This window comes from Paenibacillus sp. GCM10023250, from assembly GCF_042653205.1.
Classification (GTDB): Bacteria; Bacillota; Bacilli; order Paenibacillales; family Paenibacillaceae; genus Paenibacillus_Z.
In genome coordinates this window covers 1-42,291 of the sequence record NZ_JBHSHY010000040.1, presented here as the reverse complement: position 1 = coordinate 42,291, position 42,291 = coordinate 1, and the positions used below count along the sequence as shown (strand labels likewise).

The following is a 42,291-nucleotide window of genomic DNA, read 5'->3' as shown; positions in this document are numbered from 1 at the left end:
CGCCAGCGCGAAGCCCGTGCCCGCGGCCGCGTCCGGGCTCGCGGCCGAGGCCGGGCTCGCCGGCGAGCCGGACGCGGAGACGGCGGCGGCCCACGCCGCGCACCCGCTCGGCTACGCGCCGCGGCCGGTCGTCATCGTCGAGAGCGCGATGACGAAGGCGATCGCGGTCCGCGTGACGATGCTGGACTTGAGCCGGCCCGCGCGCTCGCGCGACGGCGTCTGGCAGCCGCTCGTCGAGCGGCTCATGGCGCTCATGGAAGGCGCGCGGTCCGTGCTGCTGTTCGTGAACAGCCGCCGGCTGTGCGAGCGGCTCGTGCTGCGGCTGAACGAGCATGCCGGCCGCGAGCTGGCGCGCGCCCATCACGGCAGCCTCGCGCGGGAGCGGCGGCTCGAGGTCGAGCGGATGCTGAAGGCCGGCGAGCTGCGCTGCCTCGTCGCAACCTCCTCGCTCGAGCTCGGCATCGACGTGGGCCATGTCGACCTCGTGCTCCAGGTCGACTCGCCCAAGGCCGCCGCCGCGGGCATCCAGCGCATCGGCCGCGCCGGCCATGCCGTCGGCGACGTCAGCCGCGGCTATATCGTGGCGCGCCAGCGCGGCGAGCTGCCGGAAGCCGCAGTGCTGTGCCGCAGCATCGCACGCCGGGAGATCGAGGCGATCGTCCTGCCGCGCGAGCCGCTCGACGTGCTGTCGCAGCACGCCGTGTCCGTCGTCGCCGCCGCGGACGTGACCGTGGACGCGCTGTACGGGATGGTCGTTCGCAGCGAATGCTACCGCGGCTTTCCCCGCGTGCGGCTCGAGGCGGCGCTGAAGGTGCTGTCCGGCTTTTACCCGTTCGCGCGCCCGCTCATCGATTGGGACCGGGATACGGACACGCTGCGCAAGCGGGCGAACACCGCCATGGCGTCCGTCACCGGCGCGGGCACGATCCCGTCGAGCTCCGCGTACCCCGTCCACCATGCGGACAGCCGCGTCCATCTGGGCGAGCTGGACGAGGAATTCATCGCGGAGAGCCGCGCCGGGGACGTGTTCCAGCTGGGCACGAGCTCATGGATGATCAGCCGCATCGAGAACGACCGCGTCTACGTGCAGGAGGCGCCCAACCGGTTCAGCGAGATCCCGTTCTGGAACGCGGAGGCGAGCAGCCGGAGCGTCGAGGTCGGCGAGCGGCTCGGTGCGTTTTTGGACCAGCTCGCGAGCCGGCTGCGGTTAAGCGAGAACGACGCCGAGCCCAGCGCGGAAGAGACGCGGGCGCTCGAGGACGCGGCGATTGCCTGGCTGGACGCCGATTACGGGCTCGACCATTACGCCGCCTCCGAGCTGATCGAGCTCGTCCGGGCGCAGCACCGGGCGCTCGGGCTGCCGACCGCGCGGCGGATCATCATCGAATATTACCGCGATCTGATGAACCAGACGCGCATCGTCATCCACAGCCCGTTCGGGCGCCGGCTGAACCGGACCTGGCTGCTGGCGATCCGGCGGCATTTCGGGCGGCTGCTCCCCTATCCGGTGTACGGCAACGCCAAGGACAACGGCATCGAGCTCGTCGTGCCGGACTGGGACGCGTCCTGGCTGCAGACGCTGCGGCAGCTGACGGCAGGCGCCGTAGAGCCGCTGCTGACCGAAGCGATTACGGGCTCCCCCCTGCTCGCCGTGGCGTTCCGCCGGATCGCGGAGACGTCGCTGCTGCTGTCGCGCAGCTTCACCCGCACGCCGATGTGGCAGAAGCGGCTGCGTAGCGAGGAGCTGCTGAAGCAGGCGCTGCCGTTCGCGGAGCATTTTCCGTATCTGGCGGAAGCGATGCGGGAGTGCCTGCACGAATATCTGGACACGGAGGGGCTGAAAACGCTGCTGGAAGCCGCGGCCGACGGCCGCATCGAGGTCGTTGCGAAGGAGACGCGGGCGCCGTCGCCGTTCGCCGCGCAGTTCATCGCCGATTACGCGAACGCGATGCTCTACGAAGGCGACGGCTTGAGCGAAGCGACGCAGCTGCAGCTGCTCGGCGTCAGCAAAGCGCTCGCCGGGCAGCTGTTCGGCGAGGAGACGGTGCGGCGGGCGGTCGATCCCGCCGTCGCCCGCGAGGAAGCCGCGCGCCTGGAGGCGGGGCCGCTCGCGCCTGCGAGCGCGGACGAGCTGTTCGCGCTGCTCAAGCGGCGGGGCGACCAGTCCGCCGAGGAGCTGGCCGCCGCGGCCGGGCGGGACGCGGGCGCCTGGCTGGAGGCGCTGGCGGCAGCCGGGCGCGCGGCCGCGCTCGACTTCGGCGCCGGGCGGCGCTGGATCTGCGCCGAGGAGCGCGAGCTCTACGACGCGTTCCCGCGGAGCGAAGCCGCGATCGCGTTCGTGGCGGGGCGGTTCGCGGACAATCGGCTGTCGTTCACCGAGGCCGAGCTGCGGGAACGGTATCCGCGGCTAAGCGCCGCGGACGCCGCGCGCGTCGCCGGCACCTTGGCCGAGCTGGGCCGGACCGAGCACGCGCCGTTCGCGGACGAGGACGAACGGATCTGGACGAGCCGCGGCGTGGCGAAGCGGCTCGTCCGGCTGACGCTCGAGCAGGCGCGCAAGCAGGCCGAGGCCGCCGATCCCGTGGACTGGATGGCCTACATGTCGCGGCTGCAGCACGTGCTCTCGGGCACGCAGCTGAGCGGCATCGACGGGCTCCGCGCCGTCATCGAACGGCTGCAGGGCTTCTTCCTGCCCGCCTCGCACTGGGAGTCGCTGATCTTCCCCGCCCGCGTGGCCGGCTATCGCAAAGACGACCTCGACCTGCTCTGCGCTTCGGGCGAAGTCATCTGGCTCGGCCGGAAGGGCGATGCCGAGAAGGAAGGCCGCATCGCCTTCTTCCTCGCGGACGCCCGGCCGCTCTACGCGCCGGTGCTGCGGGCGGACGCCCGGGCGCGGGAGCAGGCCGGCGCGGGCGCACCCGGCGCGCCCGAGTCGAAGCATCCGCGGCTGCTCGAGCTGCTCCGGACGGGCGGGGCCAGCTTCCTGACCAAGCTGAGCCGCGACTACGGCAAGCCGCCGTCCGAGCTGCTCGCCGACCTGCTCGACCTCGTCTGGGAAGGCGCCGTCTCAAACGACCAGTTTGCGCCGCTGCGGCTGCAGCTCGCGACCAAGGGCAAGCAGCTCGCCCGCACGGGCTCCGGCCTCGGGCGCTGGTACTGGACCGGCTCGCTCGCGGACGTGGACGACGCCGAGACGAGCGGCGGACCGGCGTCGCGCCCGGCCGCGGAGCGCGGGCCGGCGGCCGGCGGCGCGGGCGAGGCCGCGGGCGCCCGGCAGGCCGGCGAGGCGGAAGCCGCCCGCACGGGCGAGCTCGGCGCCGAAGCGCTGCGAGCCGTGAGCTCCAGCCTGTCGGCGTCGGCGCTGCACTGGACCCAGCATCTGCTGGACAGCTGCGGCATCGTCTCCCGGGAGCTCGTGCAGCAGCTGTCGCCCTTCGGCTGGGACGAGCTCCTCCCCGTGCTGAAGCAGCTCGAGCAGTGGGGCGTCGTCACGCGCGGGCTGCTCGTGGAGGGCGTCGGCACGCTGCAGTTCGCCCGGCGCGAGGGCATCGAGGCCGTGCGCCGCCCGCTGCCCGCGCAGGCGGGCGGCGCCGTGACCGTGCTGGCCGCGACGGATCCGGCCAACCCGTTCGGCCTCGCCGCCGAATGGCCGTCCTCGCGGGGGGCCGGCTTCGCGCGCAAGAGCGGCAGCTTCCTCGTGCTGCAGCAGGGCCGGTGGCGCTTCTGGCTCGAGAACAACGGCCGGCATATCGTCGATCTCGCGGCGCCGCCGGGCGAGCCGGACGCCGCCGCGCGGGACGCGGAGCTCCCGTCCGCGCTGCGGGACATCTTCCGCACGCTGCTCCGCCAGCAGAAGCTGAGCAAGATCAAGATCGACCGATGGAACGGCGCGCCGATCGCGGAATCGCCGGTCGCGGACGTCCTGAAGGCGCTCGGCGCGGAGCGCGACAACCGCTCCTTCGTCATCTGGCCGAGCGACCTGCGGTGATCGGCCGGCCTCCGGCCGCGCATCCGGTGCCGGCAGCACCAGCCCCGGCCGCGCATCCGATGAACGGCAGCGCCGAACCCGGCGGGCCGCCCATCGCCGCGGCGGCCTGCCGAGCATGCCGCTCACACCGCGCCGCCCGTGCCCGGGCGCTTCCCCGGCCGCGGGCGCTGCAGACCACCGCCGCGCCGCCCGACCAACCCGAGCCCCCCGCGCGATGTCACGATTTTCACCTTATGCCGTTCCCCGGTTTGTGTTAAGGTGTAGGAAGTCCATCAAGCGGGGGTTATTCGTGTATGAAAAGGCTTCTCATCCTAGGCTGCATCGCCTACCTGGTCATCGGGCTGGGGCAGCTCGCCATCGGCGCCGTCATGGAGCCGATGGTCCAGTCGTACGGCATTCTCTACGGAGACGGCGGGCGGCTCGTCATGTTCCAATTCCTCGGCGGCATGGCCGGCATTCTATGCGCGCCGGGCCTCATGAACCGGCTTGGCAAAAAGCCCGTGCTCCTGGCGGCGATCGGCTTCATGACCGTCGCCGAGCTGCTGTACGCGCTGCGCCCGCCCTGGGGCGCCATGCTGGCGATCGCGCCGTTCGCGGGCGTCGGGCTCGGCATGACGGAAGCCGTGGTCGGCTCCTTCGTGGTCGGCGCTTCCGGCGCGAAGGCGAACGTCGCCATGAGCCGCGTCGAGACGTTCTTCGGCGTCGGCGCGCTCATCATCCCGTTCGCCGGCGCCGCGCTCATCGAAGCCGGCCAATGGCGGCTGTCCTTCGGCATCGTGGGCGTCATGGGCGCGGCCACGTTCCTGCTCTGGCTGCTCTGGTGGCCGTCCGTGCTCGACCGGCCGGCGCAGGCGGAGCCGGGCGGCGCCCACGGCTCCGCGCCCGGCGGGCGAACGGCCGGACAAGGGATCTCACGCCGGCAGAGCGGCATCGCGCTCGCGGCCTGCGCCCTGTTCTTCGTCGTCTACGTCGGGCTGGAGATGAGCTACATCCATTATCTGCCCTCCGTGCTCGTCGCCGGCAACGGCATGACCGAGTCGTCGGCCACGCTGGTGCTCAGCCTGTTCTGGGGCGCCATGGTGATCGGACGGCTCGTCTCCGGCCAGCTGGCCGACCGGCTGGGCGGCGCCGTCTATTTGCTCGGCACCTGTCTCGCCGCGGCCGTCCTGTTCGTGCTCATGACCTTCTTCACGGATAACGTGCCTACGATCTTGCTGACGTTCGCCGCCGGTCTCATGATGTCTGGCATGTTCGCCATCGCGCTCGTGTTCGCCAACCGCGCCGTGCCGGGCGCGGCGGAGCGGACGACGAGCCTGCTCATGGCGTGCGGCGGCATCGGCGGCGCGCTGCTGCCCGAAGGCGCGGGCTGGTTCCTGGACGCGTACGGTCCGGATGCGACGCGCTGGCTGTTCGCCGGCACCGCGCTCGCGCTGCTCGCCGTCATGGCATGGGCGGCCGCGGCCGCGCGGCAGCCGGGACGCCGGGCCTGGCTGCCTGCCGCCGAGAAACGGACGCAGCCGCTCTAACAAGAATCGAGGAGGAATGAACCGATGAACGATGCCATCGCGCGCCGCAAGCGCGAGCTGGAGCAATACAACGCGCCGCTGACGATCGATCCCGCGGAGCTGGACGCCTTCTGGAGCGCGACGCTGGCCGCGTATGCGGACCGTCCGCTCGGCACGCGGCGCGAACGGACGGAATCCCCGTTTCCCGGCGTAACGGTCGCCCGGCTGACGTACAACGGCTATGACGATACGCCGATTCACGCTTGGTTCATGGCGCCGGCCGCGCGCCCGGGCGATGGCGGCGGCGCGCTGCCGTGCGTCGTCGCGTTCCCCGGCTACACCGTCGACCGCGGCTATCCCGAACGGCACGCCGCCTGGCTGCTGCGGGGCTATGCGGTGCTGGCCGTGGACGTCCGCGGCCAGGGCGGCGAGACCGGCAACCGGATGCCGCTGCGCTCCGGCGCCGTCAAAGGCTGGGTGTCCGGCAACGTGCTGGAGCCGGAGGGCTCGTACTATCACGCGATCGCGCTGGACGCTGCGTGCGCCGTGGACGCCGCGGCAGCGCAGCCGGAGGTCGATGCCGCTAAGGTGGCGGCCGTCGGCGGCAGCCAAGGCGGCGGGCTCGCGCTGCTCGCGGCGGCGCTCAATCCGAAGACGGCCGCGGTCGTCGCGGATATTCCGAACCAGTGCCACATGGACTTCGGCGTGCTGCATTCCGCCAGCTACCTGACCGAGGTCGCCCAGTACCTGAAGCGGTACCCCGAACGGCTCGGAGCCGTGTTGCGGACGCTCGCCCATTTCGACCTGCTGAACCTGGCTCCGCGGATCCAGGCGCCTGTCCTGCTCTCCGTCGGCTGGAGGGATCCCGTCTGCATGCCCGAGACGGTCTACGCGGTCTACAACCGGATCGCAGCGGACAAAACGATCGTCGACTACCCGTTCAGCGGCCACGAAGTGAGCGAAGCGCAGGTTCGGATCGGCATGGAGTTCCTCGGCGCGCGCTTTCGCTAAGATCCGTCAAAACTAGCGGTGGACGGCCAGCCGCGCTGCGCTATAATGAAACTAACCGCATATAGGGACATCGCGAAGAACCTCCGGCCTCCGCTGCGCGCGCAGCAGATCTCCGAGGTTCTTCTTCGCTTAACGGGGCGGCGGTCCGGCGGCTGGCGCGCCGAAGAACGCCTTCAGCCGCGCCGCGAGCGTCCGCTGGCCGAGCAGCACCGGCGCGTTATGGCCCCGTCCGCCGAGGACGAGCAGGCGCGCGTCCGGTATCGCGCCGGCCGCCGCGCGGGCGCCCGCCAGCATGAACGCCGGGCTGCGGCCGCCGGCCAGCACGAGCGTCTCCGCCCGGATCGCCGCATAGCCGCCGCACGAGGAGTCGAGCCGGAACGTCTCTTCCATCTCGCGAATCAGCGTCGGCAGCTTGTCCCGAAGCTTGCGTCCTTCCGGGAAGAGCAGCGTCGGCAGCAGCAGCAGCTCCAGCAACCAGGCGGGCAGCCGGCAGAACGGCTGGGACGTGCCGACCCCTTTCAGAAAACTTACGAACGCGCGCACGTCCCGGCCTTCCGCCATGGCCTGCTTGTACGCGGGCATCCACCCGGACGGAAAGCTGCCCCGCACGGAGACCGCAGGCTCGTATACCGCGAGCCGCGCGACCGCGCCCGGACGCGTCCGCGCCAGCTCGAGCGCGATCAACCCGCCATAGCTGTGACCGAACAACAGCGAAGACCCCGTCGCCTCGAGCACGGCCAGGACGTCCTCGCATTCCCGGTCCATGCCGTACCGGCCGCCCTGCGGCCCGCTGTACCGGCGGCCGCGGCGGTCGAGGTTGTACACGGTGTACGTGTCCGCGAGCGCCGCGGCCAGCTTCTCGTATTCATGGCCGGAGACGAACGCCCCGTGCACGAGGACGAGGCCCGGCCCGCCGCCGAGCCGGCGGTAGCCGATGCGCGTGCCGTCCGCCGAGACGGCGTGATGCAGGGTGTACCCTCCTTTGGTCATGCAGACGCTCCTTTCCCGCCGCGCCGCCCGCGCGGCCGTCGATCCGTACCGGGCAGCGGCCACCTAGGCCGCAGCCCCCTCTGCCGGCGCCTAGCCGGATCGCACGCCGCGATCGCCGGCCGGCCGTCGTCCCGCCGCCCCCGTTTCCATTACCCGTCATTGGAGGTGCCAGGCATGAAATCGTCCATTGTCAAATGCCCCGGCTGCGGCCTGATGCTCCCGAACCGATCAATCGCGGAGCCGCCGCGCTTCCATGCGTCCGGCGAATGCATGGAGCTGTACCACCGGCTGTCCGTCTACACGATGGCCCGCGGCCGCGAAGCGTTCATCCACCAGCTGGCGCTCGATGCCTACGGCGCGCAGCATTCCGGCGCCGGCACGCGCCCGATCACGACCGCGTTCTCGCTGATCGGCCTCTATCTGGCCGCCGAACGCGGCTTCACCGGCCGGCAGGTCCAACTGGCCCACATGGAGCTCGGCCGGCAGAAGATCGCGTGGCCCGAGCTGACGCCGCCGGCGTCCGCGGGCGGCATCACCGTGCAGGACGTGCTGCATGCCGAGGAAGGCCAGGCGCGCGACGCGGCCATTCGCGATTGGGGCCGTTCGGTCTGGGACGAATGGACGCACGCCCACGCTTGGGTCAGGGAGGCCGCGAAGCCGGTGCTGCCGGCGTAACGCCGCTTCGGCGGGAGCGGCGCCGGCCCGCTTCCGCGTCAGCCCCTCGAGCAGGCCGCTCCCAATGCCCTTCAGCCTCCCCTCGGTACCTCACATGTGCGTTCGAAGGGGCTTTTCGCGCCAGCTTGCCGACCCTGCCCGCTGCCAAAATGTGCCGTTCCGGTTAGTATCGGATTCCCGCGCCGCGAGTATGCAGCGCATGCCCGCACGAATAAAGCCGGACGCTCCCGCGGGAACATCCGGCTTCTTGTATGAACTTCTGGGCTACCGCTGCTCCCGCCACCAGGCCGTCTGCGGATAGCCCTCCTCGGCGGCCTCGACGATCTCCCCGATCCGCGGCGTGGCGATGCGCACGCCATGGGCGCGGGCGGCGGCGACCGCCCGCTCGACCGGATCGTCCCACGCATGGAAGCCGAGCGTGAACGCCGCCCAATGGACCGGCACGAGCAGCCCGCCGCGCACGTCGAGATGCGCCTGCACCGTCTGCTCCGGCAGCATGTGAATGTTCGCCCAGCGCTCGTCGTATTGTCCGCATTCCATCAAGGTCAGGTCGAACGGGCCGTAGCGTTCCCCGATGGCCTTGAAATGCGGCGCATAGCCGCTGTCCCCGCTGAAGAAGAACCTTCCGCGCGCGCCGATGACGGCCCAGGAGCACCAGAGCGAGCCGTTGCGGTCGAACAGCCCTCTGCCCGAGAAATGCCGCGCCGGCGTGCAGGCGAGCCGCAGCCCCGCGACTTCGAGTTCGTCCCACCAGCCATGCTCCGTGACCTGCTCCGGCGGCACGCCCCACTTGATCAGCAAGCGGCGCACGCCGAGCGGCACGACGAAGCGGTCCGTTTTGTCCCGCAGCTTGCCGATGGACGCCTTGTCGAGATGATCGAAATGGTTGTGCGACAGCACGATGGCGTCCAGCCGCGGGAAGTCCTCCGGCTCGAGCGGAAGCCCGCCGCTGTACCGCCGGCCGCCGAAGACCGGCACGGGCGACGGCGACGGCGAGAACATCGGATCGAACAGCAGCCGCCGGCCCGCCAGCTCCAGCACGAACGCCGAATGCCCGAACCACGCGACGCGAATGCCCTCCGGCCGAACCTGCCCAGGCAGCGACAGCGGCACGACCGGAATCGGCCGCGCCGGCCGCCGCCGCGGATCCCGCTTGAATTGATCCCGCAGCATCGTGCCGATCGACCGCAGGTTCATGCCCATCGTCGTCGGCACCAAATTTTCGTACTTCGTTCCCCGCTTCCCCGCCATCCGCTCCATCCCCTTCTCGGCCCCTAGTGCCTGTTGGAAGCTAGTATAGAAGAACGGGCTCGGCGAAGTCAAAAAGACGTCGCCAGACCAGTGTCCGCGGCGTCCGCTCAGCGCGGGAGGCGCGGAACCGCCGGCGGCCCGGACAGGTTGACACCTCCGCCTCTTCGCGGGTACAGTAGACCCAGCATGGAGTGGAGGAGCTGTAGGGCATGAAGCTGGTGTCTTGGAACGTCAACGGGCTGCGCGCCTGCGTGACGAAAGGATTCATGGATTATTTCGAACGGGTGGACGCCGATATCTTCTGCGTGCAGGAGACGAAGCTGCAGGCGGGCCAGATTGAGCTGGAGGGCATCGAGGCGTACAAGCAGTATTGGAACTACGCGGAGAAGAAGGGCTACTCCGGCACGGCGGTGTTCACGAAGGCGGAGCCGCTCTCCGTCCACTACGGCATGGAGGAGGATTACGAGCCCGAAGGCCGGCTGCTGACGCTGGAGTTCGAGGCGTTCTACCTCGTCAACGTCTATACGCCGAACGCCAAGCGCGACCTGTCGCGGCTGGGCTACCGGCTGGAATGGGAGGACCGATTCCGCCGCTACCTGCAGGAGCTGGACGCCAAGAAGCCCGTCATCGTCTGCGGCGACCTGAACGTGGCGCACGAGGAGATCGACCTGAAGCATCCGAAGCCGAATATGGGCAATTCCGGGTTCACGCTGGAGGAACGCGGCAAAATGACCGATCTGCTCGCGGCCGGCTTCGTCGATTCCTTCCGCCGCTTCTACCCCGACCGGACCGACGTCTACTCCTGGTGGTCGTACATGCCGAAGGTGCGCGAGCGGAACGTGGGGTGGCGCATCGACTACTTCCTCGTCTCCGAGCGGCTCGTCCCTTCCCTGACCGGCGCGGAGATCCACTGCGAGGTCATGGGCAGCGACCACTGCCCGGTCGTGCTGGAGCTGGCGCTCGCCGAACCGGAGGAACCCGCGCAGCCGGACGAGCAGGCCCAATAGATATGGGTTGCATCACAAAAAGGCTTGCCGCCCGAGAACGGATGCGTTCGCGGGCTCGGCAAGCCTTTTTCGCCGTATGCGGCGGGTACTTGGGGCGCCATTGGCTTCGTGCCGCCGCAGCGGGAACGACCGGCCGGATTACTCCCCGATGCCGTCCCACTCCGACATGAACCGCTCCACGTACGCCGCCATGTAAGCGTGCCGCTCCTCGGCGATCGCCTTCGCGGACGGCGTGTTGATGCGGTCCTTCAGCTTCAGCAGCTTCTCATGAAAATGATTGATCGCCGTGCTCTTGCCGCTGCGGTATTCCTCGGGCGTCATCGATTCGCGCGGCGGCAGCGCCGGATCGTAGATCGGGCTGCCCTTCCAGCCGGCGTACACGAAAGCGCGCGCGATGGCGATCGCGCCGATCGCGTCCAGGCGGTCGGCGTCCTGCACGACCTGCCCTTCGAGCGTCCGCATCGGCGGATTCGCGCCGCCGTTGTAGGACATGTTCGCGATGATCTCGATCACGTGCAGGCGGTCCTCATCGCGGATCGGCCGGCCCGCGAGCCAGTCCTCGACCTTGCGCATCCCGCTTTCCTTGGAGTCGTTCAGCTTCTCGTCCGCCACGTCGTGCAGCAGCGCCGCGAGCGCGCAGACGAAGACGTCCGCCCCCTCGCGCCCGGCCAAATGCCGCGCCATGCGGACGACGCGGTGAATATGCCACCAGTCGTGGCCGGTGACGTCCCCGCCCAGCTCGGCGCGGGCATAAGCCTCCGCGGCTTCGAGCACGCGGTCTTGTTCCGCCGTTGTCATAGCTTCATGCGTCCTTTCGTTTCGGCCGAAGGGCAGCTCGCCTCCGGCCGGCTTGTCTTCCGCGCGTTCCCCGCCCGCAGCCGCTTAAGCGGCGGGCGTCCGCCCGCTACCGGCCGCGGTTCTGCAGCTCCCGCCACACCTTCTTGTTGCTGTACTGCCGCTCGGAGCTGATGTCCCGGCCGAACCAGTCCGGCGGCGCGAACGCGGTCGCCTCCTCGAGCGAGTCGAACTCCGCTTCGATCACGGTAAGCCGGATCTGGTCGTACCGGTCGATCTCCACCTTCCGGCCGTTCCACTCCGCCGTGATGCGGTCCTTCGTCAGCGGCACGAGGCCGCGGCCTTCGGTCAGCTGCCCGTATATGCCCGCCGTGATCCCGTATTCGATCTCCTCGCGGGACAAGCCGTTGCCGTTCTTGAACGTGTGCGTATGCGTCACTTCGCCGGTCGCCGCGTCCACGATCCGCCGCACGCGCACCTCCTGCGTCTCGTCGATCGCGAGGTACGTCTGCTCGATCCGCTGCGTGGCGAGGATGCGGATGACCCCGTCCGCCGCCAGCCGTTCCGGCTCCGCCGCGAGCAAAAATTTCCGTTCGATTTCCAATGCCATGCCGTGCAGCTCCTTTGTGCCAATATCAGACTGCCCCTATTATACCACCGCGAGTCGGCTGAAGAACAAGCGCGGCCGGCCGGGCTCCGGCGGCCGCCAGCGCCGTCCCCGCCGCATTCGTTGGCATGTACCCCGCCCGGGCGGCATATGCTTTCTTGAAGAACATGGAAACGGGGGATGAGGATGAACCAGAATGTGCACCACGCGGTCTCGATAATCCGGCCGTTCATACCGTACGGCGGCGAGCTGGCGCTGCTGACGCGGCATGCCAACATGCCGGCGGTCTTGTTCGCCGACATCGACTACGACTTCCAGGTGGAGCTCATCGCGCTGTACCGCTATCAAGGCGAGCAAAATTTGATCGTGCTGAAGAATAACGGCGGTCAGTGGAATATGTTCGCGCACGCGAACGGCAAAGGCGTCTACGTCGCGGACATGGCGGCGGCGCCCGTCGCCCGGGCCGGGCAGAATAACCTGCTGATCGGCTGGGAGCACGAGGACTGGCGGGTCGAGCTGGATATTCTGCAGTGGACGGGGACGGGTCTCTCGCGGCTCGTGCCGGACGGCCTCGTCTACGACTGGCTGGAGATCGAGGATATGCCGGCGGCGAACGGTCCGGACGGGAAATGCGAGCTGGCGCTCTGGCTGCAGGACTCGGAGCAGTCGTACCGCATCGAAGCCTATCGCCTGGAGGAAGCCGGCCTCGTGCCGGCCGTCGACGCGTATCCGTACTACTTCGGCAAAGTCGCGTTCTATTACGAGCAGCTGGCCGCGCAGCAGCCCGACGTGCCGCTCTACCGGAGCGTGCTGGACGAAGCGCTGCAGAAGTCGAGCGTCGCGGACCCCGCGCCCGAGGCACCGCCGGCCGAGGAAGCCCCGTCCGGCTGACGAAACGCGCAGCGGGAGATCCCCATCTGGGGGTCTCCCGCTGCGTTTGTCGTTTATTTGCGAATTCGCCCGCGCCGGATGTCGCGCGGACGCGCCCTCACGCCGGCCGCGGGCTGGCTCTTCCAGCCTGGTCCGAAGGGCTAACGCAGGCTCATCACTGCAAAAAGGCGACGACGGCGCCGGCTTCTTCGCCGCCCGCCTGCGCGTGGACGATCAGCGGAATCCCGTGCGGACCGGGCGCGTCCTTGCGCGAAGGGTCGTCCGCCAGGATCGCCTTCACGATCTCAAGCTTCCCCAGCATGGCGGCGGCGAACAAGTCGAGGCGCGCGCCCTTATCGAGCAGGTACAGCGCGATATCCCGCCTGCCCATGTGCGCGGCCGCGCCGAGCGCGGTCTCCCAATCGCCGCCGCCCCAATCCCACGCCGCGTTCAGCAGCCCGGGCTCCTGCGCCAGCAGCTCCTTGACGCGGTTCAAATCTCCGTGCGCGCTGCCGACGAACGATTGGACAAGCTCCGGCGCGATGCTCGGTTTCGCTTCCATGTGCATCTTCTCCCTTACTGGTTGAATTCGCCTTGCAGCAGCTTCGCCGTCTCCGGGTGTTCCCGCGAGATGGCGATCTCGGCGGCCGTCCGGCCGTCGGCGGTCCGCGCGCCGCGGTCGGCGCCCGCCTCCGCCAGTAGCGGGATCATCGCGTCGCGGCCGAAATACGCGGCCACGTGCAGCGCGGCAAAGCCCGGCCGCCACTTGCCCTCGCAGACGGCGTTCACATCCGCTCCGCGCTCGAGCAGCAGCCGGACAAGATGCGGATAATTGCCCGCGATCGCCGCGTGAAGGGCCATGTTGTCCAAATTCCCGTCGCGGCTGCGCTGGTTGACGTCCGCGCCCCGGTCCAGCAGGTAAGCCGCCGTCTCCTCGGAGCCGAAATGCGCCGCCAGCCCGAGCAGCGTATACCCGTCGGGGCTATAGCTGCCGAGCAGGCTAGGCTCCCGCTCCAGCCATGCCGCAACCCGCTGCGTGCTGCCTACGGCCGCGGCCTCGTAGACGCTGAGATCCGCGCCGTGCTCGAGCAGCAGCTCCTTGACGGACGCGGACCGGTAGTAGGCGGCCATCAAGATCGCCGTCTCGCCGCTTTCGCTTCGCGCGTTCGCGAGCGAAGGATCCCGGCGCAGCAGCTCGGACACTTGGTCGGTCCGTCCGGCCTTGACCGCCTCGATCATCTCGGCGCGCAGCCGTTTCACCTGGTCCGTCAGCTCCCTCGCCTTCCGCAGCAGCTCCGCGGAGGCGCCGATACCGGCGCCGATCAGCTGCGTCGCGGCCCGCGACCGGTTCGGTTCCAGCCCGGACTCGACGAGCAGATCTACTGCTTCGAGCGCCGTCTCGTCCAGCCGGACGGATAACACGACGCTTCTCTTCTTCGAAGGCATGTGGGTTCTCCTGTTCTTGTCGCTTGCAACTTGTAATTTTTATTACAAAATTACAATAGCATATAATTTCCATTTAAGCCATACACAAAGAGTGCTGCCTTGCCGGAAGCCAGCGGTACTGCATCGCCCGTGATCGTACGCGCCGCACCTCTCCCGGTCCGCTGATGCAAAAAAAGGCCCGCCGCGCGGCGGCAAGCCGGCTGACGGGCCGTTCCGATGAGCGCGCCCGGACGGGCGCGAGACGGCTAAACGGTTCACTTGATCACGAGCAGCGGCACGTCCGTATGCTGCAGCACGTAATGGCTGACGCTGCCCATGACGAACTCGCGCAGCGGTCCGAAGCCCCGGTTGCCCACGATAATGAGGTCGTTGCCATGCTGCTTCGCGTACCGGACGATCGTCTCGCCGGGGCTGCCTTCGAGCAGCACCGAGGCCGCGTTCGGAATCGAGGCGATCTGCGCCTCCGCCTGCTTCAGCTGCTCCTGCGCCGCCATAAACTGCTCGCGCTGAACGGACGACGGCACGGCTACGACCGCATCAGCCACGGCGACAGCGGCCACGCTGTAGACGGACAGAACCGTCAGTTTGGCTTCCGGGTCATGCCGGACCATGTCCAGCGCTTTATCCAACGCCTTGACGGACGGCATGCCTCCGTCGTATGCCACGAGAATATTGCGAAAACTCATCGCGAATCCCTCCTTCGGCGATCGGGCACTGCCCACTTTCTATTACCCGTCCGCGCGCCGATCGAAACCGTTCCGCCCCGAACCACGCGCCAAAAAGCCGCCGTCCCTACAGGGACAGCAGCTTCCGGTAATTGCGGATCGTGCTCAAATGCATCGCCTCGTGGTAGAGGTTGAAGCTGAAGAACTGTTCCAGCGTGTCGAGATGCATCCCCGCCGACGTCGTGTACGGCGAGACGACCCGCTGCCGGATGCCCTCCCCGAACGTCTGGCGGATCCGTTCAATCTGGCCGCCGAGCTGCTCCTTCAACTCCCCGAGCGTCGGCCACGCGTCGTCCGCCGGCGCCGTGAGCGGCGAGGTGCCATATTCGAACAGCGCCGTCCAGCCGGCGGGCGCCTGGAGCGGCAGCTCCATGTATTTGTGCGCGTACCGGTCCAAGACGACGTAGATATGGCCGAAATGCCAGCGAATATGATTGCGGAAGCCTTCGGGAACGACGTCCGCCTGTTCCTCCGTCACGCCCTCCATCAGCTTCAGCGTCTGCGCGCGCACGAATGCGAGCTGCCCGTATACATAGTGCTCCATCTACTACCACTCCTTTTCGTCCGGAGCCGCCATCCCCGTCCGCGTGCCGGCGGCCTTCGCAAAGGCGGCCCCTGCTGTTCCATCAGTATAAAGCCCGCCCGCCGGAGCCGTAAACCGCAATATGGCAAAAGCGGGATGTTCGCCCCCGTCTCCCCGCCCTCCATGAATAAGCGCGCGCGCAAAAAAACCAAGGCCCGCTCGCGGTTAGCGGCGCTGCCTTGGCTCTTGCACTGAAGCGGCGTGGAGACAGAACAGCGTCTACAAGCCGAAATCCAGCGCTTTGCCCGTCTCGGCGAACGTCTTGACGCTGCTCAGAATCATCGGCCAGCTCGACTTCGTTTTCTCGTAGGACGGATGCCCCTCCGGCCACAGGTCGTTGACGAGCGTCAGCTTCACCGTCTCGCCGACGGGTTCGAGGGTCAGCGTGACGCGCGTCTCCAGCGCCTCGTGATTATCATGGTACGATGGGCCCGGATGATCCATATAGCTCATCCGCTTGTTCGCTTCGTAGTCCACGATGGTGCCGTAGACGTGAACCGTGCGGTCCCCGTCGTTGCCCGGGCCGATGTACGCGTAGGGCGAACCGGGCTCGAACGTCGACTCCAGCACGCTGCCGCAGTAGACCGCCTTCGTGCCTTCCGGCGACACGAGCGCGCGCCAGACATCCTCCGGCTTCGCTCCGATATACAACTCGAATTTCATCTCTTCCATCCCATTGCGCCTCCAAACGTGTTCGTAGTGTCCGAAACCATTGCATGCCAGGCCTCTTGGTGCTAGTCTCGAGTATAGCGCTTCATGCTTATCCGGTATTGTAAAAACGCGACAGCGTTCGCTTAAGGAGGCCTCGCATGAACGAGTGGGACAATCCCGGCGGCCGATCGGATCGCGGCATCCTGAAGGCGGAGCTGGCCCGGCAGAAATTCGCGCTGCGGCGTCTCGATCCCTCTCCCGGCCTCGCGCCGTATATCGAGCATTACTGGATCGTGCGCTGGGACTTGCGGGGGCAGGAACCCTACTCCCAGACGGTGCTGTCCTACCCCAGCATGCATGTCGTCTTCGAGCGCGAGACGGCCGGCCGCTTCGCCGGCGTGTACGGCGTGCCGACGCGGACGTTCGTCCGCCGTCTGCGGGAAGAAGGCGACGTGTTCGGCATCAAGTTCCGCCCGGGCGGCTTCTATCCGTTCTGGCAGCGGCCGGCGGCGCTGTTGACCGGGCGCGCCGTGCCGTGGACGGAGCTGTTCGGCGAGGCGGCGCGGGACGTGGAGGCGCAGGTGTACGCCGCCGAATCGGACGAAGCCCGGATCGGGCTGGCGGAAGCGTTCTTCGGCTCGCGCCTGCCCGGGCCGGAACACGGCGATGCCGTCCGGCTCGTCGGGGAGATCGTCCGCGAGGTCATCGGCAACCGGGAGATCACCAAGGTCGAGGACCTGGCCGAACGGTTCGGCGTGAACAAGCGGGCGCTGCAGCGCCTCTTCGGCCGCTTCGTCGGCGTCAGCCCGAAATGGATCATCCAGCGGTACCGGCTGCAGGAGGCGGCGGAGCGCATCGAACGCGAGCGCGGCGCGCCCGACTGGCCGCGGCTGGCGCAGGAGCTCGGCTTCTACGACCAGGCCCACTTCATCAAGAGCTTCAAGGCGCTGATCGGCAAGTCGCCGGAAGAATACGGACGGGAGCTCGGCCTGCCCTGACGCGCGGGCGGGCGCCCGCCCGCGACAAAAGGGCTGCGGCCGGCTGCTTCGAGCAGCTGCGGCCGCAGCCCTTATTGTTGTTCGTGAAGAACGCGCCCGGCTGGCCCGGAGAGCCCCGTCCCGTCCCGGTCCGCCGGCCGTCACGGCTGGCCGATCGCGGCCGGCTGGCGGAAGAACAGCCGGGCGGCCAGGTCCCCCGCCGCGAGCAGCAGCAGGATGCCGCCGTACACGCCGATGCGGTAGGCTTCCTCGTAGGATAGGCCCGCCCAGCGTTCGAGCGCGTACGCCAGCGAATGGACGGCCGCGTTTGTAAAGCAGAACGCGTAGCTGCGGGCCATCCACCGCCGGTGGCGGTCGAGGCGCTTCTTGCGTATGGCGCGAATGCCGAGCACGGCGAAGGCCGGCCAGACGATATTGAGCATATTGAACGCGAAGCTGACCGCCTCGCCGCCCGTCGCGTTCGGCGCCATGTAGCCGGAGCTTAAGGATACGGCGAGCACGGATATGAGATACGCATACCCGTTGCCCCGGTGGAACCGGCGCGCATGACGCGCGAGCCACGGCGAGAAGTTGACCGCCCCCGTCAGCAGGGCAAGGCAGGCGAAGCCCAAGTGGATCCGCATCACGGTCAGCCAGACGGGCAGGTCGACGAGATCGGCGGGATTCGTCTTATGGCTCAGGAACTCCGCGGCCTCCGGGTCCTGGAGCACGTTCTTCCTGACCGCGTATGCGATGAACGCGGCCGCGACGGCCAGCAGCAAGCAATAAGGCAGTTTGGATGGCAGTTTGGATTTCAACATAGGATTAGAATGAACCTCGCAGTATGGATTGGGAAACGCGGCAGCCCGCTTCTTAGAAGCCCAGTATACCGCCGCAAGCGGTCCGATTGAAAGCCGGCCGCTACGGCCCTCAACGCCAAAAAGCCTTGCCCCTCGGACCGCGGCAGCGGACCCGTTACGGGACAAGGCTGTTCGTCATGCAGCAGCAAGGCGGCCGGCCGTCTTGCCGTCAGCCTTCTTTCGGACCGAACCGCTTGACGGAACGGATCCGCGCGCGCTCGATCTCCGCCTCGCGGCTGCGCTGCGGGCTGTTCGTCACGAGCGAGGACAGCAGCTTCTCCGCGGCGGCAGTTACCTCGTCGACGGCCAGCTGGAAGGCTTCCTCGTTCGCCTTGGAGGGCTGGTTGAAGCCCGACAGCTTCCGCACGAACTGCAGCGAGGCCGCCTGGATCTCGTCTTCCGTCGCGGGCGGATCGAAATTGAACAGCGTTTTGATATTCCGGCACATGCGCGTCACCATCCGATCTATTCGCAGTTTGCCCCATCATAGCATACACTCACATTTATTGGAATTCGATCACAGCCGGGATAGGCCTCGTTCAGGGATGAACCGCGGGCTGTTCGAAGATACTAACGGCAGCTTAGACAAATTGCAGGCTGGATTGGCATAAACTGAATATATGTCTCTATTGACATATAGGATAAACGGGTAGATAATAGTTCGCATGCGAAATAATCGGCGGAAGGAGTTTTTCATGGAGGAGCAGATCCTGCGCATCTTTGAGAGCTACCGCGAGGTTAATCAGGTGTTCTTCCAGCTGATGACCAAAGCGGCGGGCAAGCATAACTTGACCGCGCCTCAGCTCATTGTCCTTCGCGTGCTCCACGAGCAGCCCGCCATCCGCCTCTCGGAGCTGGCCGACAAGCTCTTCCTCGGCAACAGCACGACGAGCGGCATCGTCGAACGGATGGCTAAGGCGGGCCTCGTGGAGCGGGCACGCACCCCGTCCGACCGGCGGGCGATGACGCTGACCTTGACCGGGCAGGGCGAAGCGCTTTGGCGCGAGACGGAAGTGACCCGGGTGCACATGATGCGGTCCCTGCTGGAGCTGTCGGAAGCCGACAGGCGCGAGCTCGACCGCCTGCAGCACGAGGTGCTGCGTCTTTTACGAAAATCCAGGGAGGAAGCATAGACCATGACTACGATGGTATCCAACACCTTGCGCAAAGGGCCGATCATGGCCTCCTTGCTCATCGCCGCGTTCGTGGCGCTGTTAAGCCAGACGGTGCTTAACGTCGCGCTTCCGAAATTGATGGCGGATCTCGGCGTGACGGAAAGCACGATCCAATGGCTGTCCAACGGCTATCTGCTCGCGAACGGCGTGCTCGTGCCGATCAGCGCCTTTCTCGTCAACCGGTTCACGACCCGGAAGCTGTTCCTCGCGGCCTCATCTCTATTTGCGATCGGCACGATCGTCTGCGCGCTCTCCGGCGATTTCAGCATCCTGCTGACCGGCCGTCTCGTGCAGGCCGTCGGCGCCGGCATTCTAATGCCGCTCATGACCGTCGTCGCGCTCACCATCTTCCCCGTCGAGGAACGGGGCAAAGCGATGGGCCTGATGGGCGTTGCGATGATTTTCGCGCCGGCGATCGGCCCGACGCTCTCCGGCTGGGTCGTCGAGAACTACGACTGGCACGTGCTGTTCTACATCGTGCTGCCGCTCGCGGTCGCCGCCGTCATCTTCGGCGCCTTCGGGATGAAGAACGTCATCCAGACGTCGCGTCCGAAGCTCGACGTCCTGAGCGTCGTCCTGTCCACGCTCGGCTTCGGCGGCCTGCTGTACGGCTTCAGCGAAGCGGGCACCGCGGGCTGGGACTCGACCGAGGTCATCGTCTGCCTCGCCGTCGGCGCCGTCGCGCTCATTCTCTTCATTGTGCGCTCCATCGTGGTGAAGAATCCGCTGCTCGAAATGCGGGTGTTCAAATATTGGATGTTCTCGCTGACGTCGCTGATCAATGCCATCATCACGATGGTGCTGTTCTCGGGCATGATCCTGCTGCCGATCTTCCTGCAGACCATCCGGGGCTTCACGCCGCTCGAATCCGGGCTGCTGCTGCTGCCGGGCGCGATCCTGATGGGCATCATGTCGCCGATCACGGGCATGGTGTTCGACAAGATCGGCGCTCGCTGGCTCGCCGTCGTCGGCCTTGCCATCACGGCCATCACCACGTACGAATTCAGCCATCTGGAAGCCGGCTCGACGTATGTGCACATGATGATCGTCTACACGGCGCGGATGTTCGGGTTGTCCATGCTGATGATGCCGATCCAGACCGCCGGCCTGAACCAGCTGCCGCGCCGGTTGAACGCGCACGGCTCCGCGATGTCCCAGACGCTGCGGAATGTCTCCGGCGCGCTCGGCACCGCCCTGCTGGTCACGGTCATGACGAACCAGGCGACCGCCCGCGCCAAGGACCTCGTCATCGCCGGGCAGATCGACCCGCAGGACGCGGCCAAAATGGCCGAGGTCACGCAGCAGGCGACCATCTACGGCATCAATTATTCGTTCGTCGTCGCGACCTGGATGGCCGCCGCCGCGCTCGTCCTGGCGTTCTTCATCCGCAAGGTGAAGCCGCGGGAGGATGCGGCGCAGGTCCCGGTGCCGCAGGATATGGCCGCCGTGCCGGAAGCGAGCGTGGCGGCGGCCCAGCCGGCGCGCGCGGAAGGCGCGGCCCGCATGGGCAAGGACGTGGAGTTCCGCGACGCCATCCGCGGGTTCCTCAATCCGACGCCGCCGAACGCGGACGACGGGCGCTTCAACGATAAAGAATACCGGAGGGCGCTGCTGAAGCTGAAGGGCGACGCCATTCAGGACGCGAAGCCGAAGGAAGAGCTGTCCCCCGACCAAGCCTACCGGGAAACGCTCAAGAAATTGACCGGATCGTTAAAGAAACCCGAGTGAGGCGCGCACGGAACAACCATCCAGAGAGGAGAACATTCGATGAAAATTTATATTGTATACGATAGCGAAGCGGGACATACGGAGCAGCTTGCCCGCTCCATCGCCAAAGGGGCCGAACGCGTGGAAGGCGCGCAGGTCTTCATCAACCACGTCAACAGGGCGGACGTCAAAGACTTGGCCGACATGGACGCGATCATCTGGGGCTGCCCCGGGCACTTCGGCTCCATCAGCTCCGGCTTGAAGGAATGGATCGACAAGCTCGGCTACCTGTGGGCGAACGGGACGCTGGTCGATAAGATCGGCGCCGTGTTCTGTACGACGGCCACCATTCACGGCGGGATCGAAGCCACGCTGCTGAACCTCATTACGCCGATGCTGCACCAAGGCATGATGATCGTCGGCCTGCCGGCCAACATTCCGGAAAATGCGCTGTACGGCAGCTACTACGGCGTCGGGGTGACGTCTCCCGTCGAGGATACCCACGACCCGCTGAGCCAGTCGCTGTTCGCGAAGGGCCTCTCGCTCGGCGAAACCTTGGGGATGCGCGTGGCCAAGACGGCCGCCGTCTATAGCGCAGGCAGAAGTACCCGGGCGACGGTATAAGCCGGCCATGATTAGGAGAGCGCGGACCGGCATACGGGCCGCGCTCTCTTCGCGCAGGCCGCCGATCGGAGGTCTCTTGGCGCGTACATCATCGGCACCGCGCACGCACCTCGAGCAAGCTTATCGCGGCGGGGCGCTGCCTGTGTTACCATCGTAACGGAACCGATCAATCCTTATGGAAGAGGTGCATCTCCCATGAAATTCACGCTGATTCGCCACGCTTCGCTCTGGCTCGAATACGCCGGATCGACGCTGCTCGTCGATCCCATGCTCGGCGCGGCGGGCGTGAACCCGCCCATCGTGAACGCCGGCGACGACCGCCGCAATCCGCTCGTCGGCCTGCCGGGCGGCCCGGCGAAGTGGCTGTCGCCGGACGCCGTGCTCGTCACGCATCTTCACCGCGACCATTGGGACGACGCGGCGGCCGAGGGACTGCCGAAGGCGGTGCCCGTCTTCTGCCAGCCCGGCGATCAAGCGGTCTTCCGCGACCGGGGCTTCGGCGACGTGACGGAGGTCGATGCCGCGGCCACGTTCCGCGGTATCTCGATCGTCCGCACGGGCGGGCGGCACGGCACCGGCGAGGTCGGCCTCCGGATGGGCCGGGTGTCCGGCTTCGTGCTTCGGGCGCCGGGCGAGCCGGCCGTCTACCTCGCCGGCGACACGATCTGGTGCGACGAGGTCAAGGACGCGCTGGGCGCCCACCGGCCGGAGATCGTCGTCGTCAATGCCGGCGGCGCGCAATTCTTGACCGGCGGCCCCATTACGATGGACGCGGACGACGTGATCGCGGTCGCCCGCCATGCGCCGGACGCGAAGGTGATCGCGGTCCATATGGACGCGATCAACCATTGCCGCGTGACCCGCGCCGTGCTGCGGGAGCGGCTGGCGGCGGCATCGCTGACGGACCGCGTGGCAATCCCCTTCGACGGGGAGACGTTCTAGGCCGGTTTCCGGCAGGCGCCGATGCGGTGAGAGGCTGAACCGGCGGACGGCTGGATTGGCGGACGGCTGGATCGGGTTATAGGCAAACGGCGGAAGGCCGGCCCGCTCCCTTGGGGGAACGGCCCGGCCTTCTTCGCGTGCGCCGCGCCTTGCACGGCTCAAGACTCGATGGCTTTGATTTTGCGATTCATCTTGACGATGCCGGTGCCGAGCAGCGCGAAGATCGCGGCATAGATCGCCAGCACGGGCACGGCGACGGTCCATAGATGGCCGCCTATCCGCGGCAGCAGGTTCGCGCCGTTCACGCACAGCAGCACGGCATTAACCGGCAGCATCGCGGCCATCACGCCGCGAATGCGCTTGTAGTGCGCGGCGAGCGAATCCCGGTCCGTGTACAGGCGCGGGCTCTCCCCCGGCTGCCACGGGCGGCGGAAATAATACCAGATGCCGGCGAAGGTCCCGGCATGCTCCCAGCCGGCGTCGCGGTACAGCTCCAGGTACGCCGCCAGCTTCTCGCCTTTCCCGAGCCCCGGCTGATAATCGAGCCGGTACGTGTAGCGTACGGAAGGATCCCGCTCGAACGCGCTACGGACGATGCCCGCCCGCCGCAGATGCAGCCCTTGGGCGGACATGGCGTTCACCCATTCCTCCTCCTGCTCGTACTGCCAGCTCATCCACAGACGGGTCTTCTTTACCGTCTCCACTGCCATCCTCCTCACGCCTCCTCCGAATGCATGATGCGCCGGCCGGCCGCCAGCAGCTCCTCCAGCCGTCTCATCTCGGCCGCGGCCGCCGCTTGACCGGCCTCCGTAATGACGTACAGCTTGCGCCGCGCGTCCGTCCCGTCCGAAACGGGATAATGCGCGAGCCACCCTTTGCCGAGCAGCGCGTTCAGCGCAGTGTACAGCGTGCCCGCCCCGAGCTTGACCCGCCCTCCGCTCATCGCCTCGACGTCCTGCATGATGCCATAGCCATGCGAGGGACGCGGATAAAGGGCGATCAAAATGTAATAGAACGCCTCCGTGAGCGGAAGCGGCTCTTTCGCCTTTGCCATGTCGGAAGGCCCCCCATTACTTCGGTAGTTGATATATCGTATGTCGATACATTAACATTCGATACATCATCTGTCAATCTATTTTCGCCTGTTCGCGCTCCTTCACCCCAGCGTCGGGGCCTGCGAATAAGTTGCGCGAGCCAGGAGCACACTACCAGCAAATTCATTTATAAGAATATAATCAAATTACAGATATTTTACATTCAATATTATATTCGATATAATTAACGGAAAACGTTTCACGAAAAGGATGATGAAGATGCCTGACGATAGAATGCTGGCCGAAACCGCCGAGTTTGTCGAAACGTTCCTGGAATTCTCCTTTATCACGAACAATATCCAGATGCAGTATAACAAGCGCTACGCGGCGTACGGATTATCGAACGAGAAGTTCCATATCCTCTTCTTCCTGTATTGGGAAAAGGATAAGGCGCTAAGCCCGTCCGAAATCGCGGATAAAATCAAGGTTACCCGGGCCTCCATGACCGGACTCATCGACAGCCTGGAAAAAGAAGGACTGCTGCAAAGGGCGTCCCATAGCCAAGACCGCCGTAAAGTGACGCTTACGATCACGGAAAAAGGCAACAACCTCGTCGAAAAAATCATGCCGCCCCATTACGAGTTCATCCAAAAGGTCAATGCGTTGTTTTCGAACGAAGAAAAAATCAATTTCACCGGCCTGCTGATCAAGCTGCTCAACATCATGACCGAACTCGACATGACCGATCAGCCGCTATCAAGCGACTTAATGAATAAGATCAGCAAGAACGACTAACCGTTACGGACCTTCCGCCTTACCGTACCGCCCCATACCGGAACAAATAGAGGAAGCCGCATTCGCAGCCGAATGCAGCTTCCTCTTTTTACGTTATGACTGTGATGCCTTACTTCACGTTGACTTCGGTCGTCACGGATTTGCCCGTCGGGGCCGTGACCGTCAGATCGAACGTGCCTTTGAAGCCGCCGGAGATCGAGACTTTGCCCGTGCGGTCAACCGTTACCGTGCCGGCCGATGCCGCGGATTCCGGGCTGACGTTCTCGACGGAGAAATTGAGTCCGTAGATGTCCACGCCGTATGTCTGCACGTCGCTCGAGTCGTAGCCGTACCCGTAGTTATCCGTGAACGAGAGGTTCATCAGACCCATCGAGAACGGTACTTGCGGCGCTGCGGCGCCTGCGCCCGCATAGTTAGCCGCGGCGTAATACGCTTTGTCGGCCGTGGAGAACGGCAGGGTCGCTTTGCTGTCAGCCTCGAGGCTCGCAACCGTAATCGCCTCGCTCTTCACCGTGACTTCCTGCGTCAGCACCTTCACTTCGCCTTTATCGTTGCGGTACGACACGGTCAGCGTCGCCGTACCCGGCTTATACCCCATGGCATACCATTTTTTGCTCGCCTCGTCTTGTCCGACTTGGACCGCTACGGGGTTGGAGCTCGTCACCGACAGCAGATAGTCGTCCGGAATGGCGACCTTATCGCCCGCGGCATTCGTAACCGTCAGATTGATGCGCTTGCTCATCGCGCTATCCGCGGCCTTGCGAGGATATTTCGTTTGGTCGTTCGGCAGGATGCCGCTGTCCAGCGTGTAGTAGAGGCTGCCGATCGGGCTGACGGCGTACGTCCACTCTTCCCCTTTGGCAGCCGCTTTGATCGTCTTGTCCACGTACGTGATCTCGGTAGGCGTACCGCCATTCGGCTGCTTCACGATCGCCACGTGCAGGGTCGCCTTCGCGCCTTCGCCGGCGAGCTGCGTCGCATTGTTGACTTGAGTGGAAGCATAGACGCGCAGGCCGCGATTGAATTGCTTCAGGGACATCGGATCCGTTTCGTTCGCGCCGCCGAACACAGCTTTTGCGTTGCCGCCTTCGGCGCGTTCGCCATAGACGTCTGCGAGCACGCTCGTCTTCTGGCTCGAGTCGTCTCTCACCAAGCTGAAGGCCGCGCCGGCGCTCGCATCCTTGAACGAAGCTTCGACGTAGTATTTGACGCCGTTCGATTCCACCGCATTGCCGCGGTCGTTGGTCAGCAGCGTGTAGTCCATCGGCTTGCCGTATTGATCAAGAATTTCATAGCGGAACGAGGACTTCGCTTCCTTGGCGTATCCCATGCCCGCAACGATTTCCTTGTTTGGCGCAGCCACTTCCCGGATGCGGTCCGGCACGCGGACGTCCGCGATCGTATAATTGCGGGTTGCCGTGCTGGTCGCGTTCGGCGTCGCGATGACCACCGTCACGGAGACGGAGCCTTTGGAAGCCGCGCTGACGTTCATCAAGTGAATCGAGCCTTTATGGGCGCCCGAATCCAAAATTTTCGCTTCCGACTGCGCGCCGGACACGCTGACCTTGATGCGGTCGCGGTTCGTGTCGCTCGTCAGATCTTCGGTGCTCAGCGCTTTGCCGTTCGCGTCGTAGCCCACGATCGGAATATAGGCGTCGTGGTCGCCTGCCGCGATCACGTCGTTGAAGTCGCCGATCTCGATCTTGTTCGCGACGCTTGCGGATTGAATGCGCACCTTGCCCTGCGCGGTAGCCGCTTGGTTCGTGACCGTGAACGTATAATCCGCGGATTTGTCCACGTTGTCGTTCAAGGAGATTTTCAGCCGCGGAATGTTGCTGCCGTTGTCTTCGATTTCCGTCGACACGGCGGACCCGCTGCCGTTATTGCCGCCAATGTAATCATTCCAGATGATTTTGACGTCGTCCTTCTTGAAGTCGCTCGAGTTGTACGCGATGGTGTTACCGTATTGATCGGCGAGATACAGGTCGTACTTGACGGTATCGCCTTTGCCCGTGATGGCGTTGGCGGCGTTCGAATATTGAGGAGCCCCCAGCGTCAGCTTCGTGATGATCGGCGCGGTGCCGAGCTTGAAATTCCTGCTGGCCGTGACGTGCTGGTCGTTGTTGACGACCGTGACCGGGATGACGCTTACGCCTTGCGTAGCTTCCGGCGTATTCGTTTTCAGCGTGATCGCGAGCGAGCCGTCGTCCGATTTGTTGATTTTAGTGAACTGAGCGACGGATGTGTACACCGTATAGTTGCCTGCGGAGAACGACGCGCTCTCGCCGTATTGGTTCTTCGGCGTCGCCTTGATGATGACGCTGCCGGAGTAAGCGATCGTATCGACGGCACTGTCGAACTCGATGCTCTTCAGCGTCTCGTCCTCGGCCTTGAAGGACGCGGACGTTTTGTCGACCTGCGCCGCGTCCAGGCCGCCGAGCGTTACGCTGTATTCGCCGGCGCGCAGCTTGTCGTCCGTCAACGTCAGCGTCGCCGATTTTTTGTCGTCGGCCCATTTGGTCTCGGCCTTGACGGTGCTGCTGCCCCGCTGCAGCGTCAGCGTAGCTTTGGAGGTGTCGAGGTCGCGGTCGAACTTGACCGTGACTTGCTGAACGCCCGTTGCTTCCGCGGAAGCGACGGAGACCTTCGCCGGCTTGTTGGCTTCCTCATAAGCCAGCATCGCGCCGTACGCGCTGTTCACGAGATCCGCGCGGGTCGCGACCTTCGCGCCGTTCGCGCCCGCCGGAAGAATGCTGCGGGCGACCGCTTGCTTGACGGCGTCGGAATACCAAGGGTGTTCCGTCAAGCTCGGCTTGATGCCGAGGCCCTTCACGTACGCCGTCGCCAGTTCGCCGAGCGTTACGTTCGCGGCAGGCTTGTATGTCGTTTTGGTCGTCCCGTTGATCAGGCCGGCCTTTTTGGCGGCTTCGATGAAATCCGACGCCCAGTTATCCGCTTTGACGTCGGAGAAGCTCGAGGTCGCCGAATCCGGTACCTGGATGCCGTAAGTAAGGTCCAACACCTTGGCGAATTCGGCGCGCGTCATGTTCTGGTTGATGCCGAACGTATCTTCGGACACGCCCTCGAATACGCCCTTCTTAAGCAAAGCGTCGATCTTGGCGGCAAGCGTCTGGTCGATGTTCGTCAAATCCTTGAAATCACCGACGCTCTTGACCGGGGCGGCGGCAGCGGCATTGGCGGCGGCGGGCAGCGCGGCCGCGGAAGCGAGTACGGAGAATGTCAAAGTAGATGACGAGAGTACTTTAAAGGTCTTCTTCATTTCAGGCTCCTTTTTATTCGAATGAGATTCGAATCAATTTTGATTACAGTCACGATTATATTAATCAATATAGTTTAAGTCAATACTATATTTATTGTTATTAGTTTCCTCGTCCCGCGCTCCGTTTCGAGGCAGCGTACCCGGGAGCACCGGCGGCGGGAGCACCGGCGGCGAGATCGCCGCGCGGCAAAAAAAAAGCGGGATTCAGCACGATGGCCGAATCCCCAAGAAAAAAAGGTTATGAAAAAAAGTTTACGCAAGTAAATATACACCCGAAAATAGTTAGAGTCAATATAGTTTCATTCTAAATTATATTGGTAAATATATTCTTGTGCTCGATGCCGGAGGCCCCGATGTCGGCGGAAAAGGCCCCCGGGGCCACGGGCCCGCGGTCTCTAGAATTCGCGGCTCGGCACGACCCTCGCGGCCGTCGGCCGGCGCGTGCCTAACGCGTAATCGACTTCGACCCGGAGCAGCCGGCTGCGGCCGTCCTGCCGGATCCAATACCGGAACGTCTGCCTCGCGGCGGCCGCGCCCAGCCAGCGGCAGCCGTAAGGCTTCCGGCCGACGATCTCGGCGCCGGGATACTTCTCCCGCACGGCGTCGGCCGCACGGCGCTCCCAGCGCGGGAACGAAGCGATGCGCGCATCCGCCTTCTCCGCAGCCCCCGCCCGGGGAGCGCCCGCGCCGTCGGGTCCCTCCACGGTCACGTAGACCCCGAACTCCCGGCCGTCCCGACGCATCCAGTACTTGAACAGGTATTGGCGGGAAGAAGGCGACTCGCACGTGCAGCCGATATACAGAAAATCGACGAGCTCCGCCCCCGGGTACCGCTCCGATGCGGCTTTGGCAGCGAGGGCGTTCCAGCGAATGTACTCGTGGTAGCCGTCCGCCGGATCGTACTTCGCGGGAACGCCCGCCTGAGCGGCCGGCGGAAGGCAACCGAGCACCAGCAGCGGCACGAGCAGCAGCGCGGCGCATAATCGCATAGGCCTCTCTCCTTACCTGGATCATCCTGGATAGGATGCTGCCGGCCGGCACGTCTTATTCGCTTCGCCTGCCGGCCGGATGCCGCCGCTCTGCCCGGTGCGCCTGCGCCGTCGCATGCAGCCCGCGAGCTCCCTCCCCGCTCGCTCGCCCGCTCAGCCTCGCAGCGCGGCCTGGCGCTTGTAGTGGTCCTCCAGCACGAGGCAGGCCATCGCTTCGATGACCGGGACCACCCGCGGGCAAATGCACGGATCGTGCCGGCCCTCGGTGCGGATCGTCCGCTCCTCGCCGGTCGCGGTCACCGTCTGCTGCGGCGCCGATATCGAGGACGTCGGCTTGACGGCCACGCGGAACACGATGTCCGCGCCCGTGCTGATGCCGCCGAGAATGCCCCCGGCGTTGTTGCTCGTGAAGCCGTCCGCGTTCATCCCGTCGTTATGCTCGCTGCCGAGCATCCCGGCCGCCGCGAAGCCCGCGCCGAACTCGATGCCCTTAACGGCGCCGACCGACAGCATCGCCTTGGCGAGGTCCGCGTCGAGCTTGTCGAACACCGGCTCGCCGAGGCCCGCCGCCACGCCGCTGATCCGGCATTCGACGACGCCGCCTGCGCTGTCGCCCCGGGCGACGAGCGTCTTGATGTAATCCTCCATCCAGACGGCCGCATCGGGGTCGCACGCGCGCACGCTGTTCTGCTCGATGACTTCCGGGCGGAACGTCCGGCACGCGATGCCGCCGATCTCCTTCGTATACGCCACCACCTTCACGCCGCGCCGCTCGAGCAGCTTGCGCGCCACGGCGCCCGCGGCGACGCGCGCCGCCGTCTCCCGGCCGGACGCCCGCCCGCTGCCGCGATGGTCGTGCAGGCCGTATTTTTGCAAATAGGTGTAATCCGCGTGCCCCGGGCGGAACGTCTCGTCCATCCCGTCGTAGGCGCTCGGCCGCATGTCCTTGTTGTCGAGCACGATGCAGAGCGGCGTCCCCGTCGTCCGGCCCTCGAACATGCCCGATACGATGCGGATGACGTCATACTCCTTGCGCGGGGACGTCACCGCCGACTGCCCCGGCTTGCGCCGGTCCATCTGAACCTGAATATACGCTTCGTCGAGCTCCACCCCGGGCGTGACCCCGTCGACGATGACGCCGACCGATACCCCGTGCGATTCCCCGAACGTCGTGATTTTGAACGCGTCTCCAAATGTGCTGCCTCCCATGATTCGGCACCTCCGTCATGATGTCCTTATCCGTTACGGTCGATTATAATGAAGGCAGCGCAATAAATGAAATCGCAATTCCGGAAGTGTGTCATAGATTGATTTTATACCAAGGAGGGAGTAGACGATGAGTCCGAAGCTGCATCTGGAGTGGTACCGCATCTTCCGGCATACGGCCAAAGCCGGCAACCTGACGAAAGCGGCGCAGGAGCTGCATGTGACGCAGCCGTCCGTCAGCTATGCCGTCAAGCAGCTGGAGGACGGGCTCGGCGTCAAGCTGTTCGACCGCCTGTCCAAGGGTGTCGCGCTGACGCCCGAAGGCGCGGAGCTGCTCCGGTTCGTCGAGCAGTCGCTGGCGCTGCTCGAAGCCGGCGAGCGCAAAATGGCCGCGCTCAGCCGCCACGCCGCCGGCGAGCTGCGGATCGGCTCCAGCGGGCCGATCATCAAGCATCTGCTGCTGCCGCCGCTCGACGAGCTGCGCGCCGAATATCCCGGCATCGAGATTCGGCTCTACCAGGGCAAGACCGCGGAAATCGCGGCGTGGCTGAAGGAAAGCCGCATCGACGTCGGCATCGTCCATCTGCCGGTGGCCGATCCCGAGCTCGACGTGCGGCCGCTCGCCGCCATCCAGGACTGCTTCGTCGCCGGGCCCCGCTACCGGCACTTGGCGGAACGGCCGATCGCCGCCGCGGAGCTGGCGGCGCTGCCCCTGCTGCTGCTGTCCGCCGGCAGCAGCACGCGAGTGTTCGCGGAGCGCTGGTTCGCCGCTCGGGGGCTCGAGGTCGACGCCGCCTTCGAGCTGAGCAGCACCGACATGCTCGTCGAGTTCGCCCGGCGCGGCTACGGCGCCGCCTTCGTGACGCGCGAATTCGTGCGCGCGCCGCTCGCGGACGGCGAGCTGTTCGAGCTGCGGACGGCGGACGCCATCCCGGAGCGCCTCGTCGGCCTGGCGACCCGCCGGGGCATGTCGCTGCCCGGCATCGGACGGCTGTTCATCGAGCGGCTGACGGCGTCCGAAGACCGTTGACCGCCTGCCGCCCAACGCCTATAGTGGAGATAATTCCCAATGAATCGGAGTGATGAACATGACAATGGCTCCATCCCGCACGGCGACGTTCAAAACGGTGCGGAACGGATAGCAGGCTGCCGTCCTTCCGCGTGCCCGACTACGCGAATGGAGGAATGCGTTCATGTCTTTCAGCTATTACGGAGAGCTTTGCACGGAAGTGTACGATTTCACCAAGAAGATCGGCCAGTCGATTAACGGCGACATCGAGTATTACCGCGAGCGGCTGCTCGGGTGCCAGGCGCGTATCCTGGAGGCGATGGCCGGATCGGGGCGCGTCCTGATTCCGCTGCTCGAGGCCGGACTGCTGGCGGAAGGCGTCGACGCCTCGCCCGATATGCTGGCGTCCTGCCGCCGGCGCTGCGCCGACCGGGGGCTCGCCCCCGAGCTGTACTTGTCCAGCCTGCAGGAACTGGCGTTGCCGGAGCGCTACGAGGCGATCATCGTCCCGGCCGGATCGTTCCTGCTGATCGAGCGGCGCGAGGAATCGCTGCAGGCGCTGCGGCGGCTGTACGATCATCTGCTGCCGGGCGGCCGCCTGATGCTCGATCTGTTTTTGCCGGATGCCGGCTTTGCGCCCGGGGGCTTTGCCGGTTCGTCGGCCTTCGCGCTGCCGGACGGCGACACCATCACGATGGAGGGCAAGCTGGCCGAAGCCGACCTCTTCGAACAGTACAAGGTCTCCTTCATCAAGTACGAGAAATGGCGCCAGGGCAAGCTGGTCGCGACGGAGCTCCAGCGCTTCGCGCTGCGCTGGTACGGCGTCGAAGAGTTCAAGCTCGTGCTGGAAAGCCTCGGCTTCGCGGATGTCTCGGTGTGCGCGGACTTCGAGCCGGGCAAAGCGCCGTCGAACGCGGGGCAGCAGTACGTGTACGAAGCGGTGCGCAGGTAACGTGGCAACAGGCGGCTCGCGCCGGGCCGCGCACGCGCCTGCCGGCGAACGGTACCGCCCGGACACATTTACGGGAGGGCTCGTGCGCCCGCAGACGCCGGGCGCACGTTCCGTTCCAGCCTAAGCGCTCGACAGCGCGGCCCACGCCAAAAAGCAGTCGCCTCCGCGACTGCTTTTTTGCAGTTCCACTCCATAACCCGCGAATACATCCGCATCTCCGCCAATTCCACCCGCTGGCCGCCCGCTTGCCGCCCGCATCGACCGGGCGCCTCCGTTCTTCAGCCCTTGACGGCCGAGCTGGCAACGCCCTGGATGATGTATTTCTGGCCGACGAGGAAGATGACGATCATCGGAATAATCGCCGCGGACGACGCCGCCATCATGCCGTTGTAGTCCACGTTGTTCTCAAGAATGAAATTCTGCAAGCCTAACGGAATCGTATACAGCTTCGGGCTCTGCAGGAAGACGAGCGCGTTCTCGTAGTCGTTCCACTGCCAGGAGAAGTCGATGATCGCGAACGTCGCGAGCGCGGGCTTGGCGAGCGGCAGCATGAGCCGCAGGAAGATCGTGAAATGCCCCGCCCCGTCCAGGAACGCCGACTCCGTGATTTCCCTCGGGATGCCCATGAAGAATTGCCGGAGCATGAAGACGCCGAAGATCGAGAACATGCCGGGCAGGATGAGCGCCCAATGCGTGTTGTAGATGTGCATCCAGTTGAACATGATGAACTTCGGAACGAAGATCACCTGCGGCGGAATCATCATCATGGACAGATACAGCAGGAACATCGCGTCGCGGCCCCGGAATGCCGTCCGGGCGAAGCCGTACGCCGCGAGCGCCGAGAGGAACACGGCGCCGGCCGTGGCGATCACCGCGATTTTCACCGAGTTCAGGTAATACGGCAGGAAGTTGTAGTTGCCCGTCCAGATGCGCTTATGGCTGCTCCAGTCGAGCTTGGCCGGCAGCCACGTCTTGAACACCTCGGTCGGGGTCTGGAACGACGTGCTGATCATCCACAGGAAAGGAACGATCATGAAGACGCCGGCGATCAGCATGGCGGCCGTGACGGGCAGCTTGGACTTCAACGTGCCTTCGTTCATGGGAAGCGCTCCTTTCTAGTAGTGCACCCAGCGTTTCTGGCCGATCCACTGGATCAAGGTGATGGCGAGAATACAGGCGAACAGGAACCATGAGATCGTCGAGGCGTAGCCCATCTCGTAGTAGCTGAACGCCGTCTTGTAGACGAACAGCGACAGAATCGTCGTGCTCCCGCTCGGCCCGCCCTGCGTGATGGCCTGGATGAGCGAGAACGTCTTCATCGTCATGATGAGTCCGGTCACGAGCAGCAGAAACGTCGTCGGGCTGACGAGCGGCCAGAGGATGCGCCACGCGATCGTGCGGCTGCCCGCGCCGTCGATGCGCGCGGCCTCCAGCTGCTCCGCCGACACCTCCTGCAGCGCCGCCAGGTAGATGATCATGTTGTAGCCGAGCATGAACCAGATCTGCACGACGTCGATGGCGTACATCGCCGTATCGGAATCCGCGAACCAGCCCGGAGGCGAGACGACGCCGAGCCAGCGCAGCGCTGCATTGATCGGGCCGTGCGTCGGCTGGAACAGCAGCATCCAGACGAACGCCACCGCGACGCCGCTCGAGATGTACGGCAGGAAAAACATCCCCCGGAGCAGCCCCTTCAGGTAGACGCCGCGGTTCAGCACGAGCGCCACGAGGAACGCGAGCAGGAGCGACGCCGGCACGGACAGCAGGAAGATCGCCGTATGCCGGATCGCCTCGTAAAACTTGTCGTCCCCGAACAGCCGCTTCAGGTTGTCGAGGCCGATGAAGGACCAGCGCGGATTGGAGAATTGGTAGTCGGTGAACATGAGACCGAACGAGAACAGCGCCGGCAAGATGAAGAAGAGCAGAATGCCGAGCATGTTCGGCAGGATGAACGCGTATCCGACCCAGCCTTGCCGTTGAATCCAGCTGCGCCGCTGCACGGGATCGCCGCCTTTCTTGGTTTCGTATCGCGCCTTCCGCGTACGGCAAAGAGAAGAAGGAAGCGAAGAGTCCCTTCTTCTCCTTGGGCGGTCGGGGCGATGCGGTTATTTACGGGTGAGCTCCTCATGCTCCTTCGCCATGTTGGCCAGCGTCGTCGCGAGGTCCTGCTTGTTCAGGAAGTACTTCTCGTACTCCTCCTTGCGGGCGTCGATGACCTGCTGCGGCACGCTGAGCTGGAACGACGGGAACGTGCCGAAGACGACCTGGTTCATGGAATCGGCGTCGTATTTGTCCTCCACGCCCTTCAGCAGCAGATCCATCGCCTGCTTGTTGTCCACGCTCTTCGAGGACGGGATGCGCCCGCCGCTCGCCATCGGCAGCATGCCGCCGTCGGCGTACCATTCCGCGAATTTGAGCGCCGCATCCTGGTGCTTCGACTTCGCGTTGACCGACAGCACGTCGCCGAGGCCGCCGGCGTACTTGTAGTCCTTCTGGTCGGCCGTCACCTTCGGGATCGTGGCGAACGCGATTTTGAAATCGTGCGGGTAGTCCTTCAGGTTGTTCGCGTTGCGGAAGATGAACTCGCCCGCGCTCAGCAGCGCCGCCTGCCCCTGCAGGAACATCGTGTCGACCGGCATCTTGCTCGTCAGCTGCTCGCCATATTCCGGCGTCGATTTATCCACGAACATCATGTCGTGCAGCGTCTGGAACTGCTGCTTCCACAGGTCGTTGTCGAAGTTCGAAGAGCCGTCCGGCTTCGTCAGGCCGAGGCCCGCGACCGTGCCGTCGATCGTCGCCGTGAACATCGCGTCGTGCTGCAGCAGGCCGTAGACGCCGTCCTTCGTCAGCTTCTTCGCGTACTCCCGCAGGTCGGACCAGGTCCAGTCGAGCGGCGGCACCGGCAGACCCGCGGCGTCGAGCATGTCTTTGTTCAGCCAGACGAAGCCCATGTTCTTCTTGGTCGGGATGCCGTAGTACTTGTCGTTGATCTTCCACTGCGCCGCGTCCGGGCCCATCTTGCCGTCGATGTCGTACCCGGAGGACGTCAGGTCGAGCGCCGTGCCCGCGTCGACGCGCTTCTGCAGCCGGGTCAGCGTGTAGTTCATGTACAGGTCAGCGTCCTGGCCGGTCATGAGCGCCGTGTCGAGCTTCAGGTTGCCCGGGTCGTCGTTGACGTAGCGGACGTATTCGACCTGCACGTTCGGGTTCGCCTCGTTCCAGGCGTCGATGACCGCCTGCGGCCCGGCCTCCTCGGGGACGGCGCCCCACATCGTCAGCTTGATTTTCTCGCCCGCTCCGGCACCCGCGTTCGTGCCGCCGCCGTTATTCGTCTGGGCGCCGCCGGCCGCCGCGCCGTTGCCGCCCGCATTCGTGCCGCCGTTATTGCCGCCGTTGCCGCTGCCGCAGCCCGCGAGCAGGCCGCCGAGCATGAGGACCCCCATCGCGCCGAGCAGCCATTTTCTCTTGGCCATTCCAATTCCCCCTCGTCGGAATGTCGTGCTCTACAACATAACTGTATCACCAGCCGCGCCTCCGGGGGATGAACGCCGTTTGGGGCTTTATAGAACGGATTTTTGTTCTTTTGGCAACGCTTCACGGGGACTCCTCCGCGAGCCCCTTGCGGTATTCGCTCGGCGTCGCGCCGCACCAGCGCTTGAAAATCTTGATGAAGTAATTATCATTCTCGAATCCGACCTGCCGCCCGATCTCGCTCACCGTGCGGTCCGTCTCGGCCAGCAGCATCTTCGCCGCCTGCACCCGGCGGTTCTGGACATAGCGGGTCAGCGTCGTGCCGGTCTTCTTCTTGAATAGGTCGCTGACGTAGCTCGCGTCCATGCGGATGTACGCCGCCAGCCCCTTCAGCGTGATCTCCCCGGCGTAATGCTCCTCGATGTAGCCGATGATCCGGTTCAGCTCGGGATGATCCGTCGGCCCGGCCCGCCCGGCGTCAGGGAACCATTTGTCCGCCTTGCGCAGCTTCGCCATCCGCTCGAGCTCCGCCGCTACCTTGTCCAGCGCCGCCTTGATGCCCTTCGGGTCCAGCGACAGCTTGAGCAGGTAGCCGGACGCCCCGTACTCGACCGCCTGCCGCGCGTATTCGAACTCACTCATCGCGGTCAGCATGACGAAGCGGCAATCGAAGCCTTCCTCCCGCGCCGCCTGCAGCATCCGCACGCCGTCCATATCGGGCATGACGATGTCCGAGATGACGAGATCCGGCCGCAGCTCGCGGATCAGCGCCAGGCCCTCCCGTCCGTTCTCCGCCTCGGCCACGATGTCGAACGGCACGCCCGCCTTCTGCATCAGCTTGCGGACGCTCGCCCGGGCGGGCTGCTCATCCTCGACGATCAGCGTCCGCCAGCGGCCCGCGCCCGTTCCCGTTCCCGTCGTTGTCATCCCCGGTCGTCCTCCTTCGCGTACGGCGTCGACAGCAGCAGGGGCATGTGCATGACCACCCGCGTGCCGGCATCCGTCGATTCGATCGTCAGCCCCGTGCTCTGGTACTTGAACAGCAGCTCCAGGCTCTCCCGGATGTTCTGCAGCCCGATGCTCTTGCGCTTGCGCGCCGTCCTCCGCTCCGCCGCGCCCTCGAGTCCCATGCCGTCGTCGATGACCTCCAGGTACAGATGCGGCGCCTTCGCGGCCGCCTTGATGACGATCCGGCCTTCCTTCACCGACTGCCCGAACCCGTGCAGCAGGGCGTTCTCGACGAGCGGCTGCAGGCAGAATTTCGGGATGAGCGCGTACCCCAACTCCTCGCCGACGTCGTACCGCATCTCGATGCCGTGCCCGAACCGCCGCCGCTGGATGTCCATGTAGGAATCGATCAGCACCAGTTCGTCCTGCAGCCGGATGAGGTCGACCTCGGTATTCAGCGTCGTTTCCAAAATCGTGCCCAGCGCCACGCAAATATCGTAGATGTCGTCCTCGTCCTTCTCGAGCGCGATGCTCTTGATCGTGTTCAGCGTATTAAGCAGAAAATGCGGGTTCATCTGCGACAGCAGCATTTGGAACCGCACGTACTGCTTCTGCTGCTCCTCCAGCTTCAGCCGCTCCAGCAGGCCGTTGATGTCGTCGATCATCGCGTTGAAGCTGCGGGTGAGCGCGAGGATCTCGCCCCGTCCGTGCTCGGGCAGCTTCACCTTCAGGTTCGCCTTGACAGACGTGTCCATTTTCTTCTGGAACAGCTTGAGCGGGCCGGTGATCGTCGAGGAGAGCAAATACGTCAGCAGCACGAACAGCAGCAGGATGGCCGCGAAGCCGACGAAGAAGCGCTGCTTCTGCTTGTCGATCTCCTTGAACAGCAGCGACAAGGGCACCTTCTTGACGAAATACCCGTCCAGCTCCGGGATCCGGCTGTACGTGTACAGCGCCTCCTCCCTCTCGTCGACGAGCGACACGGCGGGACCGGCCTCGTCCCCGCCGAGCGCGGAGGCGCGCTTGATCGCTTCGGCGACCGTGCCGGACACTTGCTGCTGCCCGCCGGACGCGAGCAGCGCGTCACCGGAGCCGTTCACGAGGAAATACGCGCCCTCCTGCCCGCCTTCCTCGGCCGTCCGGTAAAACCATTCCTCGTAATCGATGCTGAACCGCCCGTAGGCAAACGGGATCAGCGCATCGTCCCGAAGCAGCTCGTACAGGCTCAGCATCCGGGTGCTGGCCGTGCTTTCGCGGATGACGACGTTCTCGTCGCGCGGATTCCAGATGTACCGGTCCCCGCCCTTCTCCTGCAGCTGCTTCACCCACGGCTCGGCGGTCAGCTCGCCGTAATCGAGCGCGGTCTTCGGCATGAACGACGTATAGGCGTGGCCGTGCAGGTCGATGAGCGTGTAGTACACCGTCGCCCCCGTCATGAAAAACGTATTCTCAATGCCCGCGAACTTATTCTCCACGAGCTTCTTGCGCGCGATGTCGTCGTATTGGCCCGGGTCCTCCAACGCCCCGCGGAGCGTCGCGTCCTGCTCCAGCAGCAGGCCCGTCTTCATGACGAGCGACATGAGGTCGACGAAGCCGTTCTTGAAGCCTTCGAGCTGCTCGGCGTTCTTCTTCGCGGCGTTGTCCTGCAGGACGGCCTCGGTGCCCTTGAAGTTGTACACGACGAGCAGCGCGATCGGCAGCAGCAGACACAGCAGGAACGCGAACAGGATCCGGTTCTTGAACGTCTCCGGCGTCAGCCGGAGGTACAGCCGTTTGAGCATGGGATTCGTCAGCCTCCCGGGGCGCGCCGCACGCGGGCGCATGTCGTTGTTCGTTATCTTAATGCATGGGACGGGCACTCAACAAGCGGGAGATCGCGGCTGCGGGGGCGGCGATTCGGGGCGGGATGGGGGGGAAATGCCTAGCCCGTACGCGGCTCGGGAGCGGCTTGGGGCCGCGGGCGAAGACGGCGTGGGCGCCTTGCCGCGGAGCGGCTTGGCTTGGGCGGGCGCCCGCGTACGCGGAGGCGCCGAAGGCCCGGGCAGCCCAGGCGGAGCGCCGGGGGCGCGGACATGGGGGGGGCCGCGCGCGCCGGACGGGCGTCACCGGCGCGGAATCGCGCACGCGGGACCGGCCGACTTGGGCGGAGCAGCCGCCCGCCGGACGGGCGTGGCAGGCGCAGAATCGCGCACGCGGGCGGGCGCCCGCGGACACCACGCCGGCGGGCCCAGGTCAGCCCGCGCCCGTCTCGCCCGCCTCGGCCGGGCCTTTCGCCTCGCCGCACAGTCCGGCGATAAAATCCGCCAGCGCCCGGGAAATCCATTTCTTCGGATGCATCGCGAGCCGCAGCTCCAGCCGCAGCTCGGGATGGGCGAACGGCAGCGCGGCGAGCTCGCCCCGGCGGATTTCCTCCTCCGCCGCCATGCGCGGCAGCAGCGCGATGCCGTCGCCGGCCATGACGCACCGTTTGATCGCCTCCGGATTGCCGAGCTCGAGGCCGACCCGGTACGGGATGCCGTTTGCCCGGAGCACCTTCTCCAGCATGACGCGGTAATTGCACGTGTCTTCGCTCATGAACCATTCCGTTCCGGCGAGCTGCGCCAGCCCGACCGCTTCCGTCTTCGCCAGCGGGTGGAGCTGATGCGCGACGAGCACGAGCGGCTCCTCGCGGATCGCCGTCCATCGCAGCGCCGGGTCGGCCGCACCGCTATCCAGGATGAACCCCGCATCCAGCTCGCCTTCCCGGACCTTGTGCAGAATCGCGTCCTCGCGGTCCGCCTGCAGCCGGATCGCCAGCTCGGGATACGTCCGGCGCAGCCGCTGGATATGGGGCGGCAAATAATACGACGCGACCGAGTCGATCGTCCCGATCGCCAGCGTGCCTCCCCCCTGAAGGGTCAGCTTTTCCTTCGCCTGCTGGTGCAGCTCCAGCATTTGCGAAGCGATCTTCAGCAGCTCCTCGCCCGCCTGCGTGAGCCGCAAGCCCCGCCCGAACCGCTCGAACAGCTCCGCGCCGTAGCTTTTCTCGAGCTTCTGGATTTGCGTCGTCACGCTGGACTGCGCGTAGCCGAGCTCCTCCGCCGCCCGCGTGAAGCTCTGCCGCAGCGCGACTTCGCGAAAGGTGTGCAGATAGATCAGATCCATGATGCGTTCCGCTCCTCACCATCAATAATATTGATGCTCATAATCATATATTATAGATAACTCCGATGCGAATTCCTATGCTACATTACGGGTATCGCCAAAACAATTTTCGGAGGTGCGGACATGTTGACCGAACCGCAATTGCATGGCATTTTCGTCCCGGTCGTGACGCCGTTCGCGGCGGACGGCGCGTTGGACCAGGCATCGTACGACCGGTATCTCGGCACGCTGCTCGCGCGGGACATTCAAGGACTCGTCGTCAACGGCACGACGGGCGAGTCGCCGACGGTCGCCTGGAGCGAAGTCGAATCGCTCGTACGCTGGACGAAAGCCGCCATGGCCAGACATGGCAAAACAGTGCCCATTATCGTGGGGACCGGCACGAACGATACCCGTTCCACGCTGGAGCGGACGGCGCGGGCGGGCGAGATCGGGGCGGACGCGGCGCTTGTCGTCGTGCCGTATTACAGCCGGCCGTCGCAGGCGGGCATCGTCGCGCATTTCCGCCGCGCGGCGGAGGCGGGCCTGCCGATCGTCGTCTACGAAATTCCCGCGCGCACGGGCGTCCGGCTCGGCGAAGAGACGGCCGCGGAGATCCTGGCGCTGGACGGCGTCGTCGGCATGAAGGACAGCTCCGGCGGCATGGAGCTGCTCGAGGCCATGATTCGGCGCGGCGTCCGGAAGCCGATCCTGTGCGGCGAGGACGCGCTCTTCCCCGCCATGCTGCGCCAAGGCGCCGCGGGCTGCATCCTGGCGTCGGCCAACGTCCGGACCGATGCGTTCGCCCGCGTATACCGCCGGTTCCGGGAAGGCGACGCGTCTGGCGCCGAACGCGCCTTCGAAGCGCTCGCGCCCCTTGTCCGCCTGCTGTTCGCGGATGCCAACCCCGCGCCGCTGAAGTGGCTGCTGACCCGGCAGGGACGGTTCGATTCCGGCGCGCTGCGGCTGCCGCTGCTTCCGGTCGCGGCAGAGCTGCAGCGGGAGTTGGAGGAAGCGCTGGGTCGGCTGGGGCAAGAGCAAGGCGGTTGACCGATTCGGGCTGCCTCGGGTCCCGTTGACGGCACCGGTACGGGTTCGAAGCGCCCGGGACGAATCGGGAAATGGAATGATATGCCTTACGGAAGTCTCTCGCGCTATCGGCTGGCCGTCTCAGATACCGATGATGAACCGCGCGCGTTAGCGAATCGGGCGAGTTGAACACGCTATTGGGCCTTGCGTTGGACGGAGGACGCGCCGCGCTGCCGGCCGGCTGTCTCGAACCCGTTAACGAACGCGGCACGGTACGGACGCAGCGATCTGAACAGCTCAACGATTGTTGCATGGAACACAGGCTGCGTTCTTCGGTCCGATAGCATGATTGCCGGCCGAACCGGGTTACCCGCGCGCGCCGATCTGGTATGATGGCTCTGTAGGCCATTCGCGCCCGGCCGCCGGAAAGGACCGGCCCCCCTTCTGCCGCCTCCCGCGGCCGCGGCCAAGCAGAAAGAAGGAAATCGTTCTTATGTCCGAACACGCTTTACCGTCCGCGGCCGCCCCGGGCGGCACTACCGCGCTTTCCCGCGGGCTGCTGCTGCTCATGGCGCTGTCCGCCGGCATGACCGTCGCCAACCTGTACTATAACCAGCCGCTGCTCGCGGATATCGGACGCAGCTTCGGCGTCGGTCCCGATTCCGTCGGCTTGATCTCCACCTGCACGCAAATCGGCTACGCGCTCGGGATGTTCCTGTTCGTGCCGCTCGGCGACATCAAGGAGCGCAAAGGGCTGATCACGATTTTGCTCGCCCTCGTCTGCTTGTCCCTGATCGGCGTTGCCACCGCGCAAAATCTCCCGTGGATCTACGCCGCCAGCCTCGCGGTCGGCGTCACCACGGTCGTGCCGCAAATTCTCGTGCCGCTGGCGGCGACGCTCGCCGCGCCCGGGGAATCGGGGAAAGCCGTCGGCACCGTCATGAGCGGCCTGCTGCTCGGCATCCTGCTGACGCGGACGGTCTCCGGCCTGATCGGCGGCACCTGGGGCTGGCGCGTGATGTACGCGGTCGCCGCCGCGGCCATGCTCGCGCTGCTCGTGCTGCTGCGCGTCAAGCTGCCGACGAACCGGCCGTCGGCCGAGCTGCGCTACGGCCAGCTGCTCGCCTCCATGGGCGGCCTCGTAAAACGGCACGCCACGCTGCGCGAGTCGGCGCTGATCGGCGCGGCCAATTTCGCGGCGTTCAGCGTCTTCTGGACGGCGCTCGCCTTCTACATCGAAGGGCCGCCGTACGGCTACAGCAGCCGCATCGCCGGCCTGTTCGGCCTCGTCGGCGCGGCCGGAGCGCTCGGCGCGCCGATCGTCGGCCGCATGGCGGACCGCTTCCGCACGGAACGGATCATCGGCGTTCTGCTTGCGCTCAACGTCCTGTCCTTCCTGCTCTTCGGCGCTTGGGGCGGCTGGCTGTGGGCGCTCATCACGGGTGTCCTGCTGATGGATCTGGGCGTCCAAGGCACCCAAGTGGCCAACATGGCGCGCATCTACGCCCTCGAGCCGGCGGCGCGCAGCCGGATCAATACGGTGCAGATGGTCACGACGTTTCTCGGCGGCGCCATCGGCTCGTCCCTCGGCAGCTTCGCGTGGAATCACGCCGGCTGGCGGGGCGTCTGTCTGGCCGGCGGCGGCTCCGTGCTGTTCGGCTTCGTCGTCTGGGCACTGCACCGCGTGCGGCGATAATGCTGCACGGACCGCGCTGATACCCTATTCGCACAAAAAAAGAGCTGTCTCCGCGAAGTCGACGACTTCCGGAACAGCTTCTTTTTATTGCCTAGAGCAACTATACATCCGCAATGGCAGCCTATAGCCAGCCGCCGCAAGCCCAACGGGGCCGGTTACCTGGCTGATCGCCAGCCCGCCATAGCGGCTCTCTCTTGGCCGCCGCTCTGCTGCGCATCGGCCGCCGCACCGCGAGCGGACACAGTGCAGCTAGAATAAAAAGTGGACACAACGTTAAGGAGCGCAAGATAATGTACTTAACGAAAGCGAGGTGTCCCACCGTGGGGGAACAACGGCAGCGGTACAACGAAGAGTTTAAAAAGCAAACGGT

Annotated in this window: 38 protein-coding genes; 16 read left to right on the top strand and 22 right to left on the bottom strand. The window is 65.6% G+C overall.

What is annotated here, in order from left to right; translation table 11 throughout:
• The 3 genes from ACFPB1_RS22500 to ACFPB1_RS22490 all read left to right on the top strand — a co-directional run.
• The coding region (locus tag ACFPB1_RS22500; RefSeq protein WP_379228374.1) for a helicase-related protein at positions 1-3,988 on the top strand (3,988 nt) is incomplete at its 5' end.
• Between the two features lie 293 nt (positions 3,989-4,281).
• On the top strand, positions 4,282-5,514 hold the full coding sequence (locus tag ACFPB1_RS22495; protein ID WP_379228373.1) for an MFS transporter: 1,233 nt from the start codon (positions 4,282-4,284) through the stop codon (positions 5,512-5,514).
• A 24-nt stretch (positions 5,515-5,538) separates the two neighbouring features.
• Positions 5,539-6,504, top strand: coding sequence for an acetylxylan esterase (locus tag ACFPB1_RS22490; RefSeq protein WP_379228372.1), 966 nt, complete (start codon positions 5,539-5,541; stop codon positions 6,502-6,504).
• 129 nt (positions 6,505-6,633) lie between these two features.
• Here the strand turns inward: ACFPB1_RS22490 and ACFPB1_RS22485 are convergent, their stop codons facing one another.
• A complete protein-coding gene (locus ACFPB1_RS22485; RefSeq protein ID WP_379228371.1) occupies positions 6,634-7,494 on the bottom strand; it encodes an alpha/beta fold hydrolase in 861 nt (286 codons plus the stop codon).
• A gap of 174 nt (positions 7,495-7,668) precedes the next feature.
• On the opposite strand from ACFPB1_RS22485, the gene ACFPB1_RS22480 reads away from it, so the two are divergent.
• On the top strand, positions 7,669-8,169 hold the full coding sequence (locus ACFPB1_RS22480; protein WP_379228370.1) for a DUF5946 family protein: 501 nt from the start codon (positions 7,669-7,671) through the stop codon (positions 8,167-8,169).
• 264 nt (positions 8,170-8,433) lie between these two features.
• On the opposite strand, the gene ACFPB1_RS22475 is transcribed toward ACFPB1_RS22480, so the two are convergent.
• The gene (locus ACFPB1_RS22475; protein ID WP_379228369.1) at positions 8,434-9,420 is read right to left on the bottom strand and encodes an MBL fold metallo-hydrolase; all 987 of its coding nucleotides are present in this window, start codon (positions 9,418-9,420) and stop codon (positions 8,434-8,436) included.
• 209 nt (positions 9,421-9,629) lie between these two features.
• Here ACFPB1_RS22475 and ACFPB1_RS22470 point away from each other — a divergent pair, with 209 nt between their 5' ends.
• On the top strand, positions 9,630-10,427 hold the full coding sequence (locus tag ACFPB1_RS22470) for an exodeoxyribonuclease III (protein ID WP_379228368.1): 798 nt from the start codon (positions 9,630-9,632) through the stop codon (positions 10,425-10,427).
• A 138-nt stretch (positions 10,428-10,565) separates the two neighbouring features.
• Here the strand turns inward: ACFPB1_RS22470 and ACFPB1_RS22465 are convergent, their stop codons facing one another.
• Both ACFPB1_RS22465 and ACFPB1_RS22460 read right to left on the bottom strand, forming a co-directional pair.
• On the bottom strand, positions 10,566-11,225 hold the full coding sequence (locus ACFPB1_RS22465; protein ID WP_379228367.1) for an HD domain-containing protein: 660 nt from the start codon (positions 11,223-11,225) through the stop codon (positions 10,566-10,568).
• Between the two features lie 106 nt (positions 11,226-11,331).
• On the bottom strand, positions 11,332-11,832 hold the full coding sequence (locus ACFPB1_RS22460) for a CYTH domain-containing protein (protein ID WP_379228366.1): 501 nt from the start codon (positions 11,830-11,832) through the stop codon (positions 11,332-11,334).
• A 183-nt stretch (positions 11,833-12,015) separates the two neighbouring features.
• Here ACFPB1_RS22460 and ACFPB1_RS22455 point away from each other — a divergent pair, with 183 nt between their 5' ends.
• A complete protein-coding gene (locus tag ACFPB1_RS22455; RefSeq protein WP_379228365.1) occupies positions 12,016-12,720 on the top strand; it encodes a hypothetical protein in 705 nt (234 codons plus the stop codon).
• A 154-nt stretch (positions 12,721-12,874) separates the two neighbouring features.
• Here ACFPB1_RS22455 and ACFPB1_RS22450 read toward each other — a convergent pair whose 3' ends face one another.
• From ACFPB1_RS22450 to ACFPB1_RS22430, 5 genes are all read right to left on the bottom strand, one after another.
• Positions 12,875-13,261, bottom strand: coding sequence for an ankyrin repeat domain-containing protein (locus ACFPB1_RS22450; protein ID WP_379228364.1), 387 nt, complete (start codon positions 13,259-13,261; stop codon positions 12,875-12,877).
• A gap of 14 nt (positions 13,262-13,275) precedes the next feature.
• Complete coding sequence (locus tag ACFPB1_RS22445; RefSeq protein WP_379228363.1) at positions 13,276-14,145, bottom strand: ankyrin repeat domain-containing protein; 870 nt, start codon at positions 14,143-14,145, stop codon at positions 13,276-13,278.
• Between the two features lie 254 nt (positions 14,146-14,399).
• Positions 14,400-14,831 carry a universal stress protein gene (locus tag ACFPB1_RS22440; protein ID WP_379228362.1) on the bottom strand — a complete coding sequence of 144 codons (432 nt, stop codon included), beginning with the start codon at positions 14,829-14,831 and terminating at the stop codon, positions 14,400-14,402.
• A gap of 106 nt (positions 14,832-14,937) precedes the next feature.
• Positions 14,938-15,414 (bottom strand): DinB family protein, encoded by a 477-nt coding sequence (locus ACFPB1_RS22435; RefSeq protein WP_379228360.1) that lies wholly within the window; start codon positions 15,412-15,414, stop codon positions 14,938-14,940.
• Between the two features lie 258 nt (positions 15,415-15,672).
• Positions 15,673-16,125: an SRPBCC domain-containing protein gene (locus ACFPB1_RS22430; RefSeq protein WP_379228359.1), complete on the bottom strand. Its 453-nt coding sequence runs from the start codon at positions 16,123-16,125 to the stop codon at positions 15,673-15,675.
• A 137-nt stretch (positions 16,126-16,262) separates the two neighbouring features.
• Between ACFPB1_RS22430 and ACFPB1_RS22425 the strand changes: the two genes are divergently transcribed.
• Entirely contained in the window at positions 16,263-17,102 is an 840-nt protein-coding gene (locus ACFPB1_RS22425) for a DUF6597 domain-containing transcriptional factor (RefSeq protein ID WP_379228358.1), read from the top strand.
• Between the two features lie 140 nt (positions 17,103-17,242).
• On the opposite strand, the gene ACFPB1_RS22420 is transcribed toward ACFPB1_RS22425, so the two are convergent.
• Together ACFPB1_RS22420 and ACFPB1_RS22415 are read right to left on the bottom strand one after the other, a co-directional pair.
• On the bottom strand, positions 17,243-17,902 hold the full coding sequence (locus ACFPB1_RS22420) for a DUF2306 domain-containing protein (protein WP_379228356.1): 660 nt from the start codon (positions 17,900-17,902) through the stop codon (positions 17,243-17,245).
• A gap of 208 nt (positions 17,903-18,110) precedes the next feature.
• Positions 18,111-18,389 (bottom strand): DUF2277 domain-containing protein, encoded by a 279-nt coding sequence (locus ACFPB1_RS22415; protein ID WP_379228355.1) that lies wholly within the window; start codon positions 18,387-18,389, stop codon positions 18,111-18,113.
• Positions 18,390-18,636: 247 nt separating this feature from the next.
• On the opposite strand from ACFPB1_RS22415, the gene ACFPB1_RS22410 reads away from it, so the two are divergent.
• The 4 genes from ACFPB1_RS22410 to ACFPB1_RS22395 all read left to right on the top strand — a co-directional run bounded on the left by ACFPB1_RS22410 (position 18,637) and on the right by ACFPB1_RS22395 (position 22,389).
• Positions 18,637-19,074 (top strand): MarR family winged helix-turn-helix transcriptional regulator, encoded by a 438-nt coding sequence (locus tag ACFPB1_RS22410; protein ID WP_379228354.1) that lies wholly within the window; start codon positions 18,637-18,639, stop codon positions 19,072-19,074.
• 3 nt (positions 19,075-19,077) lie between these two features.
• A complete protein-coding gene (locus ACFPB1_RS22405; RefSeq protein WP_379228353.1) occupies positions 19,078-20,844 on the top strand; it encodes a DHA2 family efflux MFS transporter permease subunit in 1,767 nt (588 codons plus the stop codon).
• 39 nt (positions 20,845-20,883) lie between these two features.
• A complete protein-coding gene (locus tag ACFPB1_RS22400; protein ID WP_379228352.1) occupies positions 20,884-21,447 on the top strand; it encodes an NAD(P)H-dependent oxidoreductase in 564 nt (187 codons plus the stop codon).
• A 195-nt stretch (positions 21,448-21,642) separates the two neighbouring features.
• Positions 21,643-22,389: an MBL fold metallo-hydrolase gene (locus tag ACFPB1_RS22395; RefSeq protein ID WP_379228351.1), complete on the top strand. Its 747-nt coding sequence runs from the start codon at positions 21,643-21,645 to the stop codon at positions 22,387-22,389.
• Between the two features lie 158 nt (positions 22,390-22,547).
• Here ACFPB1_RS22395 and ACFPB1_RS22390 read toward each other — a convergent pair whose 3' ends face one another.
• Both ACFPB1_RS22390 and ACFPB1_RS22385 read right to left on the bottom strand, forming a co-directional pair.
• On the bottom strand, positions 22,548-23,099 hold the full coding sequence (locus ACFPB1_RS22390; RefSeq protein WP_379228350.1) for a DUF2812 domain-containing protein: 552 nt from the start codon (positions 23,097-23,099) through the stop codon (positions 22,548-22,550).
• A gap of 5 nt (positions 23,100-23,104) precedes the next feature.
• On the bottom strand, positions 23,105-23,443 hold the full coding sequence (locus tag ACFPB1_RS22385) for a PadR family transcriptional regulator (protein WP_379228349.1): 339 nt from the start codon (positions 23,441-23,443) through the stop codon (positions 23,105-23,107).
• Between the two features lie 259 nt (positions 23,444-23,702).
• On the opposite strand from ACFPB1_RS22385, the gene ACFPB1_RS22380 reads away from it, so the two are divergent.
• A complete protein-coding gene (locus ACFPB1_RS22380) occupies positions 23,703-24,218 on the top strand; it encodes a MarR family winged helix-turn-helix transcriptional regulator (RefSeq protein ID WP_379228348.1) in 516 nt (171 codons plus the stop codon).
• 109 nt (positions 24,219-24,327) lie between these two features.
• On the opposite strand, the gene ACFPB1_RS22375 is transcribed toward ACFPB1_RS22380, so the two are convergent.
• From ACFPB1_RS22375 to aroC, 3 genes are all read right to left on the bottom strand, one after another.
• Positions 24,328-27,498, bottom strand: a complete 3,171-nt coding sequence (locus tag ACFPB1_RS22375; RefSeq protein ID WP_379228347.1) for an S-layer homology domain-containing protein — start codon at positions 27,496-27,498, stop codon at positions 24,328-24,330.
• A 395-nt stretch (positions 27,499-27,893) separates the two neighbouring features.
• Positions 27,894-28,487 (bottom strand): DUF3889 domain-containing protein, encoded by a 594-nt coding sequence (locus ACFPB1_RS22370; RefSeq protein WP_379228346.1) that lies wholly within the window; start codon positions 28,485-28,487, stop codon positions 27,894-27,896.
• Between the two features lie 153 nt (positions 28,488-28,640).
• A complete protein-coding gene (gene aroC, locus ACFPB1_RS22365; protein WP_379228345.1) occupies positions 28,641-29,696 on the bottom strand; it encodes a chorismate synthase in 1,056 nt (351 codons plus the stop codon).
• A gap of 127 nt (positions 29,697-29,823) precedes the next feature.
• Here aroC and ACFPB1_RS22360 point away from each other — a divergent pair, with 127 nt between their 5' ends.
• Positions 29,824-30,723, top strand: coding sequence for a LysR family transcriptional regulator (locus ACFPB1_RS22360; protein ID WP_379228344.1), 900 nt, complete (start codon positions 29,824-29,826; stop codon positions 30,721-30,723).
• Between the two features lie 163 nt (positions 30,724-30,886).
• Positions 30,887-31,654, top strand: coding sequence for a class I SAM-dependent methyltransferase (locus ACFPB1_RS22355; RefSeq protein WP_379228343.1), 768 nt, complete (start codon positions 30,887-30,889; stop codon positions 31,652-31,654).
• A 278-nt stretch (positions 31,655-31,932) separates the two neighbouring features.
• Here ACFPB1_RS22355 and ACFPB1_RS22350 read toward each other — a convergent pair whose 3' ends face one another.
• The 6 genes from ACFPB1_RS22350 to ACFPB1_RS22325 form a co-directional block, all read right to left on the bottom strand.
• A complete protein-coding gene (locus ACFPB1_RS22350; RefSeq protein WP_379228342.1) occupies positions 31,933-32,754 on the bottom strand; it encodes a carbohydrate ABC transporter permease in 822 nt (273 codons plus the stop codon).
• A 15-nt stretch (positions 32,755-32,769) separates the two neighbouring features.
• A complete protein-coding gene (locus tag ACFPB1_RS22345; protein WP_379228341.1) occupies positions 32,770-33,654 on the bottom strand; it encodes a carbohydrate ABC transporter permease in 885 nt (294 codons plus the stop codon).
• Between the two features lie 105 nt (positions 33,655-33,759).
• Complete coding sequence (locus ACFPB1_RS22340; protein WP_379228339.1) at positions 33,760-35,127, bottom strand: ABC transporter substrate-binding protein; 1,368 nt, start codon at positions 35,125-35,127, stop codon at positions 33,760-33,762.
• A 121-nt stretch (positions 35,128-35,248) separates the two neighbouring features.
• Positions 35,249-36,052 (bottom strand): response regulator transcription factor, encoded by an 804-nt coding sequence (locus ACFPB1_RS22335; RefSeq protein WP_379228338.1) that lies wholly within the window; start codon positions 36,050-36,052, stop codon positions 35,249-35,251.
• The gene (locus ACFPB1_RS22330) at positions 36,049-37,854 is read right to left on the bottom strand and encodes a sensor histidine kinase (protein ID WP_379228337.1); all 1,806 of its coding nucleotides are present in this window, start codon (positions 37,852-37,854) and stop codon (positions 36,049-36,051) included. Before ACFPB1_RS22330 ends, ACFPB1_RS22335 begins: the two co-directional genes overlap by 4 nt.
• Before the next feature lie 451 nt (positions 37,855-38,305).
• On the bottom strand, positions 38,306-39,217 hold the full coding sequence (locus ACFPB1_RS22325) for a LysR family transcriptional regulator (protein ID WP_379228336.1): 912 nt from the start codon (positions 39,215-39,217) through the stop codon (positions 38,306-38,308).
• A gap of 123 nt (positions 39,218-39,340) precedes the next feature.
• On the opposite strand from ACFPB1_RS22325, the gene dapA reads away from it, so the two are divergent.
• Together dapA and ACFPB1_RS22315 are read left to right on the top strand one after the other, a co-directional pair.
• Positions 39,341-40,246 (top strand): 4-hydroxy-tetrahydrodipicolinate synthase, encoded by a 906-nt coding sequence (dapA, locus tag ACFPB1_RS22320; protein WP_379228335.1) that lies wholly within the window; start codon positions 39,341-39,343, stop codon positions 40,244-40,246.
• Positions 40,247-40,718: 472 nt separating this feature from the next.
• The gene (locus ACFPB1_RS22315) at positions 40,719-41,921 is read left to right on the top strand and encodes an MFS transporter (protein ID WP_379228333.1); all 1,203 of its coding nucleotides are present in this window, start codon (positions 40,719-40,721) and stop codon (positions 41,919-41,921) included.
• The last annotated feature ends 370 nt before the right edge of the window (positions 41,922-42,291 follow it).

What these genes read in the sequence shown, in the direction of transcription:
- ACFPB1_RS22495 (WP_379228373.1), top strand. Translation starts at nt 4,282, where the DNA reads ATGAAAAGGCTTCTCATCCTAGGCTGCATCGCCTACCTGGTCATCGGG.
- ACFPB1_RS22490 (WP_379228372.1), top strand. Translation starts at nt 5,539, where the DNA reads ATGAACGATGCCATCGCGCGCCGCAAGCGCGAGCTGGAGCAATACAAC.
- ACFPB1_RS22485 (WP_379228371.1), bottom strand. Translation starts at nt 7,494, where the DNA reads ATGACCAAAGGAGGGTACACCCTGCATCACGCCGTCTCGGCGGACGGC.
- ACFPB1_RS22480 (WP_379228370.1), top strand. Translation starts at nt 7,669, where the DNA reads ATGAAATCGTCCATTGTCAAATGCCCCGGCTGCGGCCTGATGCTCCCG.
- ACFPB1_RS22475 (WP_379228369.1), bottom strand. Translation starts at nt 9,420, where the DNA reads ATGGCGGGGAAGCGGGGAACGAAGTACGAAAATTTGGTGCCGACGACG.
- ACFPB1_RS22470 (WP_379228368.1), top strand. Translation starts at nt 9,630, where the DNA reads ATGAAGCTGGTGTCTTGGAACGTCAACGGGCTGCGCGCCTGCGTGACG.
- ACFPB1_RS22465 (WP_379228367.1), bottom strand. Translation starts at nt 11,225, where the DNA reads ATGACAACGGCGGAACAAGACCGCGTGCTCGAAGCCGCGGAGGCTTAT.
- ACFPB1_RS22460 (WP_379228366.1), bottom strand. Translation starts at nt 11,832, where the DNA reads ATGGCATTGGAAATCGAACGGAAATTTTTGCTCGCGGCGGAGCCGGAA.
- ACFPB1_RS22455 (WP_379228365.1), top strand. Translation starts at nt 12,016, where the DNA reads ATGAACCAGAATGTGCACCACGCGGTCTCGATAATCCGGCCGTTCATA.
- ACFPB1_RS22450 (WP_379228364.1), bottom strand. Translation starts at nt 13,261, where the DNA reads ATGGAAGCGAAACCGAGCATCGCGCCGGAGCTTGTCCAATCGTTCGTC.
- ACFPB1_RS22445 (WP_379228363.1), bottom strand. Translation starts at nt 14,145, where the DNA reads ATGCCTTCGAAGAAGAGAAGCGTCGTGTTATCCGTCCGGCTGGACGAG.
- ACFPB1_RS22440 (WP_379228362.1), bottom strand. Translation starts at nt 14,831, where the DNA reads ATGAGTTTTCGCAATATTCTCGTGGCATACGACGGAGGCATGCCGTCC.
- ACFPB1_RS22435 (WP_379228360.1), bottom strand. Translation starts at nt 15,414, where the DNA reads ATGGAGCACTATGTATACGGGCAGCTCGCATTCGTGCGCGCGCAGACG.
- ACFPB1_RS22430 (WP_379228359.1), bottom strand. Translation starts at nt 16,125, where the DNA reads ATGGAAGAGATGAAATTCGAGTTGTATATCGGAGCGAAGCCGGAGGAT.
- ACFPB1_RS22425 (WP_379228358.1), top strand. Translation starts at nt 16,263, where the DNA reads ATGAACGAGTGGGACAATCCCGGCGGCCGATCGGATCGCGGCATCCTG.
- ACFPB1_RS22420 (WP_379228356.1), bottom strand. Translation starts at nt 17,902, where the DNA reads ATGTTGAAATCCAAACTGCCATCCAAACTGCCTTATTGCTTGCTGCTG.
- ACFPB1_RS22415 (WP_379228355.1), bottom strand. Translation starts at nt 18,389, where the DNA reads ATGTGCCGGAATATCAAAACGCTGTTCAATTTCGATCCGCCCGCGACG.
- ACFPB1_RS22410 (WP_379228354.1), top strand. Translation starts at nt 18,637, where the DNA reads ATGGAGGAGCAGATCCTGCGCATCTTTGAGAGCTACCGCGAGGTTAAT.
- ACFPB1_RS22405 (WP_379228353.1), top strand. Translation starts at nt 19,078, where the DNA reads ATGACTACGATGGTATCCAACACCTTGCGCAAAGGGCCGATCATGGCC.
- ACFPB1_RS22400 (WP_379228352.1), top strand. Translation starts at nt 20,884, where the DNA reads ATGAAAATTTATATTGTATACGATAGCGAAGCGGGACATACGGAGCAG.
- ACFPB1_RS22395 (WP_379228351.1), top strand. Translation starts at nt 21,643, where the DNA reads ATGAAATTCACGCTGATTCGCCACGCTTCGCTCTGGCTCGAATACGCC.
- ACFPB1_RS22390 (WP_379228350.1), bottom strand. Translation starts at nt 23,099, where the DNA reads ATGGCAGTGGAGACGGTAAAGAAGACCCGTCTGTGGATGAGCTGGCAG.
- ACFPB1_RS22385 (WP_379228349.1), bottom strand. Translation starts at nt 23,443, where the DNA reads ATGGCAAAGGCGAAAGAGCCGCTTCCGCTCACGGAGGCGTTCTATTAC.
- ACFPB1_RS22380 (WP_379228348.1), top strand. Translation starts at nt 23,703, where the DNA reads ATGCCTGACGATAGAATGCTGGCCGAAACCGCCGAGTTTGTCGAAACG.
- ACFPB1_RS22375 (WP_379228347.1), bottom strand. Translation starts at nt 27,498, where the DNA reads ATGAAGAAGACCTTTAAAGTACTCTCGTCATCTACTTTGACATTCTCC.
- ACFPB1_RS22370 (WP_379228346.1), bottom strand. Translation starts at nt 28,487, where the DNA reads ATGCGATTATGCGCCGCGCTGCTGCTCGTGCCGCTGCTGGTGCTCGGT.
- aroC (WP_379228345.1), bottom strand. Translation starts at nt 29,696, where the DNA reads ATGGGAGGCAGCACATTTGGAGACGCGTTCAAAATCACGACGTTCGGG.
- ACFPB1_RS22360 (WP_379228344.1), top strand. Translation starts at nt 29,824, where the DNA reads ATGAGTCCGAAGCTGCATCTGGAGTGGTACCGCATCTTCCGGCATACG.
- ACFPB1_RS22355 (WP_379228343.1), top strand. Translation starts at nt 30,887, where the DNA reads ATGTCTTTCAGCTATTACGGAGAGCTTTGCACGGAAGTGTACGATTTC.
- ACFPB1_RS22350 (WP_379228342.1), bottom strand. Translation starts at nt 32,754, where the DNA reads ATGAACGAAGGCACGTTGAAGTCCAAGCTGCCCGTCACGGCCGCCATG.
- ACFPB1_RS22340 (WP_379228339.1), bottom strand. Translation starts at nt 35,127, where the DNA reads ATGGCCAAGAGAAAATGGCTGCTCGGCGCGATGGGGGTCCTCATGCTC.
- ACFPB1_RS22335 (WP_379228338.1), bottom strand. Translation starts at nt 36,052, where the DNA reads ATGACAACGACGGGAACGGGAACGGGCGCGGGCCGCTGGCGGACGCTG.
- ACFPB1_RS22330 (WP_379228337.1), bottom strand. Translation starts at nt 37,854, where the DNA reads ATGCTCAAACGGCTGTACCTCCGGCTGACGCCGGAGACGTTCAAGAAC.
- ACFPB1_RS22325 (WP_379228336.1), bottom strand. Translation starts at nt 39,217, where the DNA reads ATGGATCTGATCTATCTGCACACCTTTCGCGAAGTCGCGCTGCGGCAG.
- dapA (WP_379228335.1), top strand. Translation starts at nt 39,341, where the DNA reads ATGTTGACCGAACCGCAATTGCATGGCATTTTCGTCCCGGTCGTGACG.
- ACFPB1_RS22315 (WP_379228333.1), top strand. Translation starts at nt 40,719, where the DNA reads ATGTCCGAACACGCTTTACCGTCCGCGGCCGCCCCGGGCGGCACTACC.